Here is a 57,671-nt window from a genome sequence, read left to right on the forward strand (position 1 = left end):
ACAAGCAGACCCACGGCGGTGTAGCCAAAGGCTGCTTGTCCGGATGCACCCACAGCGGCGAACGCTGCTCCGGTAGCGATGAGTGGCGCGGCCACCAGATAGAACGGTTTAGCTGTCTTGCCCATGTGATCCCCCTTTTTCGAATAATTCTTGTACCACACAAGCCCGCCGACATGCGCGGGCATGGAGAGCTATTGCCATGACGAAAGAAGAACTGGCCACCCTGCCCGAGAAAGTGCGTATTGCCACCGAGGCTGGCAAAGCGGCAGCAGCGGCCTGCACCAATGATGGCGGCAGCGCCAACCTCGACCGCGTTGTCATTCCCGTTCCAGGACTTCGCGCCAGCCAGCTGCCCAGCCTGCCGGGCTACGTGCAGAAGAAGAGCCGCTACCACCAGCAGGGCGTCCATCTGGACACGCCTTGGCCAGGCATCGGCAATCAGCACAGCGCCGGCGTACAGGCGATGCATAAGTCGCTTAAGGACCAGGGCGTCAACTGCTACGTCTACTACCAGGTCGATTGACCATCAGCTGCCGCCACCGGCGGCGTGGAGACCACCCCATGGAAATCAACGAATCCGGCGACGTCGACAAGGTCACCGAAAAGCTGATGGCCGAGCTTATCGGCTGCTCAAAACGCTCCCTGGAACATCGACGCTTGGACGGGAAGATTCCCGAGGGCGTCTGGATGAAGCACGGCGGCCGAATCATCTATAGCAAGAAGAGGTATGACGAATGGCTGGAAAGCCAATGGGTTTACCCCGCGGGGTCGAGATCTTCCGCAACGCAATCCGGATTCGTTTCACATGGGACGGTATCCGTCGATGCGAAACGTTGCCCTATCCCCCGACACAAAAAGGCATCAAGGCTGCATCCAACCTTCGCGATCAGGTAACCAGCCTTAACAAACTTGGCCTCCTGGACCAAGAGAAATACGCTGAGCTCTTCCCTGGCTCGCAGACCGTGGTCGGAGGGAAGCCGACTTTCGGCGAGTACGCCCAGCTCTGGCTGGATAGTCGAGAAATCACGCAGGGGACCCATAACAATTACAAGAGCGCCCTCAACCTCTACTGGATCCCCCGCCTAGCGCTGGTCCGCGTCGACCTGATCACCACCACGCTGTTACGACGGGTCATCACGGAAACGGAGTGGACCTCGGCGAACGTGAAACGCAACGCTATCACCAGGTTGTCGACGATCCTGTCCGCTGCCACCCGAGAGGGTCTGCTGGCCAAGAATCCTGCCGAACTGATCGAGCTTCCGAAGCGTTCGAGGAAAGAGATCGACCCCTTCACCTTGGCCGAAGCCAACACCATCATCAGAAAACTGTATGAACACAAGCATTGGCCGAGCCTGATTTACGCGGCACTGTTCGAGTTCATGTTCTTCACTGGGTTGCGCCTGTCGGAAGCACTGGCGGTCCGCTGGGATGTGATCGACATGACCAAGCGGACGGTGCATGTCAGGAGGACGGTCGCCCTGGGTGAGGTTGAGGAGCGAACGAAAACCGGCAGGGATCGCTTCGTGCTCCTGAACGATCGGGCCTTGCGAGCTATCCAGTTCGCCAGGCTTTACGCAGAGCGCCGCAAGGATGGCAAGGGAGCGGTGACCGCCACGCCGTTCGTATTTCCGCCGTCGAAGAACGCCGAATATGTGAAGCAGACGTCTGACCTGCACAAACAGTGGGTACCAGTCCTGCGTGAGCTGGGTATTCGCCGTCGCCCCCCGTACAACTGCCGTCATACCTATGCGACAATATGCTTAATGTCCGGGCTCAATCCCGCATTTATCGCCCAACAGCTGGGTCACAGCGTTCAAATGCTGCTGTCGACTTATGCCCGTTGGCTCAACTCAAGCTCCGACTGGAGCGAGCTGGAAAAACTCAAAATTGGTATCAATTCGGTATCAGGTTGAAATCCGGCCCTGTAAGTGACTGATAGGTTAGCCCTTTGATCTCTACCGCCAACATCACCATGCAGTTCGGCTCCAAGCCCCTGTTCGAGAACGTCTCCGTCAAATTCAACAACGGCAACCGCTACGGCCTGATCGGCGCCAACGGTTGCGGCAAGTCGACCTTCATGAAAATCCTGGGCGGCGATCTGGAGCCCAGCGCCGGCCAGGTGATGCTCGAGCCCAACACGCGCCTGGGCAAGCTGCGTCAGGATCAGTTCGCCTATGAACAGTTCAGTGTCATCGACACAGTGATCATGGGCCACAGCCAGCTGTGGAAGGTCAAGGCCGAACGCGACCGCATCTACTCGCTGCCGGAAATGACCGAGGAAGACGGCATGGCCGTCGCCGAGCTGGAAACCGAGTTCGCTGAAATGGACGGCTACACCGCCGAATCGCGTGCCGGCGAACTGCTGCTGGGCCTGGGTATTGCGCTGGAGCAGCATTTCGGTCCGATGAGCGAAGTGGCGCCGGGCTGGAAGCTGCGCGTGCTGCTGGCCCAGGCGCTGTTCTCCGATCCGGACGTGCTGCTGCTCGACGAGCCGACCAACCACCTGGACATCAACACCATCCGCTGGCTGGAAAACGTGCTCACTGCGCGCAACAGCACCATGGTGATCATTTCCCACGACCGTCACTTCCTCAACAGCGTCTGCACCCACATGGCCGACCTGGACTACGGTGAACTGCGTCTGTTCCCAGGCAACTACGACGAGTACATGACCGCAGCCACCCAGGCCCGCGAACAGTTGCTCTCGGACAACGCCAAGAAGAAAGCGCAGATCGCCGAGCTGCAGACCTTCGTCAGCCGCTTCTCGGCCAACGCCTCGAAGGCCAAGCAGGCCACTTCCCGGGCCAAGCAGATCGACAAGATCCAGCTTGCCGAGGTCAAGCCCTCCAGCCGGGTCAGTCCGTTCATCCGCTTCGAGCAGACCAAGAAACTGCACCGTCAGGCCGTGGTCGTGGAAAAAATGGCCAAGGCCTTCGACGACAAGGTGCTGTTCAAGAACTTCGACATCACCGTCGAAGCCGGCGAGCGCGTGGCGATCATCGGCCCCAACGGCATCGGCAAGACCACGCTGCTGCGCACCCTGGTCGGTGAACTGCAGCCCGACGCGGGTTCGGTCAAATGGACCGACAGCGCCGAGGTGGGTTACTACGCGCAGGATCATGCCCACGACTTCGAAGACGACGTGACCCTGTTCGACTGGATGGGTCAGTGGACCAGCGGCGAGCAGGTCATCCGTGGCACGCTCGGCCGCATGCTGTTCTCCAACGACGAGATTCTCAAGTCGGTCAAAGTGATTTCCGGTGGTGAGCAAGGCCGTATGCTGTTCGGCAAGCTGACCCTGCAGAAGCCTAACGTGCTGGTGATGGACGAGCCGACCAACCACTTGGACATGGAATCCATCGAGGCGCTGAACCTGGCGCTGGAGAACTATCCGGGCACCCTGCTGTTCGTCAGCCATGACCGCGAGTTCGTATCCTCGCTGGCTACGCGCATCATCGAGCTGTCGGCCGATGGCGTGATCGACTTCAGCGGCACTTACGATGACTACCTGCGTAGTCAGGGTGTGGTGTTCTAAGTCCTCACGGACGATGCACTAAGGGCTGCCTGGCAGCCCTTTTTTGCGAGCGCTGTTCAGCTGGGTTGCAGGGCGCCTGCCGGAAGGCGAATCCTGAATTGCGCCCCGCCCAAGGCGGACTGCGCCGCCGTCAGGGTTCCGCCCTGCCCCTCGATGGCTCGACGGCTGATCGCCAAGCCCAGGCCGAAGCCACCGGTACTGCGGTCTCGGCTGCGATCCAGACGATAGAACGGCTGGAAAATTCGCTCGCGTTCTTCGGGCGGAATGCCGATGCCATCGTCCTCGACCGTCAGCAGACAGGCCCGGTCGGCTTCCTGGGTCAGGCGCAGCAGCAGGCGTCGGTCGCAGTAGCGCATGGCGTTGCGCACCAGATTCTGTACCGCCCGCGCTGTCAGCCGCGGATCGAGCACGAAGCGCGGCAGCCCCTCATCGGCGTGCACCTCCCATTGGACGCCGCGCCCGTCGAGCTCTTCGGCGAAACCCCCGATCACGCTGTCGACCAGTTCGACCAGCGAAACCTCCACCCGCTCGCGCACCTGCTCGGCGTTGTCCAGCCGGCTGTAGGACAAAAGCTCCAGCACCAGTTCGTCCAGCTCGCGCACATGCCCGACCAGTTCCAGCAGACGCTTGCGACTGGCGGCGGGCACCTCGTCGAACAGCAGTACCAGCCCGAAGTCCAGCCGGGTCAACGGCGTACGTAGCTCGTGAGAGACGGCATCGAGCAGCTCGCGCTGCTGCCTGACCTGGCGCTCCAGGTCGCCAGCCATGGTGTCGAACACCCCCGCCAGCTCGCCGATGTTGGAGCGCGGGGAAATCTGCGTGCGCTCGGACATCTCGCCGCGCCCCAGGCGTCGGGCGGTGTCCTTGAGCCGCTCCAGGTCACGCCAGTGCGGCCAGACCCACAGCAGCAGGCAGCCGAGCATGGCCGCGCCGATCAGTACCGTCACGCCCCACGACAACACGTTGATGTCCAGCGGGTCCGGTGGCGAGTTCAGACGCACGAACCAATTGCGATCCAGCGGCGCCATGATGGTCTGGTAATAACCCCAGTCCGCCAGGCGCAGGGCGTGCTGCCCGCGTTCCAGGCGTGCGCGCTCGGCTGGCTTGAGATCCGGGTCGTCCATGCGCAGCAGTTGCACCTGCAAGGGTGCGAACGCGGCAGCCAGTTCCTGCTCCACCTGCGGCCAGCGTGACTGAGGCGCCTGCTGGAATTGACGGACGATCAGCGATTGCACACCACGGGTCTGATCCAGGTTGTAGGCCATGAAACGATCGCGGAACGCACCGACGATGGCATCGGGAATCAGCAGCAGCGCGCCGGCGTAGGCGACGATGATCAGCAGGTAGAGTCGTACCAGGAACTTGAGCATGGCGGCTCAGTACTCCCACTCGACCCGGCTGAACAAGTAACCCTTGCCCCACACAGTCTTGATCTTGCGTGCTTCGCCGGCGTGATCGTCGAACTTGCGCCGCAGCTTGGAGATCGCCACGTCCACGGAGCGGTCGGTGCCGTTGAACTCGATACCACGCAGCTGCTGCAGGATACGGTCGCGACTGAGCACCTCGCCGGCATTGCGCGCCAGCACCACCAGCAGGTTGTACTCACCACTGGACAACTCGACCTCGGCGCCGCGCCAACTGACTGTTCGCTCGGCCAGATCGATGCTCAGTCCACCGATTTCGATCAGCTCGTGGTCCAGGCGCGGCTCGCCCACGCTGCTACGGCGCAGCAAAGTGCGTACACGGGCCAGCAACACTCGTGGCTCGCACGGCTTGTTGACGTAGTCATCGGCACCCATCTCCAGGCCCAATACCTGATCATGGCTGTCGTCGCGAGCGGTGAGCATGAGGATGGGCAGGCTCTGCGACTCCTGGCGCAGCAGGCGACAGACCTGCAATCCATCCAGGCCCGGCAGCATCAGGTCGAGCACCACCAGGTCCGGACGCTGGCGGCGGAACTCCTCGAGCACGTGGTCGCCACGGGCGATCACCCGGACATGGAAATCGTTGCGTTGCAGGTAGCTGGCGATCAGCTCCGACAGCGCGCTGTCGTCTTCGACCAAGAGTATGTTGGGCATGGGCGCTTGAGGGTCATCAGAGTGAAAAGGCCGACACGGCCCGTTGCCCGCAGGATATAGAATCCTACGCAGCGCACAGCACGCTCCTTACACTTTTTCACACACGACCTACATAGCTTAACAGCACGCACGCGAACGGCTGCCGTAGCATAGGCACGATCCTATCTGGAAGATCCGTATGTCTATTCCCTTCTTCAAGCGCCGTCTGGCGCTTTTGACCGTGCTGGGCTTGGTCCTAGCCGGTTGCGACGACGCCAACGATCAGGAAACCGACGCGCCGGCGCCTCAGGTGCGGGTCGAGACCGTGCAGCCGCAGGCCCTGGCCATCAGCACCGAACTGAGCGGGCGTATTCTGGCGCCCAGGACGGCCGAGGTACGCGCCCGCGTCGCCGGCGTGGTGCTCAAGCGGGTGTATCGCGAAGGCAGCGACGTCAAGCAAGGCGATGCGCTGTTCCTGATCGACCCGGCACCGTTCAAGGCCGATCACGACAGCGCTCGCGCTGCCCTCGCCCGCGCCGAGGCTACCTTGTACCAGGCGCGGCTTCAGGAGCAGCGCTACCGGCAGTTGGTCGAAGAAAATGCCGTGAGCCGTCAGGAATACGACAACGCCCGTGCCGCCTTCCTGCAGGGCGGTGCCCAGGTGGCCGAGGCCAAGGCAGCCCTGGAGCGTGCGCGACTGAACTTGGGCTACGCCACGGTCACCGCACCGATTTCCGGTCGCATCGGCCGCGCGCGGGTCACCGAGGGCGCTCTGGTCGGACAGAGCGAGGCCACCGAGATGGCCGTCATCCAGCAACTCGACCCGATCCATGCCGACGTCACCCAGTCGACCCGCGACCTCAGTGCCTTGCGCCGCGCCCTGCGCGCAGGCGAACTGCAGCAGGTCGGCCCCGACCAGGCCCGCGCCACGCTGATTCAGGACGACGGCAGTGCCTACCCGCTGCCGGGCAAGCTGTTGTTCTCCGATATCAGCGTCGACCCGAGCACCAACCAGATTACCTTGCGCAGCGAGTTCCCCAATCCAGACCTGGACCTGCTGCCCGGCAGCTACGTGCGCGTGCGACTGGAGCAGGCGGTACAGCCCAAGGGCCTGAGCGTGCCGCAGCGGGCGATTCTGCGCGACAGCGCCGGCGTACCCAAGGTGCTGGTGGTCGATGACCAGCAGCGTATCGACGAGCGCCAGGTGGTCCTGGGCAGTGCCCAGGGTGACCGCTGGATCGTCAGCGAAGGGCTGACGCCTGGCGAACGCGTGGTGGTCGAGGGCCTGCAGCACGTCAAGGTCGGAGATCAAGTGCAAGTCGACGCCGACAAGTCCGCTCAACCCCTCGTCAAGCACACCGGCCAGTGAGGGCCTGACCCATGCCGCAGTTCTTCATCGACCGCCCGATCTTCGCTTGGGTGGTCGCCTTGTTCATCCTGCTCGCCGGCGCGCTGGCCATTCCGCAGTTGCCGGTCGCCCAGTATCCCGACGTCGCGCCGCCGCAGGTGGAAATCTACGCCGTGTACCCAGGCGCCTCGGCGCAGACCATGGATGAGAGCGTGGTCAGCGTTATCGAGCAGGAGCTCAATGGCGCCGACAATCTGCTGTATTTCGAATCCCAGAGCAGCCTGGGCAACGCCACCATCACCGCCACCTTCGAGCCCGGCACGGTGCCCGACCTGGCTCAGGTCGATGTGCAGAACCGTCTGAAAGTGGTCGAGTCGCGTCTGCCCCGACCGGTCACTCAGCAAGGCCTGCAAGTGGAGAAAGTCTCCACTGGCTTTCTGTTGCTCGGCACCCTCACCTCCGAAGACGGCAGCTACGACGAAATCGCCCTGAGCGATCTGCTGGCGCGCAACGTCATGAACGAGATCCGCCGCATAAAGGGTGTCGGCAAGGCCCAGCTCTATGGCTCGGAACGGGCCATGCGGATCTGGATCGATCCGGCCAAGCTGGTCGGCTTCGCCCTCACGCCTCAGGACGTGGCCAGCGCCATTACGGCGCAGAATGCGCAGGTGGCGCCTGGCAGCATCGGCGATCTGCCCACCCGGCCGACCCAGGAAATCACCGCCAACGTGGTGGTCAAAGGTCAGCTCAGCACGCCAGAAGAGTTCGCCGCCATCGTGCTGCGGGCCAATCCCGACGGCTCGGTGGTCACCGTTGGCGATGTCGCTCGCGTCGAGATCGGCGCCCAGGAGTACCAATACGGCACGCGCCTGAACGGCAAGGCGACCAGCGCGTTCAGCGTCAAGCTGTCCCCGGGGGCCAACGCCATGGAAACGGCCACGCTGGTGCGGCAGAAGATGGACGAGCTGTCGCGCTACTTCCCTGCCGGGGTCAAATACGACATCCCTTACGACACCTCGCCGTTCGTCAAGGTCTCGATCAAGCAGGTGATCAGCACTCTATTCGAAGCGATGCTGCTGGTGTTCGCGGTGATGTTCCTGTTCCTGCAGAACATCCGTTACACCCTGATCCCCACCCTTGTCGTGCCAGTCGCACTCATGGGCACCTTCGCCGTGATGCTCGCGCTGGGTTTCTCGGTCAATGTGCTGACCCTGTTCGGCATGGTGCTGGCCATCGGCATTCTGGTCGATGATGCCATCGTGGTGGTGGAAAACGTCGAGCGGATCATGGCCGAGGAAGGTCTAGGTCCCAAGGAGGCGACGCGCAAGGCGATGGGGCAGATCAGCGGCGCGATCATCGGCATCACCCTGGTGCTGGTGGCCGTATTCCTGCCCATGGCATTCATGAAAGGCTCGGTGGGCGTGATCTACCAGCAATTTTCGCTGTCGATGGCGGTGTCGATCCTGTTCTCCGCTTTCCTGGCGCTGAGCCTCACGCCCGCCTTGTGCGCGACCCTGCTCAAGCCCATCGCCAAAGGCGAGCATCATGAGCGTAAAGGCTTCTTCGGCTGGTTCAATCGCCGCTTCGAGGGCATGAGCCAGGGATACCAGCGCTGGGTCGCCCACGCCCTGGCCCGCAGTGGCCGCTACCTGCTGCTGTACGGTTTGCTGGTGGCGGTGCTGGGCTACGGCTTCAGCCAGTTACCCAGCGCCTTCCTGCCCACCGAGGACCAGGGTTACACCATCACCGACATCCAGTTGCCCCCAGGGGCAAGCCGCATGCGTACCGAACAGGTCGCCGCGCAGATCGAAGCCCACAACGCCCAGGAACCGGGCGTGGGCAACACCACGATGATCCTCGGCTTCAGCTTCTCGGGCACTGGCCAGAACGCGGCGCTGGCCTTCACCACGCTCAAGGACTGGTCCGAGCGTGGCGCCGACGAAAGCGCTCAGTCGATCGCCGATCGCGCGACCATCGCGTTCTCGGCGCTCAAGGATGCCGTGGCCTACTCGGTGCTGCCGCCGCCGGTGGACGGACTGGGCGAGTCGACCGGCTTCGAGTTCCGCCTGCAGGACCGCGGCGGCATGGGCCATGCCGGTCTCATGGCGGCCCGCGACGAGCTGCTGGCCCAGGCACGCAAGAGCAAGGTGCTGACCAACGTACGTGAGGCATCGTTGGCCGAGAGCCCGCAGGTGCAACTGGAAGTGGACCGCCGTCAGGCCAATGCGCTGGGTGTGTCTTTCGCCGACATCGGCGCCGTGCTCGACACTTCCGTGGGCTCGAACTACGTCAACGACTTCCCCAACCAGGGCCGCATGCAACGCGTGGTGGTTCAAGCCGAGGGCGATCAACGCAGCCAGGTCGAGGATCTGCTGAAGATCCACGTGCGCAACGCCAGCGGCAAGATGGTGCCGCTCGGCGCTTTCGTGCAGGCACGCTGGCTCAGCGGCCCGGTGCAACTGACGCGCTACAACGGTTACCCGGCGGTGTCGATTTCCGGTGAGCCAGCAGCAGGCCACAGCTCGGGCGAGGCAATGGCGGAAATCCAGCGCCTGGTCGATGCCCTACCCGCCGGCAGTGCACTTGAGTGGACCGGCCTGTCCTTGCAGGAGCGCTTGTCCGGTAGCCAGGCACCTGTACTGTTGGCCCTGTCGCTGCTGGTGGTGTTCCTGTGCCTGGCAGCACTCTACGAGAGCTGGTCGATCCCTACGGCGGTGCTGCTGGTGGTGCCGTTGGGCGTATTGGGTGCGGTGCTGGCGGTGACCCTGCGCGGCATGCCCAACGACGTCTTCTTCAAAGTCGGCCTGATCACCCTGATCGGTCTGTCGGCGAAGAATGCCATCCTGATCATCGAGTTCGCCAAGAGCTTGGTCGATCAAGGCGTGGACGCCGCCGATGCGGCCATGCAGGCCGCCAAGCTGCGACTGCGCCCCATCGTCATGACCTCGCTGGCGTTCATCCTCGGCGTGGTGCCGCTGGCCATTGCCAGCGGTGCCAGCTCGGCCAGCCAGCAAGCCATTGGCACCGGCGTGATAGGCGGCATGCTCAGTGCGACCCTGGCCGTGGTGTTCGTGCCGGTGTTCTTCGTGGTGGTCATGCGTATTGCCGGTCACCGCAGCGCCAAGCCGGACGCCTGACTGGACAAGCCAGGCGTTGAATGAGAGGGTTCCGGGCAGTCACTGTCCGGAGCCCTTTTCAATGCCTGCTGCCCTGCCCCCCTGTTCCGTTCTGATCCTCGCCGGAGGCCGTGGCCAGCGCATGGGCGGGCGTGACAAGGGCTTGCTGCCTTGGCGTGGCGAACCGCTGGTGGCGCACATACAGCGTGTGGTCAGACCGCTCACCGATGACCTGGTGATCTCGTGCAACCGCAACCAGCAGGTCTATGCCGGCTTCGCCGACTGCTGCGTGGGCGATGAAGACAGGGATTATCCAGGACCGCTCGCCGGCGTGATCGCCGGCCTGCAGGTGGCGCGTCATGAGTGGGTGGTGGTGCTGGCGTGTGATTCGCCGCTGATTGACCGTGAATTGATCGACGCCCTGCGCCAGCTCGCGGCTGCCGAAGAGGCCACCGCGATGGTGCGTCAGAGCGGGTATTGGCAGCCGATGTTCAGCGTCTTGCCTCGGCGGCTCAAGCCTGTGCTTGAACAGGCCTGGCAGGACGGCGAGCGGAGCTTGCAGAAAGCGCTATCGCACCAACACCTAAGTGCACTGGAATGTGCTGCCGACGACCGCAGGTTAAGCAATTTCAACAGTCCGGCGCTGTTGGATCCCTAGCAGCAACTCGTCAGTCAGCACCCTTCTTCGGTCGTTTATCCTTTTCACGGGCAGCTTTCTGGGCGGTGGAGTCATGAGACGTGCCCGACGAACCATCCGGCCGCCGCGCATCGTTGTCACGCTCCTGTTCACCGTGGCTCTTCTGCGAATCTGATTGCTTCATGGTGCGCTCCTAACCTTTGCTGTGCTCTGGGGACGACGGGCCCGTCCCGCGTTTGATTCCACGTGGGCCCGCCACGCCCCAGATCGCCAGCCCGACGACCGGCAAGACCAACAGAATCAGCGCCCACATAGCCTTGGTGGCGTCGGCTTTATCACTCCGGTATACGCTGACGATCGCCCAGAGATCAATCAATAGGACGATCACCGCAAAAGCGATCCAGAAATACGTCGCAAAATCGTTCATCACCGCTCTCCTGTCATACGCATCCACCTACGGTGCAGGCGGTGGTACAGCGCTCATTCAGAGGAAGCCGAGGAGCGCGGCAGAGTTCAACGCAACTCATCTCCACATGATCAGTGGAGGCAAAGGGCGTCATGCTGAACCAATAGCGATCGGCAGACGTCCACCGCCAAATCACCTGCGAGCCAAGATCATGAACCACGACCCCGTCGCTACTGCTTTGCAATACTTCAAGGACCATCGCTTGATGCTCACAACCGCCGAGTCCTGCACCGCCGGAGCCATGGTCACGCTGCTGGCCACATTACCTGGGGCTGGTGAGGTGCTGGAAAGCGGCTACGTCGTATATTCGCCCAGCGCCAAGCGCCGCCTGTTGGGCGTCAGCCCCGAGACGATCGAGCGTTATGGTCTGACCAGCGAGGCCGTGGCGTGGGAGATGGCGCTCGGTGCGTTGAAGGACAGTGACGCCAGCGTGGCCATAGCCACCACTGGGGTGGCCGGGCCGGCTCCGCAGCCTGGCGTTTCACCGGGTACGATGTGCTTCGCCTGGGCGTTTGCCGGTCACCCCGTTGCAGTGTTTACCCGCAGCCAGCGTTTTTTCGGCGAACGCGCAGCGGTCATGCATGAAGGTGCGATCTATGGGCTGTCTCGGGTGGCTCACTATCATCAGCGTTGGTTGCGCGGTGAACGGGCTTGACGCCAGCGCTGGAAAACTTCTGCACATCCACAAGTGGCGCAACGAACTCGGGGCCCTGCCCCGAAGGCCGCCAGCGCACATCGGACAGCCCATAGCGCTCAGCCATCGGCCGGCTGACCTTCTTGATGGAATGCTGGCCAAACCGGGGAATGATGCCCACGCCCGCGTCGCAGCTTGCCCAGTGCCAAGCTGCGGCATTATCCATACGTTCCAGCCGAATGATGAAAGTCCGGTATTCCCCATGAAGCGCGTACTCGATCACGTACAACTGCTGTCCTGCCATTGGACTCTCCTCATCAGTTCAGGCTAATGGAGCGGGCACTGAATCAAAAAATTCCGTTTTTTTGACTGATTGGTCACTCAATAGCTCAAACGCGTCGTTCAGAACTCCGCAGCCGCACCTTTGGTCCCAAGATTACGACCTACAGCGGAGACACAGCGTGCACGATATCGACTCTCACTCCTGCCAACAGGGCGAACCGCAACGCGACAGCGGTGGCTGGCTGCTGCTCGAGCACTACGCTGCCCTGGGCGATGGCCGATCAGTGGCGCTGATCGGCCTGGATGGTTCGATCGATTGGTGGTGCGTCCCGCACATGGACTCTCCCCCCCTGTTCGATCGGCTGCTGGCCCCCTCCACCGGAGGCTTCTTCGCCGTCACGCCACGCGAACCGTTCCACGTCCAGCGCCGGTATCTACCTGACAGCAATGTGTTGGAAACCCTGTACATCACCGCCAATGGTCGCGCCAGACTCACCGAATCGCTGAACAGCGGCCCGGCCGGTCGCTTGCCCTGGGCTGAGCTGGCCCGCCGTATCGAAGGCGTCGAAGGCGAAGTCGAGTTCGACATCGCCATCGACTTCGGCACCCAGGCCGACACCATCAGCCCCTACCTGACGCCCAACGACAACGGCTGCGTGTTCCACGCCGGTCATATCCTTGGTCTGTTCCTGCATGATGCGCGCACGGAAATCGAGCGCAAGGATGACATGGGCGTGCGCGCCCGCGTGTCGGTCGGCCCAGGCCAGCGCAGCATCGTGGCGTTGATCGCCGGGCACGATGAGCCGCTGGTGGTGCCCCCGTTGAGCCTGATCGATGCGCGCATCGACGGCTCCGACCGGGAATGGCGCCAGTGGTCACAAAGCCTGGTTTACGATGGCCCTTTCAAGGGCCTGGTGGTGCGCAATGCCCTGGCGCTCAAGCTGCTGCTGTCCTCGCCCAGCGGCTCGATCATGGCTGCGGCCACCACCTCGTTGCCCGAGCGCATCGGCGGTGCGAAGAACTACGACTACCGCTTCGCCTGGATCCGTGATGCCGGCTACACCATCGAAGCCTTCCTCGGTATCGGCGCCCAGCCCGAAGCCAAGGCCGCCTTCACCTGGCTGTTGCGGCGGGTGAAAGAACATGGGGCGCAGGTGTTCTACACACTCGACGGTGCGCTGGGCGACTGCACCCGCCCCCTCGACCTGCCCGGCTACAAGCATTCCCCGCCGGTGGTCGGCAACGATGCCCGGGATCAACTGCAGCATGGTGTGTTCGGCGACATCTTCGAGACCGCGCGCTGTTTCATCGACAGCGGCAACATCCTCGATGCCGTCAGCGCCGCCACATTGGCCCACTTGGCCGACCAATGTGCCGACTGCTGGCGCCTACCCGACTCCGGTATCTGGGAATTGCCCGAGCCGCAGCATTACACCATGTCCAAGGTCAGCAGTTGGCAAGCCCTGACCCGAGCCATCGAACTGGCCGATGGCGGTCATCTGCCCACCACCTGCCGCGAGCGCTGGGTGCGCGAGCGGGAGCGTATTCACGTATGGATAGAAACCCACGGCTGGAGCGAGAAGCACCAGGCCTACCTGTTCTACCCCGGCAGCGATCGGCTGGATGCCTCGATCGCCCTGGCAGTGCGCTTCGGCTACCCATCCCGAGCACGTTTGCACAGTACGTTGGAGGCGGTGCAGGAGGCACTGGGTAGCGGCGCCTTCCATTATCGCTACAGTGGAGCCGAGCAAGAGGAAGGGTGTTTTCTCGCTTGCACGTTCTGGCTGATCGAGGCCTGGGCCATACTCGATCAGCGTGGCCGTGCCGAGCAGGCTTACGACCAGGCGCTAGCCGGGCTGGCCCATGGCGTGGGTATCTATTCGGAAATGGTCGACCCAAGTACGGGGCATTATCTGGGCAACCTGCCCCAGGGACTGACTCACCTGGCCGCGTTGCGTGCGGCGTTGGCCATTGGTGGCTACGCCCCCCAGCGCTGAGGCGCGCAGGTCCGGGCGCGCCAGGCAGCGCGCTCGGACGGCACAGTCATTCGGTGGGCGATTCGGTGTCGATCATCGGCGGCACCTTGGCTAACGGAAACGCCCGACGTTGCGTTGCACGCCGCGCGACTGGCCGTGGATCGAGGGGCTCGAGGCGCTGAGCCTGGCCAGTCTCCAGGGCTCGCTGGATTGCGGCGACCACTCTCACATCGCGCCGCCCCTCCTCTCCATCGGGCTCCGGACTCTCGTTGTTGAGGATGCAATCGGAGAAGTAAGCGGTTTCACCAGCGAATTGATCCACAACCGGATTGACGTGGACCCGCGTTTCGCCGTCGATGGTGGCTCGATAGCTGATGGCGACGCCTTCGCCATAGCCGAAACACGGCGACGCCTCGATCTCGCCCTTGGTGCCCAGCAGTTGGAAACGCTCGCTGTCGGGCAAGGTGTAGCTCACGGTGAATTGTGCGAGGCGCTCGTCGGGGAAGCGCAGGCTGACCGTGACGGTGTCCCAGGTATTGATCGATGACCCCGGTGAATGCACGCCGATCGCCGACACCTCGATGGGTTCGGCATTGAACAGCTGACGCACCATGTTCAGCGGGTACGGCCCCATGTCAGGCACAGGGCCGGCCTCGAAACCGCTTTGCGCGCGATGATTGCTGGGTTTGACCCGTTGAGTGAAGATCGACGTGAACAACCGTGGGTCACCGAAGTTACCGGCATGCACGCGCTCGACCATGTCCAGGGTGCCGGGCTCGCAGTGCAGGCGGTAGGCGATCATCAGTTTGGCGCCGGAACGCTGCGCCGCGTCGATCATGGCCTGGCAATCGGCCTCACTGACCCCCATGGGTTTTTCCAGCAGCACGTGAATGCCCGCTTCGAGCGCTGGAACCACGAATTCGCGGTGGCGGAAGTTCGGCGTGGCAACGTACACCGCATCCACTTCACCGCTGCTCAAGAGCGCGGCGTACTCTTCATAGGCATAGGCCTTGAGCGCGTAGCGCTCGGCCAGAAGCCTGGCCTTCTGTGGGTCACCCGTCACCAATGCAGTGATCACCGAGTTATCGGTCTGACCGATACCTGGCATGAACGCACCCTGGGAAATCGAGCCGCCGGCTACCACGCCATAACGGACTTTGCCTGTTGCCTTGGGCATCTTGCCCCTCCTCGTGGTCTGTGACTGTCAAGGAAGTGGGCAAGTGGCGCAGGGCCTGAGTTCCAAAAATCTACCGGGTGGCCCAGGTGAACCTCAGGCCTGCAGACTCACTGATTGATGATCCAAGTCCCATGTTTGCGCGCTTCTTGCGCCAGACGCCGGGCGCGACCCAGCCCCCAGAGCAATGCACGCGTGGTGGTTTCGCCAGGCCTTTGGTCATAGACACGCTCATGGATGCACGCACCGTCAGCTTCGTAGATCCCAATGAACAACTGCGTAGCGCCGGTTCGCGACAATCGCGTCTGTACCTCGAGCAACGTGCCGTCATCGAGGGTTTGCTGGTGAACCTGATGGTTGAGGCCTGGGTCGCACCAGCGCTTGTAGTCATCGCCTCGCTTGAGCATGTCGCGTCCTCCCTGATGTGTATTCGATGGTAGGTCATGCCGATGTGGGGTAGCCCCCTCAAGCACCAGGCGATCTGCTCGAAGGATAGCCTTCCAGACGAGTGCTGGCGATCTGTGCGGACCAACAACATCCCGTGCCTCCCGTGGCGCTGCGACGATCTTCTATTCTCAACCTCAAGGTGACGCGCCTGCTACTCCAATGCAGGCCCTGGCCGGACGTTTTGAACCGACGTCCGGTCAGGCTTCTCGAAGACTCTTCCACCGTTATCGGAGGCGTGCGCGCCTCTCTGGAGCCGACATGAAGATCAACAACCGCCTCAACTGCGCGCTGCTCAGCCTTGGCTGCGCTATGTCCACCGCCAATGCCGCCGATCCACCCAAGGTCGATGTGCTGGTCGTCGGCGGTGGCATCATGAGCTCCACCCTGGCTATCTGGCTCAACGAACTGGAGCCGAGTTGGTCGATGCAGATGATCGAGCGGCTGGACAAGGTCGCCGAGGAAAGCTCCAACGGCTGGAACAACGCCGGCACCGGCCATTCGGCTTTGGCCGAGCTGAACTACACACCGGAGAAAGACGGCAAGATCGATATCACCAAGGCCGTGGAAATCAACGAGTCGTTCCAGATCACCCGACAGTTCCTCGCCTGGCAGGTCAAGCAGGGCGTGCTGAAAAACCCCCGCTCCTTCATCAATTCCACGCCGCACATGAGCTTCGTCTGGGGTGACGACAATATCCGCTTCCTGCGCAAGCGTTACGAAGCGCTGCAGGCCAGCCCCCTGTTCCGGCCGATGCAGTACTCCGAGGATCCCGAGCAGATCCGCAAGTGGGTGCCGCTGATGATGGAGGGTCGCGACCCCGATCAAAAACTGGCGGCGACCTGGACACCCATTGGCACCGACGTCAATTTCGGCGAAATCACCCGCCAGTACGTGGCCTACCTGCAAAGCCGGCCGAACTTCGACCTCAAGCTGTCCAGCGAGGTCCAGGACATTACCCGCAACGACGACGGCTCGTGGCATGTGACGTACAAGAACCTCAAGGACGGCAGCCGCCAGTCGACCAACGCCAAGTTCCTGTTCATCGGCGCGGGCGGTGCCGCGCTGCCGCTGCTGCAGAAGTCAGGCATCGACGAGGCCAAGGACTATGTCGGCTTCCCGGTGGGCGGCTCATTCCTGGTCACCGAGAACCCGGCCATCGCCCTGCGCCACATGGCCAAGGCCTACGGCATCGCCGCCACCGGCGCGCCGCCGATGTCGGTGCCGCACCTGGACACGCGGGTACTGGACGGTAAGCGCATGATCCTGTTCGGGCCGTTCGCGACCTTTTCCACCAAATTCCTCAAGGAAGGCTCGCTGCTCGACCTGTTCGCCAGCATGAGTGTGCACAACACCTGGCCCATGGTTCGCGTCGGGGTCCGTGAGTTCGACCTGGTCAAGTACCTGGTCGGCCAAGTCATGCAGTCCGACGACGATCGTTTCGAAGCCCTGCAGACTTACTTCCCCCATGCCAAGAAGGAAGACTGGCGACTGTGGCAGGCCGGCCAGCGCGTGCAGATCATCAAGAAAGACCCGGACCAGGGCGGTGTACTCAAGCTCGGTACCGAAGTGGTCGCCTCCAAGGACGGCAGCATCGCCGGCCTGCTGGGCGCCTCGCCGGGCGCCTCGACCGCGCCACCGATCATGCTCGACCTGCTCAACCGAGTGTTCAAGGACAAGCTCGCAACACCTGAATGGCAACAGAAAATCAAGCAGATCATCCCGTCCTACGGCCTGCACTTGAACGATCACCCGGATGAGGTCCAGCAGGAGTGGGACTACACCAACGAGGTGCTGCAACTGTCTCCGGCACCGAACATCGACACGCGCCAGGACCCGCGTAACCCGGGCGACATCGATCCTATAGGTCAGAAAAACACCAAAGACACCAATCCAGACCTCAAACCCTGAGTATCGAGACCTTTCCGGCAGACCTCGCACAGGCTGCCGGAGTCCCCTCCAGCCGCTTCTGCGGCTTAGCCAAGCCCGTTCAACGCCAGCCCCTTCAATCAGCGTTCCGGCAAACAGGCTGAACCTTCATCGGATCACGTCAGTCGCTGTTTAGAGACACAGTCCACTGTGCACGACCGTAACCGTGAGGAATTTCCATGAATGCCACCGCTGTCGAGGGCGCTACGGCGCACCCCGTTTCCCTGACCGTCAACGGTCAGGCCCGTACCGTACAGGTGCATCCCTGGACTACGCTGCTGGACCTGCTGCGTGAACAGCTCGACCTAACAGGCTCGAAAAAGGGCTGCGACCATGGCCAGTGCGGCGCCTGTACCGTGTTGCGCGACGGCAAGCGAGTCAACGCCTGCCTGACCTTGGCGATCCGCTGCGAAGGGGCCGACCTGGTCACCATCGAGGGCCTGGCTGACGGCGACGCCTTGCATCCCTTGCAACGCGCCTTCATCAAGCGGGACGCGTTCCAGTGCGGCTACTGCACGCCTGGGCAGATCTGCTCGGCGGTCGGACTGGCCCGCGAAGGCCGTGCCCATACCCGGGAGGCCATCCGCGAGCACATGAGCGGCAACCTGTGCCGCTGCGGGGCTTACAGCAACATCATCGCGGCGGTCGAAGAAGCCCTGCCGCAGATGCGCGAGGTGAGTGAATGACGCCCTTCAGCTATCAGCACCCCACTTCCATCGCCGAGGCCCTGAACAGTGTCGGGCCGGGCGCACGCTTCATCGCTGGCGGCACCAACCTGATCGACCTGATGAAGGAAAACATCGAGCGTCCCGAACGCCTGATCGATCTTTCCGGGCTGGGCCTGGACAGCGTGCAGTCCACCGCCGACGGTGGCGTGCTGATCGGCGCGCTGGTGAGCAACGCCGACCTGGCCTGGCATCCGCTGATCGAGCGGGACTACCCGTTGCTGTCCGAAGCCATCCTGGCCGGCGCTTCACCGCAGTTGCGCAACATGGCCAGCACCGGCGGCAACCTGTTGCAACGCACCCGGTGCTACTACTTCTATGACACTGGCACGCCCTGCAACAAACGCGAACCCGGCAGCGGCTGCCCGGCGCGCACAGGCCTGAACCGTATTCACGCCATCCTCGGTGCCAGCGAAGCGTGCGTTGCGACTCACCCTTCGGACATGTGCGTGGCCCTGGCGGCGCTGGAGGCCGTGGTTCACGTGCAGAGTCTTCGCGGCACGCGCTGCGTCGCCTTCAAGGATTTCCACCGCCTGCCCGGCGATGCACCTGAGCGTGACAATCAACTCGACGACGATGAACTGATCACCGCCATCGAGCTGCCCCCGGCGCGGTTCGCCGAACACGCTCGCTACCTGAAGATTCGTGACCGGGCGTCCTATGCCTTTGCCTTGGTATCGGTCGCAGCGGCACTGGAGTTGCGCGGCGACGTCATCCAGCAAGCGCGCCTGGCACTCGGTGGCGTGGCGCACAAGCCCTGGCGCAACGAGGCGGCTGAGGCGCTGATGCAGGGACAGACCGTCTCGCCAGCACTCTTCGCCCGGGTGGCCAAGCGGGTCCTCGAAGACGCCGTTCCGCTCGATCACAACGGCTTCAAAGTCGAACTGGCCGAGCGCGCGATCATTCGCGCCTTGACCGAAGCAGCGCTTGGTACCCCGCACAGAGGAAACACCCCATGAACAGTTTTACCTCCGCCATGGGCAAGCCCCTGGACCGCGTCGATGGCGTGGCCAAGGTCACCGGCCAGGCGCGCTATGCCGGCGAGTACCACGAAGACGGCCTGCTGCATGCCAGTGTGGTGTCGAGCACCATCGCCAGCGGCCGTATCCGCGCAATCGACATCGCCGCCGCCTTGCAGGTGCCTGGCGTGATTGCCGTGCTGCACCACCTGAACAGACCCCATGTTTCCAGTTACGACGATGATTACAGCGATGACGACTCGGCTGACGGGTCCCCTTTCCGTCCGCTGTACAACGACAAGGTCCTGTACAGCGGCCAGCCGATCGCGCTGGTGGTGGCCGACACGCTGGAGCTCGCCCGGCATGCCGGGGCGTTGGTGACCGTGGAGTACGATCAGGATGACCATCGCACCGATCTGCTCGGTGCGCTTGTAGCCAGCCACGAAGCGCCGGCCGAGCTCCCCGAGCCGCGTGGCGATTTCGCCGGCGCCTATGCCACTGCGAGCACCACGCTGGACGCTACTTATGTCACTGCCAACGAGTACCACAACCCGATGGAGCCACACGCCTCCACGGTGTTCTACAGACCCGGCGATGCCCTGGAAATCCACGACAAGACCCAAGGTACGCAGAACTGCCAAGACTACTTGCACAACGTTTTCGGCCTGCCCAAGGACCGTATCCGCGTGCTGGCCGCGTTCGTCGGCGGGGCATTCGGCTCGGGTCTGAGACCTCAGTATCAACTGCCCCTGGCGGTGATGGCGGCGCTGCACCTCAAGCGATCGGTGCGACTCACCCTCACCCGTCAGCAGATGTTCACCTTCGGCTATCGCCCAAGGACTCAGCAGCGTGTACGGCTGGGTGTGGATGGCAGAGGCAAGTTACTGGCAGTCGGCCACGACGCAGTTGGCCAGACCTCGCGCTTCGAAGACTTCACTGAACACTTGGTGGAATGGAGCGGCATGCTCTACCAGTGCGACAACGTGGCACTGGGCTATCGCCTGGTGGACCTGGATGTTTACACCCCGCTGGACATGCGTGCCCCTGGGGCCGGATCAGGGATGATCGCGCTGGAATGCGCAATGGACGAGCTGGCCTGCGCAGCGGACCTAGACCCAGTGGAACTGCGACGGCTCAACTTTGCCTCGCACAATGGCAATGAAGGCAAGCCCTACTCCAGCAAAGAACTGCTGGCCTGCTACGACCAAGGCGCCGAGCGCTTCGGCTGGGCCAAGCGCAACCCGCAGCCGCGCAGCATGCGCAGCGGCAAGCAATTGCTGGGTTGGGGCATGGCCACCGGCGTGTGGGAAGCCATGCAGATGAAAGCCAGCGCCAAAGCCCGGATGGATGCCTCCGGACACCTGACGGTCAGCAGCGCTACCACTGATATTGGCACCGGCACCTACACCGTCATGACCCAGATCGCGGCCGACGCCATGGGCCTGGACACGGCTGAGGTGACCTTCGAGCTTGGCGACTCCTCGTTGCCCACCGCGCCCCTGCAAGGCGGCTCGTTCACCGTGTCCTCGGTCGGCTCGGCGGTGCGCCAGGCCTGCCTGGTGTTGCGCGCCAAGGTGCTGGAATGCGCACGTCAGGCGTACCCGGCGCTGTCGGCAGTGGCGGTCGAAGACATTCGCTTCGCCGACGGCCATTTGCACGCCGCCGGCCAGCGCATCGCCCTGGCAGACATCGTTGCACGCGCCGAGCATGGCGTATTGCAGGTGCAGATCGACGCCGAGCCTGGGAGTCGGCGCCAGGCCTTTTCCACCGCGACCCACTCAGCCGTGTTCGTCGAAGTCGCTGTCGATGAGGATCTGGGCTCGATCAAGGTGACCCGCGTGGTCAGCGCCGTGGCGGCAGGTCGCGTGGTCAACCCCAAGACCGCCCGTAGCCAGATCCTCGGCGGCGTGGTGTGGGGCTTGGGCATGGCGCTGCACGAGGAAGGCCAAACCGACCATGGGCTCGGCCGCGTCCTCAACCACAACCTGGCCGAGTATCACATTCCCGTGCACGCCGATATCGGCGACATCGAGGTGATTTTCGTCGAGGAGCAAGACGACATCGTCAATGAGCTCGGCTCCAAGGGCGTCGGGGAAATCGGCGTGGTCGGCGTCGCCGCCGCGATTGCCAACGCCATCTATCACGCCACGGGCAAGCGGGTGCGCGAGTTCCCGATCACCCTCGACAAAGTGCTGTAGACCGCGGCGGCTTGCGCCCTGCTTCTCTCAACGTCGAGGCAGGGCGCAACCCACGCTTCATCTGGCCGAATGAATAAATCTTCATGTTCTCGACAACCCCTTCAACAGCGGCTCGACAGCCCTGCGACACGGTGATCGCAGGGCAAGCCTGGGTTGAGACGCGCCGCGGCCTTGCGTAGCATCGCGAACCCCGCGCCGTTGCCCTCACCGATACGCCACCCGAGACCCCATGCCACAACCGATCCCCCTCAAGGACCACGAAACCGAAAAAGGCCTGGTCAACCGCCGCCTGTTGGTGTGCGCCGCGCTGACCCTGAGCCTGGTCGCGGTCCTGGTGGGTCGACTGTACGTGTTGCAGGTGCTGCAGCATGACCAGCAGTCGGCCGTTTCGGAGAACAACCGGGTGCACGTGCTGCCGATTCCCCCGGAACGTGGCCTGATCTACGACCGCAACGGTGTGGTGCTGGCCGACAACAAACCCAGCTTCAACCTGACCTTGACCCGTGAGCGCACCAACGGCCAGACCCCGGCCGTGCTCGATGCCCTGGCCCAGGTGCTGAACCTGTCCGAGGACGACCGCGCCCAGTTCGACAAGGACCTGCGGCGGGGGCGCAAGCCCTTCGAGCCGGTGACCCTAATGGTCGGTCTGAGCGAGGAGCAAATCGCCCAGATCGCGGTCAATCAGTTCCGCCTGCCAGGGCTGGAAGTCGAGCCACAGTTCATCCGCGAATACCCGTTGGCCGAGCACTTCGCCCATTCGGTGGGCTACGTGGGGCGGATCAACGAAAAAGAAGCCAAGAGCCTCGATAACACCGAGTACCGCGGTACCCAGTCGATCGGCAAGACCGGCGTGGAGCGCTTCTACGAGAACGAGCTGCACGGCCATGTGGGCTACGAAGAAGTCGAGACCAATGCCCAGGGCCGGGTGATGCGCGTGCTGCGCCATCATGACCCGATACCAGGCAAGGACATCGTGCTCAGCCTCGATGCCCACCTGCAGCAGGCCGCCGAGAAAGCCCTGGGCGAGCGGCGTGGCGCGGTGGTCGCGCTGGACCCGGCTACAGGCGACGTGCTGGCCATGGTCAGCAACCCCAGCTTCGACCCCAACCTCTTCGTCAAAGGCATCAGTTTCAAGCAGTACGCAGCCCTGCGCGACTCCATCGACCGGCCGCTGTTCAACCGCGTGCTGCGTGGTCTGTATGCGCCCGGCTCGACGGTCAAGCCGGAGGTGGCCATCGCCGGACTGGACAGCGGCGTCATCACCCCCGGCAGCCGGGTATTCGACCCGGGCTACTACGAACTGCCCAACTACGACCACAAGTACCGCAACTGGAACCGCAGTGGCGATGGCTGGGTGGACCTCTACGCCGCCATCATGCGTTCCAACGACACCTACTTCTATGACCTGGCGCACAAGCTGGGCATTGATCGCCTGCACGACTATATGGCCGAGTTCGGCCTGGGGCAGAAAGTCTCGCTGGACATGTTCGAAGAAGCGCCGGGCCTGATGCCGTCGGCGCAGTGGAAGCGCGCCACCCGCCGCCAGGCCTGGTTCCCGGGCGAGACGCTGATTCTGGGTATCGGCCAAGGCTACATGCAGGTCACCCCGCTGCAGCTGGCCCAGGCCACCAGCCTGCTGGCCAGCAAGGGTGTGTGGCATCGCCCGCACCTGGCGATGACGGTGGGCGGCGAGAAGCCGGTAGACCCCAACCCGATGCCCGATATCGTGCTGCACGACAAGCGCGCCTGGGACCAGGTCAGTCAGGGCATGCAGATGGTCATGCACGATCCGCGGGGCATCGCCCGCGCCGCCGCAGCAGGCGCGCAGTACCGGATCGCTGGCAAGAGCGGCACGGCGCAGGTGGTCGCGATCCGCCAGGGCGAGCGCTACAACCGCGACAAGACCTTGGAGCGGCACCGTGACAACGCCCTGTTCGTCGGCTTTGCCCCGGCCGATCATCCGTCGATCGTGGTGGCGGTGATGATCGAGAACGGCGAAGCGGGCGGCCGAGTTGCCGGCCCCGTGGTGCGCGAGATCATGGACGCCTGGTTGCTGGACGATCAGGGTCATCTCAAGGCGCAGTACGCCGGCACCCCCGACAAGCGCGCAACCCCGCACGGCTGAGGCCGGCACCGACAACCGCCTGCCACGTAAATCTGCGTCGACGCCATTCGTCCACCTGATACCCGAACCCTGTCCCGGCACGTCGTGCACCTGCCGGGCGGTTGCGATCAGCCCTGCACCGAGATGGCAATGACCAAGACCCGTTCCCGCAAAGCCTTGTACATCGGCCTGCCCTTGGCCCTGATAGTCGCCCTGGGCAGCGCTGCCGGCTATTTCTACTGGCAACACCGCACTGCCGGTTACCCGCAAAAGATCGTCGAGCAGGCCGAGGCGCTGCACGAGCACATGCTCTCGTTCGACAGTCACATCACGGTTCCTCTGAGCCTGGGCAGCACGGGCGAGGAGGTCGACAAGGACGGCCCTGGTCAGTTCGACCTGGTCAAAGCCAACCGCGGTCGGCTCTCCGGCGCGGCCCTGACCCTCTTTGGCTGGCCCGAGATCTGGAACGGCCCCAATGCACCGCACCGCCCGACGCCTGGCTTCGTCGACGAGGCCAGGCAGCAGCAAGAGGTGCGCTGGAAGATCATCAGTGGCATGGTTCGCGATTTCCCCAACCAGGTCGGCATTGCCTACACCCCCGAGGACTTCCGCCGCCTGAATGGCGAGGGCAAGTTCGCGATCTTCATCAGCATGCTGAACGCCTATCCGCTGGGCCACGACCTGTCGCAACTGGACCTGTGGACGGCACGTGGCATGCGCATGTTCGGCTTCAGCTACACCGGCAACAACGACTGGGCAGACTCCTCGCGCCCGCTGCCGTTTCTCAATGACACCGCCGACGCGCTGGGCGGTCTGTCGCCGCTGGGCCAAGCGGCGGTGAAACGACTGAATGACCTGGGCGTGATCATCGACGTGTCGCAGATGTCCACCCTGGCTTTGGAGCAGGTCGCGCGCCTGAGCCGTGCGCCCATCGTTGCCTCGCACTCCGCGCCCCGGGCCCTGGTGGACATTCCGCGCAACCTGTCCGACAAGGAAATGCAGCTGATCAAGGACAGCGGCGGCGTGATCCAGGTAGTCGGCTTCGGGCAGTACCTCAAACCGCTGAGCAAGCCGGTATTGGAGAAGCTCGAAGCCCTGCGCGCGCGCTTCGACCTGCAGCCGTTGCAAGGCTTGGCCAACGCGTTGATGCCGGGCGATGCAGTGATCGCCATCTGGCCCGAAGCACGCTTCGGCGAATACGCCAGCAGCCTCTACGCGATTCTCGAAGAAGAGCCCAAGGCGACGCTCAAGCAGTACGCCGACGCCATCGACTACACGGTCAAGAAAGTCGGTATCGATCATGTGGGCCTGAGTTCGGACTTCAACGATGGCGGCGGCCTGGAAGGCTGGAAAGACGTCAGCGAGATCCGCAACGTCACGGCCGAACTGCTCAGCCGTGGCTACAGCGAGACCGACATCGCCAAGCTCTGGGCCGGCAACTTCCTGCGGGTCTGGGAGCAGGTGCAGAAGGACGCTCGCCCGCTGGCGGAGGCGCAGCCCTGATCGCATTCACCGTGCCGGGCGTGTATTTCGCGCCCGGTAGGCCAGACGGTCGGATTGATGACTTGAACGCAAAAGTGCTTGCCCGGCAGCGTGCTTAATCATTTGCGCTGCAACCTTCACACTGCTCCCGGCTCGAATGAATTCGATCATCCTTTGCGTGGAGCACCTTGCATGACTATCCCTGCCTTCGGCCTCGGCACCTATCGCCTTACCGGTCAAACCGTCATCGACTCGGTCAAGACGGCCCTGCAACTGGGCTACCGCGCCATCGATACCGCGCAGATCTACAAGAACGAAGCCGATGTCGGCCAGGCTCTCGCCGAGAGTGGCGTGGCTCGCGACCAGTTGTTCCTGACCACCAAGATCTGGACCCACAATTACGCTGCCGACAAGCTGATCCCCAGCCTGCGCGAAAGCTTGAGCAAACTGCGCACCGACCAGGTCGACCTGACCCTGATCCATTGGCCGGCACCGGGCAACGGTGTGGAACTGCGGGAATTCATGACCGCACTGGCCGAGGCCAAGCGGGCAGGATTGACCCGGCAGATCGGTATTTCCAATTTCAACATCGAACTGACGCGTCAGGCCATCGAGGTGGTCGGCAAAGGCGAAATCGCCACTAACCAAATCGAACTGAGCCCCTATCTGCAAAACCGTCGATTGGCCGATTTCCTCGGCGAGCAGGGCATCGCCGTGACCTCGTACATGACCCTGGCCTATGGCAAGGTGCTCAAGGATCCGGTGCTGGCCGAGATCGCCAGCAAGCACCAGGCCAGCGTCGCTCAAGTTGCTCTAGCCTGGGCCTTGCAGCTAGGCTATGCGGTCATTCCCTCCTCCACCAAACGTGAGAACCTGGCCAGCAACCTGCTCGCCCGCGACCTGCGCCTGGACGAACAGGACATGGCGCGCATCGCCGGTCTGGAGCGCAACGGCCGTGAGGTCAGCCCGGCGGGGCTGGCGCCTGCCTGGGATTGATCCTGTACCACCCGGCGCCGGCGTGACCGGCGCCCTCCTCCTTATGTCGTCCCACCGCCATCACCTGGAGTTTTCGATGAGCGTGCTGCATCCCAAACGTGTCTTGTTTGCCTTGGCTATCGGCGCCTTCGGCATCGGCACCACCGAATTCGCCCCAATGGGCCTGCTGCCGGTCATCGCCGGAGGCGTCAACGCCAGCATTCCCAGCGCCGGCATGCTGGTCACCGCCTATGCGATCGGTGTGATGGTCGGCGCGCCGATCATGACCCTGCTGTTCAGCCGCTTCGGCAAGCGCGCGGCGCTGATGCTGCTGATGAGCATCTTCACCGTCGGCAACCTGCTGTCGGCATTGTCGCCGGATTACTACACCCTGCTGATCTCCCGCCTGATCACCAGCCTCAACCACGGGGCATTCTTCGGCCTCGGCGCGGTGGTCGCCGCCAGCGTAGTGCCCAAGGAACGGCAGGCCAGCGCCATCGCCAGCATGTTCATGGGCCTGACCATCGCCAATATCGGTGGGGTGCCGGCTGCCACCTGGATCGGCCAGCAGATTGGCTGGCGCATGGCTTTCGCCGGCACCGCGGTGCTGGGCCTCATCGCCATCGCCGCCTTGTGGTACGCCCTGCCCAAGGGTGAACGCGGCAGCGTGCCGCCTGTGCGCAAGGAGCTGGCGGTGATCGGCCGCGCCAATGTGCTGCTGGCCATGGCCACCACCGTACTCGGCGCCGGCGCGATGTTCACGCTGTACACCTATGTCGCGCCAGTGCTCACGGCGCTCACCGGCGCCTCGGCGGCGTTCGTGACCCTCGGGCTGGTGCTGATCGGCGTGGGCTTCACCCTGGGCAACAGCCTTGGCGGGCGCCTGGCCGACTGGTCGCTGGACGGTGCCGCGCGCATCGTGCTGGCCATTCTGGCGGTGATCATGCTGTCGATGCCGTTGGTGCTTGGCACTCACGTCGGTGCGGCGCTGGCGCTGCTGGTGTGGGGCGTCTTCACCTTCGCCGTCGTCCCGCCGCTGCAGATGCGGGTCATGACCGCCGCCGCCGAGGCACCGGGGCTGGCGTCGTCGATCAACGTCGGCGCGTTCAATCTGGGTAACGCACTCGGCGCGGCCTTGGGCGGCGCGGTGATCAGTCTGGACCTTGGCTACACAGCCGTGCCGATGGCCGGTGGATTGCTCGCCGTCAGCGCGCTCTTGCTGGTGTGGCTGGGTGGACGCACTCACGTAGCGCGACGGGGAATGGGCGAAGCGCTCTGACGCACCACAGGTAACAATCGGCGATTGTTCCGCCCGGCGAAATGATGAACTGACACGCGGGCGGATTCTCGTGCTAGCCGTGAAAGCTTAGGCTTCACTCCATCAGGTCGCCTACTCGATCTGCACTCAGAGGAGTTTCGCCATGTCCCGTCCACCCCTGCCACCGTTCAGCCGTGAAACCGCCATCGAAAAAGTCCGCCTGGCTGAAGACGGCTGGAACAGCCGCGATCCGGCAAAGGTCGCTCTGGCTTACACGCTCGACACCCGCTGGCGCAATCGGGTCGATTTCGTCAGCAATCGCGACGAGGCTCAGGCATTTCTCACCCGCAAGTGGAACCGCGAGCATGACTACCGGCTGATCAAGGAGCTCTGGGCCTTCACCGACAACCGCATCGCGGTGCGCTATGTCTACGAATACCGCGACGACAGCGGTCAGTGGTATCGGGCCTACGGGAATGAAAATTGGGAATTCGCACCCGATGGCCTGATGCAGCATCGCCACGCCAGCATCAACGAGATGCCAATCAACGAAGAAGACCGCCAATTCCGCTGGTCACTGGGGCGCCGACCCGACGATCACCCAGGCCTGAGCCATTTCGGCTTCTGAGGTCAGTGCCACGATCCAGGGACGGATCAGCCATACAGGTAGGTGATGTCCTTCAACGCCAGAGGCGGCACCTGACCGATGAGAAAATCGCGCAACTTGGCCATCTGCTTGGCTTTGGGGCTGGCCTTGAGCCAAGTCATGTAATAGCCGTCACCCGTCGACACCGCCTGCCTGAACGGGGTGATCAGGCGCCCGGCATCAAGGTCGGCGCTGGCCAGTACCAGATCGACCACCGAAATCCCCAACCCTTGCTGGGCAGCGGAGATGCCCTGGTCCAAGGTATCGAACACCTGGCCTTGGTCGATGCTGATGTCCGGGGCATCCACCCGCGCCAGCCAACGGCGCCAATCGCGGCGGTCGGACGACGGGTGCAGGAACTCACATTCGCGCAGCACCGACAAGGGCGGTGCCGGGTCGCTCAGATAATCCGGATGACACACGGGGATCAGCCATTCGTCGAACAGCTTCACGCTTTCGACGTCGGCTGCAAAGCGGCCATTGCCCAGCAGGATGGCGCAGTCATAGGGCTCGGAATAGAAATCCACCGTGTCGATATCCATCCACACGCTGGAGAGTTGCACGCTGCAACTGTCGTCGGCCCTCTTGAAGCTGTCCACCGCCCTGAGCAACCAGCGCACGGTGAGGGTCGATGCAGCCTTCAAGCGCAGGCCGTAGCGGTCCTGACGCAACAACGCACAGGCGTTCTCGATGATCTTGAACCCGACCTTGAGCTCTTGGGCCAGCAGACGTCCGTGCTCGGTGAGGCGCAGCTTGGGGCCTCGGCGCTCGAACAGGTCGCAGCCGAACAAGGCTTCCAAGGTCTTGATGTGGTGGCTGACGGCACCCTGAGTCAATGCCAGCTCTTGCGCTGCACGGGTGAAGGATCCGTAGCGCGAGGCCACCTCGAAGGCACGCAAGGCGTGCAAAGCCTGAATCCGTTCTGACATCTTCGCCGCCAAACCATGAGTGAAACTAATAGTTACTCATAGTTCCAGGCGTTTTACAACCGAGTCCTGCTTCCAGAAAATGCAGGTAAATAACAATTACATTCAGCCAATACGCCGCGATAAGGCAGAAAAACCACTTCATAGCATTCTTCTGGGGAAAACATGTTTACGGGTTATGGAAACTGCTATCGCCTGGATGCGCTAGAGCTGGCCGACGAACATGTCCAGAGCAAACAGCATTGGACGTACACCACGTTGCAACACTTCAAAGCCATTCTTGCCAACCCAGGCTTTCCCTGCCTGTTCGGGCGCAAGGCGGTGGCCGCCGGCACCTGCCATATCCTGTTCGCCCGCGCCGAGGATCCGGCCAACGATATCGCTCGCGGGCTGGCCGACTACGTACAGACCATTGCGCCGATCCCACTCAAGCAGCGGATCGGCTGTCCACTGCTGGTGTTTCTCGAAACCCGCGAACACGGCACGCTGGCAGAACAGCAGGCGCTTGCGTGGAAGATTCTGCAGCAAGTACACGCTCGCGACCCTCACCCCTGGCCCCAAGACGTGCCACGTGATCCTCACGACACGCAATGGTCGTTCTGCTTCGCCAGCATGCCGCTGTTCATCAACATGAGCTTTCCGGCTCACCGGCAGATGAAAAGCCGCAATTTGGGCCATAGCATCGTTTTCGTGATCAATCCGCGTGAGAGTTTCGACGAGGTGGCCAGCGCCACGACCCAGAGCGGGCAACGGATTCGCGCTCGAATCCGCGAACGGGTCGCGCGCTACAACGATGGGCGAGTGCCCCAGAGCCTGGGGTTCTTCGGCGAGCCCGACAACTACGAATGGACGCAGTACCAACTCCAGGAAACCGGCTCACTCAACCCCGCGCGCTGCCCTTTCAATCCTGGCACCCCTATCGAACATAAGATCGAGAACTGAACGTGAATACCGCACTGACCGCCACCTATGCCTTGACCGTCTTGCTGCTGATCGCCACCCCTGGCCCAGTAGTGGCGTTGGTCGTCAACACCGCTGCCGCGGCAGGCGCACGCAAGGCACTGTTCACGGCGGTAGGCACCAATTGGGCATCGCTGGTACTGATTGGCGCCGCCGCTTGGATCATCATGACCAGCGCGGCCATCGACACGGCCTGGCTCAGCGGCATGAGCCTGCTGGGCTGCCTGTTCATCGGCTACATCGCCTCGGGCACCTTGCGCGAGGCCCTCAAGCGCCCAGCGAGCTCCGCTGCTGCTGCCGAACAGAGCGCGCTGGCGACGAGTGGAGGCCGCGGCGGGCTATTGCAGGGGTTCATGGTCGGCATCTCCAACCCGAAGGACATCATCTTCTTCATTGCCTTCTTTCCGCAGTTCATCCAGATCACCGAGTCGTTCGGAAAAAGCATGGTGGTGCTGTCGCTGCTGTGGATTGCCATCGATTTTGCCGTGCTGAGCCTGTACATCTTCGCAATCGGCAAGATCGCCTCGCAGCGCAGCAGCCGGATGATCAGCCTGGCCTCAGGCATCGCGCTGCTGCTGATTGCTGCAGGCGGCCTGCTGTACAACCTCAGGGAGCTGGCCGGCTGAACAGGCCCGGCCCATAGGAGCGCCTATGGCACCGATCGACCACACGCTGGAGATGAACTGCGCCCAGGCGATGCACGAAGACTATCAGCGCTTTCTGCTGCTGGGCGGACGCCGTGCCCCCCTCACGCTCTACGTTCATGAGCGAGGCTATCGCTCGGACATCATCAATACCGATGCGCTGGGCCTGCGCTACAGTCACCTCGGCGGCAAGCGCTATTCCCTGGCCGAGCGTGGCGGCTCGGCACGCGTCAACCTGCTGGTGGGTGGCTCGACCGCATTGGGAATCGGCGCGAGTTCTGACCAGCAGACGGTGGCTTCCTGCCTGGCCCTGCTGACCGGCGAGGTGTGGCTGAGCCTGGCAGGCTGCGGGTTAGACGCCACCCAGGAGTTACTGCTGTTCCTGAGCCACCAACATCGACTGAGGCGAATCGGTCATGTGGTGATCCTGAGCGGACTCAATACCCTGGCGCACGAGGGCATGTGCGAAATGCTTGCTGACGATCAGCAAGCGAACCTGCGTGTCGATGCGCCCGAACACCGAACCTCAAATAAGCACCCACAGCAGGCGACAACACACCGCTCGCCGTGGCCGCATTGGCTGCAGCGCCTTTTCCGGCGCCGTCAGCAGCCCCTACCGCCACCGGTATTATCGTCACCTGAAAAGCGCTTGATCCGCGCCGCCGATCGCATTGGCCGCACGTTGCTGCAATGGGATCGCTTGCTCGCTGACAGCCATACCTCGCTGACCTTCATCCTGCAGCCGTTGCTTCCATGGTGTAGAGAAAAACTACCGCCTGGAGAACAGGCAATGCTGAACCTGCTGCTCCAACGGTCGGACCATTACGATCGGTTGCTGGACGGCGTGTACGACGATCATCTGCATTCGATCTTTTTCCGGCGGATAAAAAGCCAAGCGGAGCCAGTGCCTTGCTATGACATGAATGGCATGCTCAGCAGCTCACCCGTATTCGGCCAGGATCTGTTCCTCGACCGTCTGCATCTCAACGACCTCGGCAACAATGCACTCGCCAAAGTCATCACCGCCAAGCTCGGCTTGGCGCAGGAAAAATACGCCAGCCGCAAGGCTTCGCCCTTCAAGCTCGTCTGATTACTGTTCGCGGCCCTTTCGACAAGCACCCGGTGATGGCTAGAATAGCCCGTCACCGCTCCCGGTCGCTCGAGGCAAACGCGTACTCGCCATGAACTCCCAAGCACTGAATTCCGCGCTGGTCCTGCTCCAGTGCCCCGCGCTTACTCGCGAGGCGTATTTGTGAGTCGAGCTGTCTTTTTCTCAGGACTGCTCGCAACGCTGATGCCGGTTGCGGCCTTGGCGCTTGAAGTGCGCATCGACCCTCACGCCGATCTTCTCTACCGCCAGGCCTTGCCATTGCTGGAGCAGGCCGACGCAGAAAATGACAGCGCCAGTCCGCTGCGCCCTGCCGACCTGCGCGACCCAGAGCTCAGCCGGCAGGGCCAGGCCATGGCGCGCACGCTGCCGAGCGCGGTCGCACTGCTGGAGAAGTCAGTCGAACTGGGTCATCCGGTTGCCCAGTACCGCTTGGCGTTGTATTACATGACCTACCTGCCAGCCGGAAAAATCGCCGAGGCGGCTTGCCCTTTGCTCGAATCCAGCCTTCGGCAGGGCTTCGCTCCACCGGCCACGGCCATCGCCAACTGGTGCCCTGCGTTCAGTACCAGCCCTGCCTACCAAGACGCTCTGGAGGCCATTGCAGGCATGGCCACCCTTTATGCCCCCTACTATCCTCAACCCGCCCCGCGCCTGGCATGCAACCGCAACCGCCCGCAGGGACTGGAGCTGCAGTGGGGACGTCAACGTGACTACCAGGCAGAAGTCTACCGGTTGCTTGGCGAGCTCGACCCACAACGCAGTCAGGCCATGCTGCAGAAAGCCGTGGAGATCAACGGATGCGTGGCCGCTCAACAGCGTCTGACCAGCAATCGCTGAGAAGCGGAAATTGCATTTGAAAGATGAATGCCGATTATTCCAACATTTAATTTGTGGATAGCCTCGGACGCGCCCTATGCTGGCCTCGCATCCCCTGCGGCGCACCGGACGGTGCGGCTTACGGCACGGGGCAGAACAACAAATCGAGACCGTCCATGTCGAATCACTCCTACTTCGCCCCTCACGGAGGGCACCCGGCTCAGACCGAGTTGCTGACTGACCGTGCCATGTTCACCGAAGCCTATGCCGTCATCCCAAAGGGTGTGATGCGTGACATCGTCACCAGCCATCTGCCGTTCTGGGACAAGATGCGCATGTGGGTCATTGCCCGACCGCTGACCGGTTTTGCCGAAACCTTTTCACAGTACATTGTCGAAGTCGCCCCTGAAGGCGGCAGCGAGCGGCCCGAGCTGGACCCCAATGCCGAAGCGGTGGTGTTTGTCGTTGAAGGCGAAATCGACATCACCGTCGAAGGCAAACACCATACCTTGGTGCCCGGTGGCTACGCGTTTCTCGCCCCCGGTGCTGACTGGAGCCTCCGTAACAACAGCAAGGCCAACGTCACCTTCCATTGGCTGCGCAAGCACTATCAAAAGGTTGAGGGCCTAGCCGCGCCTGAATCCTTCGTCACCCACCGTGACAACGCGACCGTCATCGAAATGCCAGGAACCGAAGGCCGCTGGGTGACTACGCGCTTCGTCGACATGGCTGACATGCGTCATGACATGCACGTCAACATCGTCACGTTCCAACCCGGCGGCGTGATTCCGTTCGCCGAAACCCACGTGATGGAGCACGGTTTGTATGTGCTGGAAGGTAAAGCGGTGTATCGCCTGAACCAAGACTGGGTAGAGGTCGAAGCCGGCGACTTCATGTGGCTACGCGCTTTCTGCCCACAGGCCTGCTACTCCGGCGGTCCAGGTCCGTTCAGCTACCTGTTGTACAAGGACGTGAACCGTCATGTGCACCTGACGCTGAACCCGCAGCGTTGACGCACTGATCCCATTTGCGGCCGATCATCTTGAGTGGGGTTGAGTGTGCACCAACCCCACACGCATCCGCCCAGAGTCAGGCCCGTAAACGAGGCGACGCCTTTTGCGGCGCTAGGCGCCCCAGACGCTGCCCTTCCTTGAGCTTTCCAAGCAGGCCAATCAGATCGCGAGAACTGTTCAGGCTGTCCAGTCGCACGTCGGTCAGTGTCACGCAGTCGGCAAGGCTTGAGCCCGTGCCAAGCCGGATGGTCAAGCTCACGCCATCGCGACTACTGACCTCGCACCGGTCTGGCAGGCAGGCTTGCTCGATCAGTTGACGCATTTCCAGCATCGAAACGCCACTCAGAGACATTGTCAGACCCTCACAACTGTGGATGGCCAGATGAGGGATTACGCCATCCACCTGTCCTTTGCCAATGGATATTGCCTGTGAGCTAACACGTGATTATCAGGGCGGCTAATTGAGCCGCGCGAATCACACGCTACGCCTTAACGGATGAGCATCACGCGACCCTGTTAGTTCGAGCACTCTTCCTGGCCAGGTGACGGACGGCCGAACAGGACTCAGTTCACCGTTCCGGCGCCGATGTCGACGCGGGTATCTTGCCGAAGCGCCCAGCGTGAAAATCGTCGAATGCTTCGGCGATCTGCGCTTGCGTATTCATCACGAACGGCCCATAGCCAACGATGGGTTCGTCAATGGGTTCACCACTGAGCAGCAATAGCGAAACATCCTGCTGCGCCGCCACACGAACGTTTTCGCCCTCACGTGTGAGCAGCACAAGCTCGCCGTCGGCGGCTGGCTGTGAATCGTTGACGCTTAGCGCACCGTGTAACACGACCAGTGCAGCGTTGCGTCCGGTGCTGATCGGCAACTGCAGGGAAGCGCCTGCATCAAGACGGATATCCCATACATCCATGGCGGTGAATGTCCGCGCCGGGCCGCTGTATCCTTCATATTCGCCAGCAATCACGCGCAGGCTGCCGGCGCCGTGCGCCAGTGACACGCGGGGGATATCTTGGTCGAGCAATGTCTGATAGCCCGGCGCTGCCTGCTTGTCGCGGGCGGGCAGATTGACCCACAACTGAACCATTTCCAGCGTGCCGCCCTGCCGAGCGAACGCCGGTGAATGAAACTCTTCATGAATGATTCCATCCGCCGCGGTCATCCACTGCACGTCGCCCGGGCCGATCAGCCCGCCAGCGCCCGTGGAGTCGCGGTGCTCGACCTCGCCCTGATAGACGATGGTGACGGTCTCAAAGCCGCGGTGCGGGTGCTGCCCGACACCGCGACGCGCCTCAGTGGGGGCAAATAGGTGGGGACCGGCGTAATCGAGCAGGAGAAATGGGCTGACATGCGCAGCCTGCCGATCATAGGTAAAAAGGCTGCGCACGGGAAAGCCATTGCCTACCCAGTGCGGCTGTGGGCTTCGTTGCACACTCAGAACCTGTTTCATGGGAAAACTCCTCATTTGGCTGCGGATCAGTCTACCAACCCAGGCAATGGGTAATTAGCCGCTCAAAGCAGCTTTAATAGTCCTATCAGCAGGACAATGGGCGTGAACGTGTTTCCCATATCGATCGCGAGCTCGAGCCGCGACACCGTTGCAATTGACCTCCACCTGTCCCAAGCTCTGCACTCCCGAGTTCACGGAACAGCTGATGTCCATCCGTCACCGTTACCTGATCGCGCTGCCGCTCGCGCTGGCGGTTCTGGCCGCGGCCATCCTTGTCGTGTGGCGAACTCCCGCATCCTCGCCTCCCGGCCCACCTGCCGAACGCTACGCCAAAGCGTTACGGCAGGCCCATGCCGGACTGCCAGGCGCCGCTCGGGTGCTCTATCAGCAACTCCAGCGGGACGATCTCACCCCGATCCGTCGGGCTGCGCTGTACAACGAGTTACCCAATTACCCTTCCCCCCAAGCGCTCAAGCTGGCCAAGCAGGACCTTGAGCACGGTGATCCTTTGGTCCGGCGCGCAGCCATTGGCAGCATTCGACGCCTGTTGCCACCCGCCCAGCGCAGCCTGGTGCTGGGGCCGTTGCTCGAGGATGAAGAGCAAAGCGTGCGCTTCGCCGCCGTAGACGCGTTGATGGGCCTGGATCCGGACGCCATCGGCCTGTATTTCCGCCCTTTGCAATCAGCGCTCGAGCAGTACCAGCAAGCCCTCGAGCAACAGCCAGACGATGCCCAGGCCCAGACCCATCTGGCGCGGCTGTACTTGCACGAGCGAGACTTCCCAAGTGCCGAAGCCGCCCTCGCCCGCAGCCTGAGATTGGCGCCGCAAGATCCGGACGCATTGGCAACCCAGGTGCGACTGCTAGAGGCCATGGACCGGCACGATGCGTCCCGCGAAGTACTCGCACAGGCGTTGGCACTGCGTCCAGACTCCGCATTTCTGCAGTATGAGCTCGGTCTCTGGCTGTTACGCCACGGACAACGCGAGTATGCCCTGCTTGCCCTATCGCGCGCAGTCGAACTCGAACCTGACAACGCCGACTACCGCTACACCTTGGCCATTACCCTGCATGACCTTGAACAGGTAGAGGCCGCGCAAAAGCAGCTGGAAAACCTGCTGGATCGCCAACCCGCCAATCGCCGTGCGCGGGTGCAACTGATCCGCTACTGGAAAGAGACTGGGCAATTGCAGAACGTTCAGGTATTGCTCGCCGAACTTGAGCGGCAAAATCCCGACGATCCTTACCTGCAACAGAGCTTGTAGCCCTTTCTTACAAGCACTTTGAACCCTGACAGAAAACAGGCGGTCCAGTGAGTATCGGCTCGCTGAATGCCCTATTGCATCAGGCCGCCCCTCGCTCGGGAGATTGGTCTTGTCAGGTTTACTGCCCTACGACGAAAGGGCGCTCATTCTGGCGCCACAGCACGTTGCCGCTAAGGCCTCGAAGATGCTTTCGGGCGGGGGCATCACGTGCCTGTGCACCACTGACAACCAACGTCTTGGGGTGTGGCTCAGTGAGGGCGCAGCGCTGGTCTTGGTCGATGAGCAGGTGCTGTCCACTGATCAAAGATCCCCACTGCAGCAGTTTGTCGACGCCCAGCCAAACTGGTCTGATTTGCCAATCTTGATGATGATGAAGACAGGCAGCGGCTCGGCGCTAGCACAGAGCCTTGGCAATCTGTCTTGCTTGTACCATCCCTTCGATGAGGCACAGTTACTGAGCTTGGCTGAACAGGCAATGCGCACCCGAAAGCGTCAATATCTTGCCCGTGAGGCATTGCGCGAACTCACCGATCGGCTTGAAACCTATGCGGCGCGTGACGACAACACTCTCGAGCATAGGCGCAAAATGGATGCCATTGGTCAGCTCGCTGGTGGTTTCGCCCATGATTTCAATAACTTGCTGACCAGCATCGGGGGGAGTTTCGAACTCATCGAGCGACGATTACAAAAGGGCCGCCTCGAAGACCTGGACAAGATTGTGCGTATGGGTCGTGACTCAGTGGCGCGCGGAGCCAAGCTGACACACAAGTTGTTGGCATTTTCCTCTCGCCAATCGTTGCAGAAACAAACACTCGAGCTTAAGACGCTGCTTGATCCTCAGCGACTGCGTGCAATCGTGCCCGAGTGCGTTCAGCTTGTGCTGAACGTGCCGGAGGATTTATGGGCCCTGCAAGCAGACGCTCAACAGTTGCAGGAATCGTTGGACAGCCTGTTATGCAACGCCTGTGAGGCCATGCCCAATGGTGGCAAGCTTACTGTCCAGGCGTGCAACGAGCATATCGATGCGCTGTGTTTTCCGCAAAGCGGTCTGAATACCGGCGATTACGTCCGCTTGAGCGTCATCGACACCGGCCAAGGCATGTCACAGATCACCCTCGATCATGCGTTCGAACCGTTTTTCAGTACTAAACCTGTTGGCCAAGGAATAGGTCTGGGCTTGTCGATGGTGTATGGGTTCAGCCGGCAATCCCATGGATATGTCACCCTGCGCAGCCGAGTAGGCCATGGCGCTCAAATCGATCTGTACCTGCCTCGGAGCCTGGCAGCCCCCGCTCCCGCCACATTGCGCCGTCGCCCTGGCAGCACCGAGGGCCCCATACTGATCGTCGAAGATGACCGCGATGTCCGCGCACTGCTCTATCAGTCCTTGACCGAAGACGGGCTTTCTTGCCTGACTGCCCACGACGCCACACAAGCGCTGCAGATGCTTGGCTCCGACACGCAGGTGTCCCTGCTGCTCAGCGATGTTGGGCTGCCGGGGATGAGCGGCCGCCAATTGGCAGAAATCGCGCGGACGCTACGTCCAGGCCTGCCGATCTTGCTGATCACCGGCTATGCAGAGACCGCTATTTCCCGAGATGATTTTCTCGATCCGGGAATGCATCTGATGTGCAAACCGTTCGAACTGCAGCAGCTTCGTGATCAGATCCTCAAGATGCTCGCTGACCACTGATACAGGCTATTCATCCAGCATCTGGTAGACCTTGCCGACCAGGTTTTCCAGCGAAAACGGCTTGAGCATCAATGCAGTACCCGGTTTTCCAAGCAAACTGCGCTCCAGCGGTTGCTCGGTGTAGCCGGTAATGAACAGCATTTTTTGCGTTGCCCTGGTCTGGCGGATCGCCTTGCCAACCTGCCGCCCACTCATGCCTCCCGGCAGACCGATATCGGTAATGACCAAGTCGTAGGGGCCGTCCTGCTCATAGCACGCCAATGCCTGCGCCGCGTCACCCGCCTCGTGCACCTCGAAACCGTTATCTACCAGCACCTCTCGCATCAATGCCCTGAGATTGAGCTGATCGTCGACCAACAGTATCCGTTCCCCGTGCCCAAGCTTGCGTTCACAAGCGCGTATATCGGAGTCGCTGGCCGGCAAATCACCCGGATACCGGGCAAATAGCAAAGTCACTACGGTACCGTCACTGGGACTGGACTCGATCCACACATGACCGCCTGACTGGTGGACGAACCCGTAAACCATCGCAAGCCCCAGCCCAGAGCCCCGACCTTTCGGTTTGGTGGTGAAAAACGGCTCGAACGCGCGGCTGAGGATCTCTGCCGGCATGCCGGTACCCCCGTCTTCGACAAGAATGGCGACATAGTCTCCGGCCGGTATGCTTTCTCCATGCAGCGTCCGAGCCGGCAAGCGCTCGTTCGACGTGCGAACGGTCAGCACGCCCTGCTCAGCCGCCGCATCCCGCGCGTTGCTGCACAAATGCAGCATGGCGATCTCCAACTGGGCGCAGTCCACCCGTATTGGCCACGGCGCAACATCCAATTGCCAGTGAACTTCGAAATCCGGGCCTAGCGCCTGATGCACGAGCGGTTTCAATTCCAGCAGCAGGGTATTGACGTTCACCGGGCGCGGCTGCAACGGCTGGCTTCGGGCAAAGGCCAGCAGCCGGTGCGTAAGGGCCATGGCACGCTGCACTGAGTCGCGCGCGACGTGGACGTACTCGTCGATGCGCTCCATTCGACCTTGGCCCATCCGTCGCTGGAGCAACTCCAAGCTCCCTCCGACGCCGGCCAGCAGATTGTTCATTTCGTGGGCCATTCCACCTGCCAGTTGGCCCACGATTTCCATGCGCTGATTGTCACGGAGCAGGCCTTCGGCCTCGCGTACGATACTGGAGCGCTCCTGGGTGATATCACGCCCAACTGCCACCAAAACGTCGCCTTGTGAGCGGGCGCTCCAGCACATCCAGCAATAATGCCCATCTCTGTGCTTGAGCCGGGACTCGACTTCATGGACCGCCTTTCCCTGTAACAAGTCGGTGATGGCCAACCTGACCTCCGCGCGATCACCGGGATGAACCAGGTCCACCAGGGCAACGGTATCCATGCCCTGCACGTCCCATCCCAGTACCCGTTGCCAGGCTTCATTCGCAGCCAGAAGCGTAAGCTCACGGCTGACGACGACCATCGCATCGCGCGCCATTCGCCAAAGATGATCGCTGCTGGGCAGATATTGCCCCACCTGATGCTCGAAACCCTGCGCCTGCTCGCGCCACTGCCTGACCTGCTCCATGCTGGCGGTGTTGTCGATCGCCGTGTGCAGGAGCCCGGCCACTGCACCTTGCTCGTCACGCAGTGGAGCGTAGCCAAAGGCGAACCAGGCAGGGCCATCATGTTCATGGCTGTTCAACTGAATGGGTGCATCAATGAAATTCGCACGCCCCTCCAGTGCCTGGAAGACCCAGGGGCCGATACGCGGCCACTCCTCGTGCCACAAGAGATCAAAGCGCATGCCGAGTGATTGCTTGACACCGGGCAGAAGCGCCATGTAGCTGCGGTTAGGTATCAGGGTGAGCGCTCGACCCCATACCAATGCACACGGAAATGGCGACAAAAGCATGATATCCACCGCCACTCGCAGTGACGGCGGCCATTGCGTCAAGGCACCGAGCGGTGTCGGCCCCCAGTCGAAACGCGTGATGTGTTCGCCCGCCATTTGTGCAGAACAGGAAGCTGCCGCTAGGTGAATCACCTGTGTAGCACCCATACGAGCCGCTTTGCCAGCGTTCACGGAACAGACTCCCGTTCTAGCATGACGACGAAGATGGGGTAGCGGAGCAGAGTTTCCGGGTCCATGGCAACTCCTGGGCAGTATTGAGGTGGTTTTGAGCCTAGCACATGGATCGCCAGCGCCGCCTGGCAGGCGCGCGTCCACCGTTGGCTCGGGGCGGTAGGCGTAATCAATCCCACGCATTGAGCATGCCTTGCTTCATACGCTACAGATATGACCTACAGCGTGGCCCCAGACACAGCCTTAGGCTCTTGGAGTCCTCCACTATCGGATTAGGAAATCAATGAGCATATCAAGGCATCCAAAGCATCAAAGCCGTCGCATGGTCGCTCTGGCGATCGCACTGCTGATCGGTGCTGCGCCACTGATCTCTGGGCTGCTCGTCATGAACTATCAATTGAATAAACGCTTGGAGCAAAGCGCAAAGATCGCCGTAGACGAAGCATTGTTCACGTTCGACCGTCTGTTCGATGGTCTGCGCGCCGCAGCAGTACTCGCCCTGCCGTCAGGGACAAGACCCTGCCAGGACATTCAGAACAGACTCGCCGCCCAGGTCGCAGGCAACCCTAGACTGCAATCGCTGATCGTCAATCAGGGCGCGGGGCGAATATGTCGCAGCATGGAGACCATGGAACTACCCGACTTTGCCCCGGACCAGACCCTCCGGTTGATCTTCGATTCGACCGCGATACCCGATGGCGCACTGGTCGCCTATCGCTTGGTCAACGGCGACCGCTCAGTCGTCGCCACAACCTATGGACTGGAAATACGCAACGAACTACGCGCTTTCAAAAATGGCCTGCGTCTGATCGTTGAAGTCGGCGATCAGTACATTTGGACAGAGGGCGACAGCCGTGACCAAACACGACCCTCAATGTCGGAGTTCTTGGAAGGCGGTGTTTCCAAGAAGTACGGATACCGAATAAAAGTCGGCTATCCGCAGGGCTTCACTGCCGCGGAAGCACGCCAGGCAAGAAACAGCGTGCTCCCCTCACTGGTGCTGATCAGTGCACTCACTTCTGCCGTCGTGATCTGGAGCCTGCGTAATCGAAGGGTCAGCATCGACGGTAAAACCGCCAGTCGGCGACCGGCGGCTTGACCCGACACGTGTGATCACTCGGCGCTCAGCACGCCTCGACGAACCTGATCACGCTCGATGGATTCAAAGAGCGCTTTGAAGTTTCCTTCTCCGAAACCATCATCTCCCTTGCGCTGGATGAACTCGAAGAACACGGGCCCCATCAGGGTTTCGGAGAAAATCTGGAGCAACAGGCGCTTGTCCCCCGACACCGATGCGCCGTCGAGGAGAATACCTCGAGCTTTGAGTTGATCGACCGGTTCGCCATGCCCTGGAAGACGCTCCTCGAGCATTTCGTAGTAAGTCTGGGGAGGCGGCGTCATGAAGCGCATGCCAATACCTTTCAGGGCATCCCATGTTTTGAGCAGATCGTCGGTGAGGAAGGCAACATGCTGAATGCCCTCTCCGTTGAACTGCATAAGGAACTCCTCGATCTGTCCGGAGCCCTTGGAGGACTCCTCGTTGAGCGGAATGCGAATCATGCCATCAGGTGCGGTCATGGCCTTGGAAGTGAGGCCGGTGTACTCGCCCTTGATGTCGAAGTAGCGAATTTCCCGGAAATTGAACAGCTTTTCGTAAAAACCGGCCCAATAGGCCATGCGCCCGCGATAGACATTGTGAGTCAAGTGATCGATCACCTGCAGTCCCGCCCCAACCGGATTACGATCGACACCCTCGATGAAGTTGAAGTCGATATCGTAGATCGAGCTGCCCTCTTCGAAGCGGTCGATCAAGTACAGCGGTGCACCACCGATACCCTTGATCGCCGGTAGGCGCAATTCCATGGGACCGGTTTCGATCTCAACCGGCTGCGCGCCGAGCTCCAACGCTCTAGCGTAAGCGTCGTGCGCGTTGCGCACGCGAAACGCCATGCCGCATACCGACGGGCCATGCTCGGCAGCGAAGTACGCCGCGATGCTCTTGGGCTCATTGTTGAGAATCAGATTGATGCCGCCCTGGCGGTACAGGTGCACCTCTTTGGAACGGTGGGTAGCCACCTTGGTGAAGCCCAATGCTTGGAACACGGGCTCAAGAACGCCAGGGGTGGGGGAAGCGAACTCGATGAACTCGAAGCCCATCAGGCCCATCGGGTTTTCGAAAAGATCTGCCATGTCGTTATCCTCAGCTGTAACAGAATGAATATGCTCGAATGCGTGGGATGTCAGACAGGACAGGCGGCGAGCAGGGAATTCCCCTGACGCTGCGGGCGAGAAAATCACCGATGAGAAGCTTGAATCCGTGATACGCCATAGCAATGTTCTCGGCTGAGTCGGTTCCCCAAAACGGGAAACCTTATTCTTGTATTCGTAACTTGATTCTACAGGGCGTAATTTCCTTTGTCGCGCACTCGTTCAGTGTGCGGGCGCATCACCGACTATTCTTGTGCTGTCGGCAGCCACTCACCTCAAGACTCACATGCCTCTCACGCTTGAACGTCAACGTCATCGAACCTGGCGGGCTCTGCTCCCTTGGACGGTTGGCGCGCTGCCGCTGCTGTGCGGATTAGTCCTGCTAGAGTGGCAAGTCGAGCGTAACCTGCACGAGCGCAGCGTGGCCACGGCACGACAGGTGGTCAATCACGTCGAACGCGTTCTCGACAGCGTGTTGGCGGCAGCGAAGAGCCTGGCGCCGCTGGCAGGCCGCCCTTGCGCAGAGGTGACGCTCGCACTGCGCGAGCAGGTGACGCGCAACGCGTTCATCCGCTCGACCAACCTGTTCGCCAACGACATACTTTATTGCTCGTCCCTGTTTGGCGCTATTCATGAGCCGGTCGAAGCCCAGCGCTACACTGAAGGTCAACTGTGGTTGATGGATGGAAACACGGTCACGCCCGACCATGCGCTACTGGTCTATCGAATCCACCAGGCTGGGCGTGGCGTTCTGCTCACGGTGGATGGGGATCACCTCGTTACCGCCTTGCAGTTGATTGCCAATGACGAAGCCCTGCAGATTCAGGTCGGCACGCACTGGATGGGTGCCGACGGTCGGGTGCACATTTCAAAGCCGCCTTTGACAGGCAGCACGCCAATATCGCTGTATTCCTCCCGCTATCCGTTCGGTGTACATGGCGGCTATCGCGCACATCAATCGCTGCGCACGCTCTACAGCCACTATCCAGCGCTGCTCGCCCTGCTGTGTGTCATCGGCGCATTTATCGGCATGACCTGCCATTGGCAACTGCGCCGGGCGTCCTCGTCACGCAGCGAATTGGACAGGGCGCTGCAGGCCGACGAGTTCACCCCGTATTTCCAGCCCGTGGTGCGCACAAGCGACTATCGCTGGGCCGGGGCTGAGGTGCTGATGCGCTGGCAGCACCCGCGCGAGGGGCTGGTGCCCCCTGACCTGTTCATCCCTTATGCCGAGCACAGCGGGCAGATCGTACCCATGACGCGCGCGTTGATGCTGCGCACCGCCCAAGGTCTGGCCCCCTATGCCGCCTTCATGGATGAAGGCTTTCACATCGGCATCAACATCACCGCCGATCATTGCCAGGACTTCACCCTGCTCGACGAGTGTCGCGCCTTCCTCGGCTTCTTTCCCCCAGGACGGGTGCTGCTGACGCTGGAACTGACCGAGCGCAAGCTGCTCGAAGTCACGCCCACCACCCTGGAGCTGTTCGAAAAACTGCATGAAATGGGCGTAAAGATCGCCTTGGACGACTTCGGTACCGGGCAATCCAGCCTGAGCTACCTGCGTCAGTTCCACATCGATTATCTGAAAATTGATCAGAGCTTCGTCGCCATGATCGGCGGCGACGCGCTCTCGCAGCACATCCTCGACACCATCATCGAGCTATCGCGCAAGCTGGATCTGGCGGTGGTCGCTGAAGGGGTGGAAACCGAGGCGCAGCGGGATTACCTGGCGCGACATCAGGTCGATCTGCAGCAAGGTTACCTGCATGCCAGGCCCATGCCACTGGAGGCCTTTATCCAGGCACTCGCCGCACGTTCCTCAAGCGGCCGGTTGCCCCCGGACACCCCCGCTGCCATCATGCCCGGTTGATCGGTCCGTTCACTCTCCAGCTATCGAGGCTTTCGTGTCAAAAGGCATCATCTCGTCCGTCATGGCGTCCTGTCTGTTCGCCGTGATGTATTTCTACACCTCCCTGCTTGCTCCGCTCGACGGCGAGGAAATTTTTGGCTGGCGAACGTTGCTGACCCTGCCGTGCCTGACCCTGTTCATGCTGCTGAGCAAGGACTGGCGCCATGTCGGCGAACTGTTGACACGGATTCGCCAGACACCCGCCCTGCTGCTCGGCATGATCGGCACTTCATCGCTGCTGGGCATCCAGTTGTGGCTATTCCTGTGGGCACCGCTGCATGGGCGCAGTCTGGAAGTATCGATGGGCTATTTCCTGCTGCCCCTGGCAATGGTGCTCACGGGCAGAGTGGTCTATGGCGAACGTCTCTCACGCCTGCAAAAACTGGCCGTGGGCTGCGCTGCCCTAGGCGTTGGCCACGAGTTGTACCAGCATGGCAGCTTCGCCTGGGAAACCTTGGTGGTGGTGGTGGGCTACCCGATTTACTTCGTCCTGCGCCGACGCTGCCGCACCGACCACCTGGGCGGTTTGTGGTGCGACATGTGCCTGCTGCTGCCCTGGGCCCTGTACTTCGTGATCGAGGGCCCCCTGACAACGGCCGACCTGGCCGCCCATCCTGGATTGTATGGGCTGATTCCCCTGCTCGGTGCGATCAGCGCCTCGGCGCTGATCGTCTACGTGCTGGCCAGCCGCTTACTGCCCTTTGGCCTGTTCGGTTTGCTCAGCTACGTCGAACCGGTGCTGCTGGTTGGCGTGGCACTGCTGCTGGGCGAAACCATCACCTCGGATCAGTGGCTGACCTATCTGCCGATCTGGGCCGCCGTACTGGTCCTGGTGCTCGAGGGCATCAAGCACCTGCGTCAGCGTCGGCGGGCGGTGTAAGGCGCACCTGGCGCACCCGGCGCTCCTGCACCGCCATCACCGTCATGCGCCAGCCATTGCAGTCGAGCTGATCGCCGACCATCGGCAGGCGGTCGAGCAGGCTCATCACCAGTCCGGCGAGGGTCTGGTAATCCTCGGTGGCGCGGGCGGCGAAGCCGGTTCGCGCCTGCACCTGGGTCAGGTTCAGCGCCCCGTTGACGACGAACCCATCGACCTCCTGGACGATCTCCGGCCCCGCCACCTCACTGGCATCGGGAAGCTCACCGGCGATCGACTCAAGAATGTCGGTCATGGTCAGCACGCCGGTGAAATCACCGAATTCGTTGATCACGAACGCGATGTGCGTCGACTGTCCTCGCATCTGCTCCAGCGCATTGAGAATGCTGAAGCTCTCCAGCAGGTTCAGCGGCTGGCGCACCATACGCTCAAGGTCCGGGGTGCTACCGGTCAGCAATTCCTTGAGCAACTCCTTCTTGTGAATGAAGCCCAGAGGCTCGTCGATGCGACCGTCACGAATCAGCGGCAGCCGTGAGTAAGGCGAGTTGATCAGCGTCTGCGTGATCATCTCGGCCGACTGCGCCAGGTCCAGCGCATCGACTTCGGTGCGCACGGTCATCACGGTCCGGATCGGCCGCTCGGCGAGGTTCAGCACACCGCTGATCATCACGCGCTCGCGGCGGTCGAACAGCACCTGTTCTTCACCGCCTTCGACCAGATCGGCGATCTCCTCGCCCAGTTCGTCAGCCTCGACACGACGCCCGCCCAGCAGGCGCAGCACCGCGTGGGCGGTGCGCTCGCGCAGCGGGCGGTGCTGTTGCAGGCTGCGCTTGCGACGAGCCCGGGCCAGTTGGTTGAACGCCTCGATCAGGATCGAGAAACCGATCGCCGCATACAGATAGCCCTTGGGAATGTGGAAGCCCAGGCCTTCGGCGGTCAAGCTGAAGCCGATCATCATCAAGAAGCCCAGGCACAGCATGATGACCGTCGGGTGGGCGTTGACGAAACGGGTCAGCGGCTTGCTGGCCACGATCATGATGCCGATGGAGAAGATCACTGCGATCATCATCACCGACAGATGCTCGACCATGCCCACGGCGGTGATCACCGCATCCAGCGAGAACACCGCGTCCAGCACCACGATCTGCGCGACGATCGGCCAGAAGGCCGCGTGACGAGCGCCAGCACTGCTTTGGGCGACATGCCCTTCAAGGCGCTCGTGCAGCTCCATGGTGGCTTTGAACAGCAGGAATACGCCGCCAAACAGCATGATCAGATCTCGACCTGAGAAGCTCTTGCCCCATACCTCGAACAGCGGCGCAGTGAGCGTCACCATCCACGAGATCGAGGCCAGCAGGCCAAGGCGCATCACCAATGCCAGCGTCAAACCAATCACCCGGGCGCGGTCACGCTGATGCGGGGGCAGTTTGTCGGCCAAGATGGCAATGAACACCAGGTTATCGATACCCAGCACCAGTTCCAGCACGATGAGTGTCAGCAGGCCCAGCCAGGCCGTGGGGTCAGCTAGCCATTCCATCAGCAGGTACTCTCGGGGAACGCGTCAGGACGACGCATGAAGGGCGGCCGGGACGGCCAGGGACTGGGGGGCTCCGCGAAGGTGCTCATAAGGGCCTTAAGTGTAATTTGGGATGTCGATCCTACAATCGAAGCAGGTTTTTCTGACAGCGGGAAACTATTACAAAAACTGTAACCGGTCGCTGAGCACTTTCGTTCAATACGCCGCAGTGCCCCCTGCAAGAGCATGGCCGCTTCATAGAACAACGAGGACGCCTTCCATGAGCCTGTCACTGTCCATGGCCGCTTTCGCCTTGGCCGCTTCGATTTCCCCAGGCCCTGTCAACATCGTCGCGCTGGGCAGCGGCGCGCGACACGGTCTGCGGGCCAGCCTGGGACACGCCGCCGGTGCCAGCCTGGGCTTTTGCCTGTTGCTTGTGCTGATCGGCCTGGGCCTGCACGAACTGCTGCTGCGTTGGCCACTGCTCAATCGTCTGCTGCACTGGGGCGGTGTGCTGTTCTTGCTGTACATGGCCTGGAAGCTGGCCAGCGACAGGGGCGAGTTGCACACCGGGCACCAGAGCCAGGCGCCTTCGGCTTGGCACGGCGCGGTGATGCAGTGGCTCAACCCCAAGGCATGGCTGGCCTCGGTGGCCGGAATCGGCGCCTATACTGGCGGCGATCACCAGTTGCTGTGGCTGTTCACCTGGTTGTACGCGCCCATTTGCTTTGTGTCGGTCGCCAGCTGGGCCTGGGCGGGCAGCATGATCAGCCATTACTTGGGCAATGCCCGGAACATGCGCCTGTTCAATCGGCTACTGGCGGGCTTGCTGGTGGTCAGCGCGGCGTATCTGATGCTGGCCTGAAGGGCTGGATCACCGACCGCTGCGGTAATGTCCAGGCGTTGCCGCCACGTGCTGCTTGAAGGCGCGTTGCAAATGCGCCTGATCGGCGAACCCGGCCTCCAGCGCCACTTCGGCGATGCCCCGCCCCCGACGCAGCTCAGCCCGCGCATGCTGCACACGCTGATCGATCAGGTAACCATGCGGGGTGAGGCCGAAGCGACGGCGGAAGGCACGAATCAGATAGGCCCGCGACAATCCCGCTGCCGCGCAGATGTCTTCGAGGCTCAACGGATCGAGCCGATGGGCGCGAATAAAGGCCGCTGCGGTTTCCAATTGGGGATGAGCCGATAGCGGCCGTGGCTCGGGCACCTCCAGATACATCGGCAGCGCCCTGAAGAACGTCTTCAGCATTGCCTCGGCGTTCACGGTGTGGCCGTCGAACAGTTGCCCGAACACCTCCAGCAAGTGCCCATAAAGACGGGGACAATCACTCCACGTCGCCACTGGCAGCACGAACCCCTGGGCCTGTAGCCAGGGCAGATCCACATACAGCATCAGGTACGACCATCGCTCATCGGCGATGGGGTTACACGCGTGGACTGCACCCGGGTTCATCAGGACGGTGGCACCCGCTGCCAGTTCTCGCCATTGGTGACCATTGAGATAGGTACTGCGCCCGCCCGTCACCACGCCGATGGAAAAGCCCTCATGGGAATGCGGGCCATAGCAGACTTCACGACCATCCCCGACCCGCCGCGCTTCGACGAAGGGCAGTGCTGGATCGCGCCAGAATTGCGAGTGGGTGCTCATACCCACTTCCCAAGATCGCTCGGCAGGGCTGTGCAACCTGAAAACGTGAGCGCACGACCCTTGCGGGACCGGCGATACAGGGTTTGAGATCTGATCATGGCAGGACAGTCGGAAGGCTCATGGATTCGGCACAGCATAAGCCTTTGGCTGGCAATGTCACCTCCTCCCTTTGGCGTCAGGCCGGCGCGGTCATGCCGATGAAGTGAGCCAATTCCGGCGTCCTCGGCGCGGCGAACAGCGCTTCGGGATCGCCCACCTCGTGCACCTTGCCCTGGTGCATGAACACCAGTTTGTCGCCCACTTCCCGAGCGAAGCGCATCTCGTGGGTGACCATGACCAGGGTCATGCCCTCGCGGGCCAACTGGCGCACCACACCCAGCACCTCGCTCACCAACTCCGGATCCAGCGCCGAGGTGATCTCGTCGCACAGCAGCACCTTGGGCGACATCGCCAGGGCTCGGGCGATGGCCACCCGCTGCTGCTGTCCGCCGGAAAGACGGTCCGGATAGGCGTCGAACTTCTCGGCCAGGCCAACTCGAGCCAGCATCTGCCGGGCCAACGCCTGCGCCTCGGCGTTGCCGGCCTTCTTCACCACTTGCGGTGCAAGCATCACGTTCTCACCGACCGTCAGGTGCGGGAACAGGTTGAACTGCTGGAACACCATGCCAACCTTCTGGCGCAGTGCGCGCAAATCGGCGCGACTGGCATCGAGATATTCGCCATCCACTTCGATCACCCCGTCACTGATCGATTCCAGACCGTTGAGGGTGCGCAGGAAGGTGCTCTTGCCCGAGCCGCTGCGGCCGATGATGGCCACCACTTCACCTTCTTCGATGCTCAGGTCGACGCCCTTGAGCACATGATTGTCACCGTAATACTTGTGCAGCGCGGACACTCTAAGCAGCGGCATGCAGCCTCCTTTCAAGGTAGCGGGCGCTCAGCGAGAGCGGATAACAGAGGATGAAGTAGCCGAGCGCGACCAGGCCGTAGACCATGAACGGCTCGAAGGTGGCGTTGGCGATCATGCCACCGGTCTTGGTCAGCTCGGTGAAGCCGATGATCGAGGTTACAGCGGTGCCTTTGACCACCTGCACCGAGAAGCCCACGGTCGGCGCAACGGCGATACGCAGGGCCTGCGGCAGGATCACGTGGCGCAGTTGCTCCAGACGGCTCAGCGCCAGGCTTTCGCTGGCCTCCCACTGCCCTTGCGGGATCGATTCCACGCAGCCGCGCCAGATCTCGGCGAGAAATGCACTGGTGAACAGGGTCAAGGCAATGGCCGCCGCCGCCCAGGCCGAAACATCGACACCGAACAACGCAATGCCGAAGAACACCATGAACAGCTGCATCAACAACGGCGTGCCCTGAAACAGTTCGATGTAGGCACGCGCCAGCCGCCGTGGCAGGGCGCGCTCGGAGATCCGTCCGATCAGCACCAACAGTCCGGCCAGGCCGCCGCAGACGAAGGCCACCAGCGATAACGCCAGGGTCCACTGCAACCCCACCAGCAAGTTGCGCACGATGTCCCAGAAGGTGAAATCCATTCAGCGTTTCCCCATCAGCAGACGCTGGCCGAGCCAGTTGAGCAGTTGGCGCACGACGATGGCCATCAGCAAATACAAGGCGGTGGTCAGCAGGTAAGTTTCAAAGGCGCGGAAGTTGCGCGACTGGATGAAGTTGGCCGCGAACGACAGCTCCTCGGTAGCAATCTGCGAGCAGACCGCCGATCCGAGCATGACGATCACGATCTGGCTGGTGAGCGCCGGCCAGACCTTGGCCAGGGCCGGGCGCAGCACCACGTGCCGGAACGCCTCGAAGCGACTCATGGCCAGCGCTGCCGCGGCCTCCAGCTGGCCCTTGGGGATCGCCTGGATACCGGCGCGAATGATCTCGGTGCTGTAGGCGCCGAGGTTGACCACCATGGCCAGCACCGCGGCTTCCCACTCGTTCAGGCGAACACCCAGTGCCGGCAGACCGAAGAAGATGAAGAACAGCTGAACGATGAACGGCGTGTTGCGGATCAGTTCCACGTACACACCGAACAGCAGGTCGAACGGGCGCAGGCGCCAGGCCCGCACGCCCGCACCGACCACACCGATGGCAAGGCCAAGCACCGTACCGATGGCGGTCAGCTCCAGAGTGAACAGTGCGCCCTTGAGCAGCAGGTCGCTCTGGGCGAGCACGGGCGCGAAGTCGAATTGATAGGCCATGGTCCGAGAGTCCGCCTGGCGCTTAAAGGTCGGCTGGCAGCGGTTGCTTGAGCCACTTCTCGGCGTTGCGGTTCAGGCTGCCGTCGGCCTTGGCGGCAGCCAGTGTGCTGTTGACCTTGTCCAGCAATGCCGGCTCGTGCTTGGCGACGCCGACGTAGACCGGCGAGTCTTTGAGCTTGACCTTGACCACCGGCACCTTGGCCGGGTTCTTCTCGGCGATGGCCGCCATCACCACGCTGCCACTGGCGATCAACTGTACTTGGCCGGACAAGTAGGCGGCGATGGTCGAGTTGTTGTCCTCGAAGCGTTTGATCACCGCGTCTTTGGGTGCGACGGCGCTCAGCGCCATGTCCTCGATCGAGCCGCGGGTGACGCTGATGGTCTTGCCGGCCACTGCGCCGATGTCGTCGATCGCCGCGTCGGCCGGACCGAACACCGCCAGGTAGAACGGCGCGTAGGGCTGGGAGAAGTCGATCACCGCTTCACGTTCGGCATTCTTGCCCAGGCTGGAAATCACCAGGTCGACTTTACCGGTGGTGAGAAAGGGAATGCGGTTGGTGCTGTTGACCGGCGTCAGCGCCAGCTTGACGCCCAGTTTGTCGGCCAGCAACTGCGCGGTGTCGATATCCAGCCCGCGCGGCTTCATGTCGGGGCCAACCGAGCCGAAGGGCGGGAAATCCTGGGGCACGGCGACCTTCAGCACGCCACGGGCAGCGATGTCGCTCAGGGCATCGGCCTGGGCGGGTGTGAGCGTCAGGCCCGCACTGCAGAACAGGGTGGCCAGGAGCAGGGAGCGGAACGTCGTCATGGAAGGCCTCGCGGAAAGTCGAATGGGTGTGCGCTGCAGGCCATTGCAGGCAGCATGCCAGCTCGTCCTGAAATCGACCGCGAGTGCGCGTGGCGCGGGTTCTACAAGGTCTTACTGGTCTGAACAGTTGAGCTCTAGATCTCACTCGGTCGGCCTCGTGCGCCCTGCTTTCGTGCGCTGTAATCCGCGCTGCGCCAGCTTGGCGCAAGGCTTGCCAGCACCGGCAGATCGCCGTACAACGTCAGCGTCATCGCCCTCCTACCGGTCTGAACAGCATGCTCGACACCCTCCCCCGCGCCGTACCGGAACTCGCCCTGCAGGCCATCCGCAAGCTCATCGACGAAGGCGGTTATCAACCCGGCGACGCCCTGCCCTCGCAACGCGACCTGGCCGATCGCCTCGGCGTCAGCCGGGCCTCCCTGCGCGAAGCCCTGTCCTCGTTGAGCGCACTGGGTCTGATCAGCGTGCAGGCCGGCAAAGGTGTCTTCGTGCAGAGCCCGGCACCGGGTGGATTCGCCTGGCCCTATGCCGAGCAAGTGTCGGCGGCCGATACCTTCCAGATGCGCTATGCCCTGGAGGGATTTGCCGCCGGCCAAGCCGCGCTGGCCCTGACCGCCGATCCGCTGGACCGGCTTCGGGCCAACGTCGAGGCCATGCGCGTGGAGCTGCGCGCGGGCCGCTTCGAGGCGGCGGCGCGACTGGATTTCGAGTTCCACCAGGCGCTGCTGCAGGCCTGCGGCAATCAGGCGATGCTGCAGGTGATCACCAGCAGCCGGGAGATCTTCCTGGAAAGCCAGAAGCTGCCCTTCAGTCGTCCCGAGCGGGCCATGGAAACCTGGCAGGAACACCGCACTATCCTCAAGGCCCTCGAACGCCGCGCCCAGGCCGCCGCCCAGCGGGCCATGCAAGCGCATATCCGCAACGCCGCCTCGCGCACCGGGGTGGTGTTCACGGTTTGAATAGCGTTGGCGCCCGGATCGGTCCAAACGGATATCTGGGTGTCGTGCTCAAGGATGCGGCGGTCGACGCGCTGAGGTGTACTGCACCTGATAACCAGACGACAGGGCATGATCCTGTCCGCCCCCATCAGGCTGCCTACGCCAACCGGAGCACGTGCCCATGTCCGCATCCCATGAGGTATCCCCCGCCACCCTGCGCCGCGTGATTGCCGCCTCGGCCATCGGCAACTTCGTCGAGTGGTTCGATTTCGCCGTATACGGCTTTCTCGCCACACTGATCGCCAGCCAGTTCTTCGCCAGCGAGGATGCCAGCGTCGCCTTGCTCAAGACCTTCGCCGTATTCGCCGTCGCCTTCGCCCTGCGCCCGCTGGGTGGCATCGTCTTCGGCGCGTTGGGCGACCGCTTGGGACGCAAGCGTATCCTCTCGCTGACCATCCTGTTGATGGCCGGCTCCACCACACTGATCGGCCTGTTGCCGACCTACGCCAGCATCGGCATCGCCGCCCCGGTATTGCTGACGCTGGCGCGCTGCCTGCAAGGTTTTTCTGCCGGAGGCGAGTATGCCGGCGCTTGCGCTTACCTGATGGAGCACGCCCCACGTGAGCGCCGGGCGTTCTATGGCAGCTTCGTGCCGGTCTCGACGTTTTCCGCGTTCGCGTGTGCAGCCGTGATCGCCTACGGCCTGGAAGCCAGCCTGAGCAGCGATGCCATGAACGCCTGGGGCTGGCGCGTACCGTTCCTGATCGCCGCGCCCCTGGGTCTGGTGGGCCTGTACCTGCGTTGGCGCATGGAGGAAACGCCGGCCTTCCGCGAGGCGCTGGCCGAGGGTCGCCAGCACGAGCACTCGCCGCTGAAGGACACCCTGCGCCACCATGGCCGAGCTATTCGCAACCTGGGGGCCTTCATCTCGCTGACGGCGTTGTCGTTCTACATGTTCACCACCTACTTCGCCACGTACCTGCAGATGGTCGGTCATCTCAGCCGTGCCCAGTCGCTGCTGGTGACCACGGTGGCACTGCTGTTCGCTGCCGCCGGATGCCCGCTGGCCGGCGCGTTGTCGGACCGCATCGGCCGACGTCGGACCATCGGTTTCACCTGCCTGTGGGTAATGGTCTGCGTATTCCCCGCCTACTGGCTGGCAAGTTCCGGCTCGATGTCCGGCGCCCTGTTAGGGGTGATCCTGCTGGCAGTCGGCGCCTTGTCCAGTGGTGTAGTGACCGCTGCCTTGCTGTCGGAGAGCTTCCCGACCCGCACCCGCTACACTGCGTCGGCGATTACCTACAACGTGGCCTATACCCTGTTCGGCGGCACCGCACCGCTGGTGGCGACCTGGCTCATCACCCAGACTGGCAGCAGCTTGGCGCCGGCTTTCTATCTGGTGGTGATTGCTTTGGTTGCGTTGGTCGGTGGATTGGCGCTGCCGGAAACCTCACGCGTTTCACTGGATGACGAAACACTCGGCGGCCCATCGACGACCCGTGGGCGAGCCAACGCGTTGTAACGAAAGAAGGGGGCGTTGGCTACGCCCCCTGTTTGGGTAACGACGCCTAAAGCTGCGGGCGATTACCGCCCCAAATCCCCAAGGCGAAGCAGGTCTGCGTTTACAAAACTAACCAGATGGTACAAAAATAATCGCATCCAATAACAAAAGCGATGCACTGTCATGACCTCCCCCCTTGCCGCCCACGGCATTCTCGCCGGCCTTGTCGGTCGTGGTATCCAAGCCTCCCTCACGCCAGCCTTGCACCAAGGCGAAGGCGATGCCCAATCCCTGCGTTATCTGTATCGTCTGATCGACGCCGATCAACTCGGCGTGGACGATAGCGCACTGCCTGCGCTGGTGGACGGCGCGCAGCGCAGCGGCTTCACCGGCCTGAACATTACCTTCCCGTTCAAGCAGGCCATCGTGCCGTTGCTCGACGAACTGTCAGAAGAAGCGCGTGGCATCGGCGCCGTGAACACCGTGGTATTCAAAGGCAGCAAGCGCATTGGCCACAACACCGACTGCCTGGGCTTTGCCGAAGGTCTGCGCCGTGGTTTGCCCGATGTGGCGCGCCGCCAGGTGGTGCAACTGGGTGCGGGCGGTGCAGGTTCGGCGGTGGCGCATGCACTGCTGGCCGAGGGCGTGGAGCAACTGACCCTGTTCGAGGTCGACGCCGCTCGCGGGCAAGCCCTGGTAGAAAACCTCGCACAGCGTTTCGGTGCTGGCCGGGCGCTGCTCGGCAATGATCTGGCGGTTGCGCTGGCCGCGGCTGACGGCCTGGTCAACACCACGCCGGTGGGCATGAGCAAACTGCCCGGCACTCCGCTGCCGGTGCATTTGCTGCATGCACGGTTGTGGGTAGCGGAAATCATCTACTTCCCACTGGAAACCGAATTGCTGCGCCATGCCCGAGCGTTGGGCTGCCGTACCTTGGACGGCGGCACCATGGCGGTATTCCAAGCGGTGAAGGCGTTCGAGCTGTTCAGCGGCCGGGCGGCCGATGCCGCGCGCATGCAGGCGCATTTTGCGCGGCTGGGCTGAGGATCACAGGCAGATCGAAGGCAAAGGCCAGATGAGCACCATCGCCCAGACCTGCGCATCGCCGAGCGCAATCAGTCGTCCAGTGGTTTGGGCGCCGCAGCGGGCTTGACAGGTTTGGTCCCCTTGTTCGGCTTCTCCGGCTTGCCGGCTGGCGCCACAGCCACCGGTTCAGGCGCAGTCACGGCCTTTTCGCTGGCCGGCAGTTCGTCGACTGCCTTGAACACCGCTTGCGGGTCGAGCTTCTCCGGGGTGTCGTCGTCCTTGAGGACATGACGCTCGCCATCCTTGCCGATCAGGATCACCCGGGTGCCTTTGCTCGCCCCGAGCTTGAGCTCACGAATCAAGGCCATGGTGGTCTGCTGTTCGAGGTTTTTGTCTTCGCGCTTGCCCATCATGCTGGCCACGCTGAACAGCACCAGATTGCGCTCCTTGAACCCGGCTTCGGTGGCAGGATCCTTGATGGCCTGCTCCAGGCCGCGCAGCGTCGGGTCGGCGCTGCTGGGCGCGATGACGACCAATGGCCGTGCCTTGCCCAGTTCCTTGGCCAGTGGAGCGTCGCTGTCGGCGGCGAACAGCGGTCCGCTGACGGCGAACAGGGTGGCGAGGGTCAGTGACCGGACGAGCATGAGCATCTCCTTGTTTTCTCGATTAACCAGGGACTACAGATCAGGGAGAAAGATCCGAGCCAGAGCCTAAACCAAGGGATCAGGCACCGGCTTAGACTAAAGGTAACGTGGGATTTCGGAAACGGCCCCGAACGTCTCAGAAGCTTCCTACACATCTGCAAGCATAGTCGATCAAGGCATCAGGGACGCCTGTGGCTGGGCCCCGGTTGCGGTTCGGGCCTGGCCTGGGCGAGTGCTGCACGGGTGTATGCCAATATGCGTGCATCCCACGCCGCCTCTCGGTCCCGACCAATGCTGCGCAGCCAGTTTTCATAGTCATCGGCGGACACCGTCAGTGCCCTCACCTGTTCGGCGAACGCCGAATCGTCCTGCATCGCTGCCAATTCACTCTGGCTCTCTTGCAACTGGCGGGCGTTTTCGGCCAAAGCCGCTGCATTGCGCACCCGCGCCTCAGAACCCTCGCCCAGCGCCTGTGCTTCATCGCCCAACACCCGCGCCCGTTGCTGCAAGGCGTCGATCTGTGCGGCGCGATCGAGCAGCACCTGGTCATAGCTTTTGCCCTCGGCCATGTCCTCGATCACTTGCAGGCGGCTGTGGAAACGTTGGTCCAATCGCTCGAAGCCTTCTGGATCGCTGCGCAGCAGATGGGTGCGCCAGAAGGACTTCCAGACCATCGACTGCGCCACCGCCTCGTCGGTCTCGCTCTCATGCAACCGCGCCCGCGCGTCGTCCAACTGATCCGCACCCACACCAGCCACCTCGCGGTAACTCATGGTCGCCGGTTGCCCCGGCAGATCGAACTCGTCACGCAGGCCTAGCCGGTAGGCCAGTCCTACCTCGACTTCATCCGGATGCCCACCGTCCTGGCGCCGACCCTGCAGGTCTTCGGCGATGATGCGATCGAGTTCGTCCAGCCGCCACAACTGTCGACCCAGGTACAGCAGAGCGGACTCTTCGGCACCGCGCTCGGCCTCACACCGTGCTCGCCACACCAGCAGATGGACTTCCAGATCGCTGAAGCGGCCAATCACCGCGTCGTCACACCCCTCCAGCCCCCTGGACAGGTCGAACAGCTCCTGACGCAGTTCGGCATGGTCCTGGGCAGCCTGCAGGGTGGCCGCGACTCGGCTGCCCAGGCCGGTAGGATCGGTTCGGTAATCGCGGGTCTCGCGCAGACGAGCCAGCAAGGCCAAGTAGTCCTGACTGCCCGGCTCGGCCTGCAAGGCGTCCCAGGCTTCGCCGAAACCTCTGGCCTCACGCGGCGCGATGCTGCGCATCCACCCCTCGCGCGCATAGTCCAAAGCCTGAGCAAGATCGAGCGACTCGGGTTCGTCGACCCCTGAGGCAGGGTCCGTTTCCTCCAGCCAGCCGTTCACCCTCATGAAACTGCGCAGCCGGTTGGCCGAGCCGGACTCCAGCGGGTTCTCGGCTAGCAGGATGGCACCCGAAACCCACAGCGGGACTCGGTAATAGTCGTCCGGCACCCGTGTAATGAGATTGTTGCGCAGGTCCACTTCTTCCAGCAGGTGGCGGTCGAACAGACCGCTCGGCAGTTCGCTGATGCTCGTCGCACGCACCTGCAGCGAGATCAGGCGCGGCATGGCAGCCACCGAGAACACCCGCCCCAGCGGATTGAACGACAGGTTCAGCCGCTGCAAACGGGTACAACGACCCAGACGCTCGGCCTGTTCAGGGTCGAGCACAATCTGGTTACCGTACAGGTCCAGCTCGCGCAACTCAGGCAAGTGCTCGATGTTGGCCGGTAATCGGCTCAACGCGTTGTTGTTCAGCGCCAGGGACTGCAAGCCGGTGAAGGCGTTCATGAACGAATCAGGGATCTCTTCCAGGCTCATGCTGGTCATGTTCAGCGACACCACATGACCGAAGCGCACCTGCGCCGGGATGTCTGGTAGTCGACGCATGGGCAGTCCCCAGAGGGCCAGGCGATAGCCGATCGGCTCGCCGACCTGATTGGCCACGCGCTGAGACTGGCGGCGCCAGACAGCCATCAGCGCATCCCTCATGGCAGAGCGCTCGGCACGGGCCATCAGCCCCGGCGCTTGCTGGGTCCAGGCAGCGAGGTGTTCGCGCAGCGTGTCGAGCTCTGCCCCCAGGCGCTGCAGCTCGAGGTTATGGTCGAGACCTTGTGCGCGTACGGAAATCAGCCAGTTCTCCACTTCGCTGTCGCTGAAATTGGGGTACAGCGCCCGAACCCGTGCATACAATGCGCGGGACTGGCGTCTCGCGCCGCGCCCACTGAGTGGATAGCCCAGGCGTCCGTCAGCCAGACGCTGGGGCGGCCGGAAGCCGCCAACTGGCGAGCGCAGCCCCAGGGCCTGCTGGATTTCGCCCGGCTGACGGGCAGCCAGTCGGGCCATGCGCACGCGCAGGTTATGCGGCAGTGGGTCGCTCAGTCCCATCGCCGTACAGCGCGATTCATCCAACGTGCGCGCGATGACTTCGAACAACTCGCCC

General features: G+C 62.4%; 51 protein-coding genes and 1 pseudogene (1 of these 52 running past the window's edge). 32 read left to right on the forward strand and 20 right to left on the reverse strand.

The window, feature by feature from the left end; translation table 11 throughout:
• Positions 1–199: 199 nt before the first annotated feature.
• Genes Q7C30_RS01370 through Q7C30_RS01385 form a run of 4 tightly spaced genes read left to right on the forward strand, consistent with a single transcriptional unit; the run spans position 200 to position 3,535 of the window.
• Entirely contained in the window at positions 200–523 is a 324-nt protein-coding gene (locus Q7C30_RS01370) for a hypothetical protein (protein WP_317870370.1), read from the forward strand.
• A 38-nt stretch (positions 524–561) separates the two neighbouring features.
• On the forward strand, positions 562–894 hold the full coding sequence (locus Q7C30_RS01375; RefSeq protein ID WP_317870372.1) for a hypothetical protein: 333 nt from the start codon (positions 562–564) through the stop codon (positions 892–894).
• On the forward strand, positions 795–1,913 hold the full coding sequence (locus Q7C30_RS01380) for a tyrosine-type recombinase/integrase (protein ID WP_317870441.1): 1,119 nt from the start codon (positions 795–797) through the stop codon (positions 1,911–1,913). Before Q7C30_RS01375 ends, Q7C30_RS01380 begins: the two co-directional genes overlap by 100 nt.
• 35 nt (positions 1,914–1,948) lie before the next feature.
• Entirely contained in the window at positions 1,949–3,535 is a 1,587-nt protein-coding gene (locus Q7C30_RS01385) for an ABC-F family ATPase (RefSeq protein WP_317870373.1), read from the forward strand.
• Positions 3,536–3,591: 56 nt separating this feature from the next.
• Here Q7C30_RS01385 and Q7C30_RS01390 read toward each other — a convergent pair whose 3' ends face one another.
• Complete coding sequence (locus Q7C30_RS01390; protein WP_317870374.1) at positions 3,592–4,905, reverse strand: ATP-binding protein; 1,314 nt, start codon at positions 4,903–4,905, stop codon at positions 3,592–3,594.
• A 6-nt stretch (positions 4,906–4,911) separates the two neighbouring features.
• Entirely contained in the window at positions 4,912–5,613 is a 702-nt protein-coding gene (locus Q7C30_RS01395) for a response regulator transcription factor (protein ID WP_317870375.1), read from the reverse strand.
• A gap of 178 nt (positions 5,614–5,791) precedes the next feature.
• Between Q7C30_RS01395 and Q7C30_RS01400 the strand changes: the two genes are divergently transcribed.
• The 3 genes from Q7C30_RS01400 to mobA all read left to right on the forward strand — a co-directional run bounded on the left by Q7C30_RS01400 (position 5,792) and on the right by mobA (position 10,714).
• A complete protein-coding gene (locus tag Q7C30_RS01400) occupies positions 5,792–6,961 on the forward strand; it encodes an efflux RND transporter periplasmic adaptor subunit (protein ID WP_317870376.1) in 1,170 nt (389 codons plus the stop codon).
• A gap of 11 nt (positions 6,962–6,972) precedes the next feature.
• Positions 6,973–10,077, forward strand: a complete 3,105-nt coding sequence (locus tag Q7C30_RS01405; protein ID WP_317870377.1) for a multidrug efflux RND transporter permease subunit — start codon at positions 6,973–6,975, stop codon at positions 10,075–10,077.
• Between the two features lie 61 nt (positions 10,078–10,138).
• Positions 10,139–10,714, forward strand: coding sequence for a molybdenum cofactor guanylyltransferase MobA (gene mobA, locus Q7C30_RS01410; protein ID WP_317870379.1), 576 nt, complete (start codon positions 10,139–10,141; stop codon positions 10,712–10,714).
• Positions 10,715–10,724: 10 nt separating this feature from the next.
• On the opposite strand, the gene Q7C30_RS01415 is transcribed toward mobA, so the two are convergent.
• Together Q7C30_RS01415 and Q7C30_RS01420 are read right to left on the reverse strand one after the other, a co-directional pair.
• A complete protein-coding gene (locus tag Q7C30_RS01415) occupies positions 10,725–10,877 on the reverse strand; it encodes a hypothetical protein (protein WP_317870380.1) in 153 nt (50 codons plus the stop codon).
• Between the two features lie 9 nt (positions 10,878–10,886).
• On the reverse strand, positions 10,887–11,120 hold the full coding sequence (locus tag Q7C30_RS01420) for a PLD nuclease N-terminal domain-containing protein (RefSeq protein ID WP_317870381.1): 234 nt from the start codon (positions 11,118–11,120) through the stop codon (positions 10,887–10,889).
• Between the two features lie 190 nt (positions 11,121–11,310).
• On the opposite strand from Q7C30_RS01420, the gene Q7C30_RS01425 reads away from it, so the two are divergent.
• Positions 11,311–11,814 carry a CinA family protein gene (locus tag Q7C30_RS01425; protein WP_317870382.1) on the forward strand — a complete coding sequence of 168 codons (504 nt, stop codon included), beginning with the start codon at positions 11,311–11,313 and terminating at the stop codon, positions 11,812–11,814.
• A gap of 4 nt (positions 11,815–11,818) precedes the next feature.
• Here Q7C30_RS01425 and Q7C30_RS01430 read toward each other — a convergent pair.
• Positions 11,819–12,097: pseudogene (locus tag Q7C30_RS01430) on the reverse strand (DUF6555 family protein); the annotation flags it as partial.
• Between the two features lie 220 nt (positions 12,098–12,317).
• On the opposite strand from Q7C30_RS01430, the gene Q7C30_RS01435 reads away from it, so the two are divergent.
• On the forward strand, positions 12,318–14,072 hold the full coding sequence (locus Q7C30_RS01435; RefSeq protein ID WP_317870443.1) for a glycoside hydrolase family 15 protein: 1,755 nt from the start codon (positions 12,318–12,320) through the stop codon (positions 14,070–14,072).
• A 46-nt stretch (positions 14,073–14,118) separates the two neighbouring features.
• Here Q7C30_RS01435 and Q7C30_RS01440 read toward each other — a convergent pair whose 3' ends face one another.
• Positions 14,119–15,228, reverse strand: coding sequence for a Gfo/Idh/MocA family oxidoreductase (locus Q7C30_RS01440; RefSeq protein WP_039577695.1), 1,110 nt, complete (start codon positions 15,226–15,228; stop codon positions 14,119–14,121).
• A 107-nt stretch (positions 15,229–15,335) separates the two neighbouring features.
• The gene (locus Q7C30_RS01445) at positions 15,336–15,632 is read right to left on the reverse strand and encodes a hypothetical protein (RefSeq protein ID WP_304484908.1); all 297 of its coding nucleotides are present in this window, start codon (positions 15,630–15,632) and stop codon (positions 15,336–15,338) included.
• Positions 15,633–15,930: 298 nt separating this feature from the next.
• On the opposite strand from Q7C30_RS01445, the gene mqo reads away from it, so the two are divergent.
• The 9 genes from mqo to Q7C30_RS01490 all read left to right on the forward strand — a co-directional run bounded on the left by mqo (position 15,931) and on the right by Q7C30_RS01490 (position 27,927).
• A complete protein-coding gene (gene mqo, locus Q7C30_RS01450) occupies positions 15,931–17,580 on the forward strand; it encodes a malate dehydrogenase (quinone) (RefSeq protein ID WP_317870385.1) in 1,650 nt (549 codons plus the stop codon).
• A 197-nt stretch (positions 17,581–17,777) separates the two neighbouring features.
• The gene (locus tag Q7C30_RS01455; RefSeq protein ID WP_317870386.1) at positions 17,778–18,284 is read left to right on the forward strand and encodes a (2Fe-2S)-binding protein; all 507 of its coding nucleotides are present in this window, start codon (positions 17,778–17,780) and stop codon (positions 18,282–18,284) included.
• The gene (locus Q7C30_RS01460) at positions 18,281–19,282 is read left to right on the forward strand and encodes a xanthine dehydrogenase family protein subunit M (protein WP_317870387.1); all 1,002 of its coding nucleotides are present in this window, start codon (positions 18,281–18,283) and stop codon (positions 19,280–19,282) included. The genes Q7C30_RS01455 and Q7C30_RS01460 overlap by 4 nt, the downstream gene beginning before the upstream one ends.
• Entirely contained in the window at positions 19,279–21,480 is a 2,202-nt protein-coding gene (locus Q7C30_RS01465; RefSeq protein ID WP_317870388.1) for a xanthine dehydrogenase family protein molybdopterin-binding subunit, read from the forward strand. The genes Q7C30_RS01460 and Q7C30_RS01465 overlap by 4 nt, the downstream gene beginning before the upstream one ends.
• 229 nt (positions 21,481–21,709) lie before the next feature.
• The gene (gene mrdA, locus Q7C30_RS01470; RefSeq protein WP_295487070.1) at positions 21,710–23,605 is read left to right on the forward strand and encodes a penicillin-binding protein 2; all 1,896 of its coding nucleotides are present in this window, start codon (positions 21,710–21,712) and stop codon (positions 23,603–23,605) included.
• A gap of 129 nt (positions 23,606–23,734) precedes the next feature.
• On the forward strand, positions 23,735–25,087 hold the full coding sequence (gene pvdM, locus Q7C30_RS01475) for a pyoverdine-tailoring dipeptidase-like protein PvdM (RefSeq protein WP_317870389.1): 1,353 nt from the start codon (positions 23,735–23,737) through the stop codon (positions 25,085–25,087).
• A 171-nt stretch (positions 25,088–25,258) separates the two neighbouring features.
• Entirely contained in the window at positions 25,259–26,062 is an 804-nt protein-coding gene (gene dkgB, locus Q7C30_RS01480; RefSeq protein ID WP_116888201.1) for a 2,5-didehydrogluconate reductase DkgB, read from the forward strand.
• Between the two features lie 76 nt (positions 26,063–26,138).
• Complete coding sequence (locus Q7C30_RS01485; RefSeq protein ID WP_317870390.1) at positions 26,139–27,320, forward strand: MFS transporter; 1,182 nt, start codon at positions 26,139–26,141, stop codon at positions 27,318–27,320.
• Between the two features lie 142 nt (positions 27,321–27,462).
• Entirely contained in the window at positions 27,463–27,927 is a 465-nt protein-coding gene (locus Q7C30_RS01490) for a nuclear transport factor 2 family protein (protein ID WP_317870391.1), read from the forward strand.
• A gap of 26 nt (positions 27,928–27,953) precedes the next feature.
• Here the strand turns inward: Q7C30_RS01490 and Q7C30_RS01495 are convergent, their stop codons facing one another.
• Complete coding sequence (locus Q7C30_RS01495; RefSeq protein ID WP_317870392.1) at positions 27,954–28,874, reverse strand: LysR substrate-binding domain-containing protein; 921 nt, start codon at positions 28,872–28,874, stop codon at positions 27,954–27,956.
• A 162-nt stretch (positions 28,875–29,036) separates the two neighbouring features.
• Here Q7C30_RS01495 and Q7C30_RS01500 point away from each other — a divergent pair, with 162 nt between their 5' ends.
• From Q7C30_RS01500 to Q7C30_RS01520, 5 genes are all read left to right on the forward strand, one after another.
• Positions 29,037–29,813, forward strand: coding sequence for a YqcI/YcgG family protein (locus Q7C30_RS01500; RefSeq protein ID WP_317870393.1), 777 nt, complete (start codon positions 29,037–29,039; stop codon positions 29,811–29,813).
• Positions 29,814–29,815: 2 nt separating this feature from the next.
• A complete protein-coding gene (locus Q7C30_RS01505; protein ID WP_317870395.1) occupies positions 29,816–30,457 on the forward strand; it encodes a LysE family transporter in 642 nt (213 codons plus the stop codon).
• Positions 30,458–30,527: 70 nt separating this feature from the next.
• Positions 30,528–31,565 carry a hypothetical protein gene (locus Q7C30_RS01510; RefSeq protein ID WP_317870444.1) on the forward strand — a complete coding sequence of 346 codons (1,038 nt, stop codon included), beginning with the start codon at positions 30,528–30,530 and terminating at the stop codon, positions 31,563–31,565.
• Positions 31,566–31,769: 204 nt separating this feature from the next.
• Positions 31,770–32,423, forward strand: a complete 654-nt coding sequence (locus Q7C30_RS01515) for a sel1 repeat family protein (protein ID WP_317870397.1) — start codon at positions 31,770–31,772, stop codon at positions 32,421–32,423.
• Positions 32,424–32,578: 155 nt separating this feature from the next.
• Positions 32,579–33,415, forward strand: coding sequence for a bifunctional allantoicase/(S)-ureidoglycine aminohydrolase (locus tag Q7C30_RS01520; RefSeq protein WP_317870398.1), 837 nt, complete (start codon positions 32,579–32,581; stop codon positions 33,413–33,415).
• Between the two features lie 76 nt (positions 33,416–33,491).
• Here Q7C30_RS01520 and Q7C30_RS01525 read toward each other — a convergent pair whose 3' ends face one another.
• Together Q7C30_RS01525 and Q7C30_RS01530 are read right to left on the reverse strand one after the other, a co-directional pair.
• A complete protein-coding gene (locus Q7C30_RS01525) occupies positions 33,492–33,767 on the reverse strand; it encodes a DUF1652 domain-containing protein (protein ID WP_317870445.1) in 276 nt (91 codons plus the stop codon).
• A 217-nt stretch (positions 33,768–33,984) separates the two neighbouring features.
• On the reverse strand, positions 33,985–34,872 hold the full coding sequence (locus tag Q7C30_RS01530) for a pirin family protein (protein WP_317870399.1): 888 nt from the start codon (positions 34,870–34,872) through the stop codon (positions 33,985–33,987).
• Between the two features lie 205 nt (positions 34,873–35,077).
• Here Q7C30_RS01530 and Q7C30_RS01535 point away from each other — a divergent pair, with 205 nt between their 5' ends.
• Together Q7C30_RS01535 and Q7C30_RS01540 are read left to right on the forward strand one after the other, a co-directional pair.
• Positions 35,078–36,136: a tetratricopeptide repeat protein gene (locus Q7C30_RS01535; RefSeq protein WP_317870400.1), complete on the forward strand. Its 1,059-nt coding sequence runs from the start codon at positions 35,078–35,080 to the stop codon at positions 36,134–36,136.
• 109 nt (positions 36,137–36,245) lie between these two features.
• The gene (locus Q7C30_RS01540; RefSeq protein WP_317870401.1) at positions 36,246–37,829 is read left to right on the forward strand and encodes a response regulator; all 1,584 of its coding nucleotides are present in this window, start codon (positions 36,246–36,248) and stop codon (positions 37,827–37,829) included.
• A gap of 6 nt (positions 37,830–37,835) precedes the next feature.
• On the opposite strand, the gene Q7C30_RS01545 is transcribed toward Q7C30_RS01540, so the two are convergent.
• Positions 37,836–39,902: an ATP-binding protein gene (locus tag Q7C30_RS01545; protein ID WP_317870402.1), complete on the reverse strand. Its 2,067-nt coding sequence runs from the start codon at positions 39,900–39,902 to the stop codon at positions 37,836–37,838.
• Positions 39,903–40,224: 322 nt separating this feature from the next.
• On the opposite strand from Q7C30_RS01545, the gene Q7C30_RS01550 reads away from it, so the two are divergent.
• Positions 40,225–41,001, forward strand: coding sequence for a CSS-motif domain-containing protein (locus tag Q7C30_RS01550; RefSeq protein ID WP_317870403.1), 777 nt, complete (start codon positions 40,225–40,227; stop codon positions 40,999–41,001).
• Between the two features lie 14 nt (positions 41,002–41,015).
• Here Q7C30_RS01550 and hppD read toward each other — a convergent pair whose 3' ends face one another.
• Positions 41,016–42,092 carry a 4-hydroxyphenylpyruvate dioxygenase gene (gene hppD / locus Q7C30_RS01555; protein ID WP_029612588.1) on the reverse strand — a complete coding sequence of 359 codons (1,077 nt, stop codon included), beginning with the start codon at positions 42,090–42,092 and terminating at the stop codon, positions 41,016–41,018.
• A gap of 304 nt (positions 42,093–42,396) precedes the next feature.
• Between hppD and Q7C30_RS01560 the strand changes: the two genes are divergently transcribed.
• Positions 42,397–43,983, forward strand: coding sequence for a cyclic diguanylate phosphodiesterase (locus Q7C30_RS01560; protein ID WP_317870404.1), 1,587 nt, complete (start codon positions 42,397–42,399; stop codon positions 43,981–43,983).
• Positions 43,984–44,017: 34 nt separating this feature from the next.
• Positions 44,018–44,902 carry an EamA family transporter RarD gene (gene rarD / locus Q7C30_RS01565; RefSeq protein ID WP_116888190.1) on the forward strand — a complete coding sequence of 295 codons (885 nt, stop codon included), beginning with the start codon at positions 44,018–44,020 and terminating at the stop codon, positions 44,900–44,902.
• Here the strand turns inward: rarD and Q7C30_RS01570 are convergent.
• Positions 44,868–46,436 (reverse strand): TerC family protein, encoded by a 1,569-nt coding sequence (locus tag Q7C30_RS01570; protein WP_039577642.1) that lies wholly within the window; start codon positions 46,434–46,436, stop codon positions 44,868–44,870. The genes rarD and Q7C30_RS01570 overlap by 35 nt on opposite strands.
• 259 nt (positions 46,437–46,695) lie before the next feature.
• Here Q7C30_RS01570 and Q7C30_RS01575 point away from each other — a divergent pair, with 259 nt between their 5' ends.
• Positions 46,696–47,280, forward strand: a complete 585-nt coding sequence (locus tag Q7C30_RS01575; RefSeq protein ID WP_029612585.1) for a LysE family translocator — start codon at positions 46,696–46,698, stop codon at positions 47,278–47,280.
• Positions 47,281–47,289: 9 nt separating this feature from the next.
• Here the strand turns inward: Q7C30_RS01575 and Q7C30_RS01580 are convergent, their stop codons facing one another.
• The 5 genes from Q7C30_RS01580 to Q7C30_RS01600 form a co-directional block, all read right to left on the reverse strand.
• Entirely contained in the window at positions 47,290–48,069 is a 780-nt protein-coding gene (locus Q7C30_RS01580; RefSeq protein WP_317870405.1) for an AraC family transcriptional regulator, read from the reverse strand.
• 175 nt (positions 48,070–48,244) lie between these two features.
• Positions 48,245–48,979 carry an amino acid ABC transporter ATP-binding protein gene (locus tag Q7C30_RS01585; protein WP_317870406.1) on the reverse strand — a complete coding sequence of 245 codons (735 nt, stop codon included), beginning with the start codon at positions 48,977–48,979 and terminating at the stop codon, positions 48,245–48,247.
• Complete coding sequence (locus tag Q7C30_RS01590; protein ID WP_029612583.1) at positions 48,966–49,613, reverse strand: amino acid ABC transporter permease; 648 nt, start codon at positions 49,611–49,613, stop codon at positions 48,966–48,968. The genes Q7C30_RS01585 and Q7C30_RS01590 overlap by 14 nt, the downstream gene beginning before the upstream one ends.
• Positions 49,614–50,279, reverse strand: coding sequence for an amino acid ABC transporter permease (locus Q7C30_RS01595; protein ID WP_116888185.1), 666 nt, complete (start codon positions 50,277–50,279; stop codon positions 49,614–49,616).
• A 22-nt stretch (positions 50,280–50,301) separates the two neighbouring features.
• Positions 50,302–51,087 carry a transporter substrate-binding domain-containing protein gene (locus Q7C30_RS01600; RefSeq protein ID WP_317870408.1) on the reverse strand — a complete coding sequence of 262 codons (786 nt, stop codon included), beginning with the start codon at positions 51,085–51,087 and terminating at the stop codon, positions 50,302–50,304.
• Positions 51,088–51,362: 275 nt separating this feature from the next.
• Between Q7C30_RS01600 and Q7C30_RS01605 the strand changes: the two genes are divergently transcribed.
• From Q7C30_RS01605 to Q7C30_RS01615, 3 genes are all read left to right on the forward strand, one after another.
• Positions 51,363–52,046, forward strand: coding sequence for an FCD domain-containing protein (locus Q7C30_RS01605; RefSeq protein ID WP_304484929.1), 684 nt, complete (start codon positions 51,363–51,365; stop codon positions 52,044–52,046).
• Positions 52,047–52,206: 160 nt separating this feature from the next.
• Positions 52,207–53,547 carry an MFS transporter gene (locus Q7C30_RS01610; RefSeq protein ID WP_317870410.1) on the forward strand — a complete coding sequence of 447 codons (1,341 nt, stop codon included), beginning with the start codon at positions 52,207–52,209 and terminating at the stop codon, positions 53,545–53,547.
• A gap of 162 nt (positions 53,548–53,709) precedes the next feature.
• Positions 53,710–54,570 carry a shikimate dehydrogenase gene (locus Q7C30_RS01615; RefSeq protein ID WP_317870411.1) on the forward strand — a complete coding sequence of 287 codons (861 nt, stop codon included), beginning with the start codon at positions 53,710–53,712 and terminating at the stop codon, positions 54,568–54,570.
• 71 nt (positions 54,571–54,641) lie between these two features.
• On the opposite strand, the gene Q7C30_RS01620 is transcribed toward Q7C30_RS01615, so the two are convergent.
• Positions 54,642–55,196, reverse strand: coding sequence for a DUF4174 domain-containing protein (locus Q7C30_RS01620; protein WP_029612575.1), 555 nt, complete (start codon positions 55,194–55,196; stop codon positions 54,642–54,644).
• Between the two features lie 179 nt (positions 55,197–55,375).
• Positions 55,376–57,671 carry the final stretch of an NEL-type E3 ubiquitin ligase domain-containing protein gene (locus Q7C30_RS01625; RefSeq protein WP_317870412.1) on the reverse strand. The gene runs 2,498 nt beyond the window's last position, so the window shows 2,296 of its 4,794 coding nt (coding positions 2,499–4,794); its start codon lies off the right edge, out of view — the gene reads right to left on this strand; it ends in the stop codon at positions 55,376–55,378.

The organism is Pseudomonas sp. RAC1 (genome assembly GCF_030658255.1).
Taxonomy (GTDB): domain Bacteria; phylum Pseudomonadota; class Gammaproteobacteria; order Pseudomonadales; family Pseudomonadaceae; genus Aquipseudomonas; species Aquipseudomonas boreofloridensis.

Coding starts and splice junctions, on each gene's coding strand:
- Q7C30_RS01370 (WP_317870370.1), top strand. CDS start 200: ATGACGAAAGAAGAACTGGCCACCCTGCCCGAGAAAGTGCGTATTGCC.
- Q7C30_RS01375 (WP_317870372.1), top strand. CDS start 562: ATGGAAATCAACGAATCCGGCGACGTCGACAAGGTCACCGAAAAGCTG.
- Q7C30_RS01390 (WP_317870374.1), bottom strand. CDS start 4,905: ATGCTCAAGTTCCTGGTACGACTCTACCTGCTGATCATCGTCGCCTAC.
- Q7C30_RS01395 (WP_317870375.1), bottom strand. CDS start 5,613: ATGCCCAACATACTCTTGGTCGAAGACGACAGCGCGCTGTCGGAGCTG.
- Q7C30_RS01400 (WP_317870376.1), top strand. CDS start 5,792: ATGTCTATTCCCTTCTTCAAGCGCCGTCTGGCGCTTTTGACCGTGCTG.
- Q7C30_RS01405 (WP_317870377.1), top strand. CDS start 6,973: ATGCCGCAGTTCTTCATCGACCGCCCGATCTTCGCTTGGGTGGTCGCC.
- mobA (WP_317870379.1), top strand. CDS start 10,139: ATGCCTGCTGCCCTGCCCCCCTGTTCCGTTCTGATCCTCGCCGGAGGC.
- Q7C30_RS01415 (WP_317870380.1), bottom strand. CDS start 10,877: ATGAAGCAATCAGATTCGCAGAAGAGCCACGGTGAACAGGAGCGTGAC.
- Q7C30_RS01420 (WP_317870381.1), bottom strand. CDS start 11,120: ATGAACGATTTTGCGACGTATTTCTGGATCGCTTTTGCGGTGATCGTC.
- Q7C30_RS01425 (WP_317870382.1), top strand. CDS start 11,311: ATGAACCACGACCCCGTCGCTACTGCTTTGCAATACTTCAAGGACCAT.
- Q7C30_RS01440 (WP_039577695.1), bottom strand. CDS start 15,228: ATGCCCAAGGCAACAGGCAAAGTCCGTTATGGCGTGGTAGCCGGCGGC.
- Q7C30_RS01445 (WP_304484908.1), bottom strand. CDS start 15,632: ATGCTCAAGCGAGGCGATGACTACAAGCGCTGGTGCGACCCAGGCCTC.
- mqo (WP_317870385.1), top strand. CDS start 15,931: ATGAAGATCAACAACCGCCTCAACTGCGCGCTGCTCAGCCTTGGCTGC.
- Q7C30_RS01455 (WP_317870386.1), top strand. CDS start 17,778: ATGAATGCCACCGCTGTCGAGGGCGCTACGGCGCACCCCGTTTCCCTG.
- Q7C30_RS01460 (WP_317870387.1), top strand. CDS start 18,281: ATGACGCCCTTCAGCTATCAGCACCCCACTTCCATCGCCGAGGCCCTG.
- Q7C30_RS01465 (WP_317870388.1), top strand. CDS start 19,279: ATGAACAGTTTTACCTCCGCCATGGGCAAGCCCCTGGACCGCGTCGAT.
- mrdA (WP_295487070.1), top strand. CDS start 21,710: ATGCCACAACCGATCCCCCTCAAGGACCACGAAACCGAAAAAGGCCTG.
- pvdM (WP_317870389.1), top strand. CDS start 23,735: ATGACCAAGACCCGTTCCCGCAAAGCCTTGTACATCGGCCTGCCCTTG.
- dkgB (WP_116888201.1), top strand. CDS start 25,259: ATGACTATCCCTGCCTTCGGCCTCGGCACCTATCGCCTTACCGGTCAA.
- Q7C30_RS01485 (WP_317870390.1), top strand. CDS start 26,139: ATGAGCGTGCTGCATCCCAAACGTGTCTTGTTTGCCTTGGCTATCGGC.
- Q7C30_RS01490 (WP_317870391.1), top strand. CDS start 27,463: ATGTCCCGTCCACCCCTGCCACCGTTCAGCCGTGAAACCGCCATCGAA.
- Q7C30_RS01495 (WP_317870392.1), bottom strand. CDS start 28,874: ATGTCAGAACGGATTCAGGCTTTGCACGCCTTGCGTGCCTTCGAGGTG.
- Q7C30_RS01500 (WP_317870393.1), top strand. CDS start 29,037: ATGTTTACGGGTTATGGAAACTGCTATCGCCTGGATGCGCTAGAGCTG.
- Q7C30_RS01510 (WP_317870444.1), top strand. CDS start 30,528: ATGCACGAAGACTATCAGCGCTTTCTGCTGCTGGGCGGACGCCGTGCC.
- Q7C30_RS01515 (WP_317870397.1), top strand. CDS start 31,770: ATGCCGGTTGCGGCCTTGGCGCTTGAAGTGCGCATCGACCCTCACGCC.
- Q7C30_RS01520 (WP_317870398.1), top strand. CDS start 32,579: ATGTCGAATCACTCCTACTTCGCCCCTCACGGAGGGCACCCGGCTCAG.
- Q7C30_RS01525 (WP_317870445.1), bottom strand. CDS start 33,767: ATGTCTCTGAGTGGCGTTTCGATGCTGGAAATGCGTCAACTGATCGAG.
- Q7C30_RS01530 (WP_317870399.1), bottom strand. CDS start 34,872: ATGAAACAGGTTCTGAGTGTGCAACGAAGCCCACAGCCGCACTGGGTA.
- Q7C30_RS01535 (WP_317870400.1), top strand. CDS start 35,078: ATGTCCATCCGTCACCGTTACCTGATCGCGCTGCCGCTCGCGCTGGCG.
- Q7C30_RS01550 (WP_317870403.1), top strand. CDS start 40,225: ATGGTCGCTCTGGCGATCGCACTGCTGATCGGTGCTGCGCCACTGATC.
- hppD (WP_029612588.1), bottom strand. CDS start 42,092: ATGGCAGATCTTTTCGAAAACCCGATGGGCCTGATGGGCTTCGAGTTC.
- Q7C30_RS01560 (WP_317870404.1), top strand. CDS start 42,397: ATGCCTCTCACGCTTGAACGTCAACGTCATCGAACCTGGCGGGCTCTG.
- Q7C30_RS01570 (WP_039577642.1), bottom strand. CDS start 46,436: ATGGAATGGCTAGCTGACCCCACGGCCTGGCTGGGCCTGCTGACACTC.
- Q7C30_RS01575 (WP_029612585.1), top strand. CDS start 46,696: ATGAGCCTGTCACTGTCCATGGCCGCTTTCGCCTTGGCCGCTTCGATT.
- Q7C30_RS01580 (WP_317870405.1), bottom strand. CDS start 48,069: ATGAGCACCCACTCGCAATTCTGGCGCGATCCAGCACTGCCCTTCGTC.
- Q7C30_RS01585 (WP_317870406.1), bottom strand. CDS start 48,979: ATGCCGCTGCTTAGAGTGTCCGCGCTGCACAAGTATTACGGTGACAAT.
- Q7C30_RS01590 (WP_029612583.1), bottom strand. CDS start 49,613: ATGGATTTCACCTTCTGGGACATCGTGCGCAACTTGCTGGTGGGGTTG.
- Q7C30_RS01595 (WP_116888185.1), bottom strand. CDS start 50,279: ATGGCCTATCAATTCGACTTCGCGCCCGTGCTCGCCCAGAGCGACCTG.
- Q7C30_RS01600 (WP_317870408.1), bottom strand. CDS start 51,087: ATGACGACGTTCCGCTCCCTGCTCCTGGCCACCCTGTTCTGCAGTGCG.
- Q7C30_RS01605 (WP_304484929.1), top strand. CDS start 51,363: ATGCTCGACACCCTCCCCCGCGCCGTACCGGAACTCGCCCTGCAGGCC.
- Q7C30_RS01610 (WP_317870410.1), top strand. CDS start 52,207: ATGTCCGCATCCCATGAGGTATCCCCCGCCACCCTGCGCCGCGTGATT.
- Q7C30_RS01615 (WP_317870411.1), top strand. CDS start 53,710: ATGACCTCCCCCCTTGCCGCCCACGGCATTCTCGCCGGCCTTGTCGGT.
- Q7C30_RS01620 (WP_029612575.1), bottom strand. CDS start 55,196: ATGCTCGTCCGGTCACTGACCCTCGCCACCCTGTTCGCCGTCAGCGGA.